This window comes from Variovorax multivorans, assembly GCF_051216835.1.
Lineage (GTDB): Bacteria > Pseudomonadota > Gammaproteobacteria > Burkholderiales > Burkholderiaceae_C > Variovorax.
The window spans coordinates 220,860-276,284 of sequence record NZ_JBPJZL010000006.1 but is presented as its reverse complement, the minus strand read 5'-3'; the positions used below and the strand labels follow the sequence as shown (position 1 = coordinate 276,284).

General features: G+C 68.0%; 50 protein-coding genes (2 of these 50 running past the window's edge). 35 read left to right on the top strand and 15 right to left on the bottom strand.

What is annotated here, in order from left to right; genetic code table 11:
• The 3 genes in view from ACSFCA_RS17530 to ACSFCA_RS17520 are tightly spaced (at most 7 nt apart) and all read right to left on the bottom strand, a layout consistent with a single transcriptional unit that may run on beyond the window.
• Positions 1 to 657 carry the 5' end (the start) of an FAD-dependent oxidoreductase gene (locus ACSFCA_RS17530; RefSeq protein WP_435460376.1) on the bottom strand. Its footprint begins 993 nt before the window's first position, so 657 of the gene's 1,650 nt are visible here — the first part of the coding sequence; the start codon lies at positions 655 to 657; the stop codon falls past the left edge of the window.
• Positions 658 to 664: 7 nt separating this feature from the next.
• Positions 665 to 1,786, bottom strand: coding sequence for an alpha/beta hydrolase family protein (locus ACSFCA_RS17525; protein ID WP_435460377.1), 1,122 nt, complete (start codon positions 1,784 to 1,786; stop codon positions 665 to 667).
• Complete coding sequence (locus tag ACSFCA_RS17520; protein ID WP_258352273.1) at positions 1,779 to 2,321, bottom strand: VOC family protein; 543 nt, start codon at positions 2,319 to 2,321, stop codon at positions 1,779 to 1,781. The genes ACSFCA_RS17525 and ACSFCA_RS17520 overlap by 8 nt, the downstream gene beginning before the upstream one ends.
• Positions 2,322 to 2,412: 91 nt before the next feature.
• Between ACSFCA_RS17520 and ACSFCA_RS17515 the strand changes: the two genes are divergently transcribed.
• The 3 genes from ACSFCA_RS17515 to pyk all read left to right on the top strand — a co-directional run bounded on the left by ACSFCA_RS17515 (position 2,413) and on the right by pyk (position 6,150).
• On the top strand, positions 2,413 to 3,318 hold the full coding sequence (locus ACSFCA_RS17515) for a LysR family transcriptional regulator (RefSeq protein ID WP_435460378.1): 906 nt from the start codon (positions 2,413 to 2,415) through the stop codon (positions 3,316 to 3,318).
• Positions 3,319 to 3,409: 91 nt separating this feature from the next.
• The gene (locus ACSFCA_RS17510; RefSeq protein WP_435460379.1) at positions 3,410 to 4,615 is read left to right on the top strand and encodes a phosphoglycerate kinase; all 1,206 of its coding nucleotides are present in this window, start codon (positions 3,410 to 3,412) and stop codon (positions 4,613 to 4,615) included.
• An 86-nt stretch (positions 4,616 to 4,701) separates the two neighbouring features.
• Positions 4,702 to 6,150, top strand: coding sequence for a pyruvate kinase (gene pyk / locus ACSFCA_RS17505; protein ID WP_093055398.1), 1,449 nt, complete (start codon positions 4,702 to 4,704; stop codon positions 6,148 to 6,150).
• Positions 6,151 to 6,163: 13 nt separating this feature from the next.
• On the opposite strand, the gene ACSFCA_RS17500 is transcribed toward pyk, so the two are convergent.
• Positions 6,164 to 7,180 carry a 1-aminocyclopropane-1-carboxylate deaminase gene (locus tag ACSFCA_RS17500; RefSeq protein WP_093055400.1) on the bottom strand — a complete coding sequence of 339 codons (1,017 nt, stop codon included), beginning with the start codon at positions 7,178 to 7,180 and terminating at the stop codon, positions 6,164 to 6,166.
• A gap of 136 nt (positions 7,181 to 7,316) precedes the next feature.
• Between ACSFCA_RS17500 and ACSFCA_RS17495 the strand changes: the two genes are divergently transcribed.
• From ACSFCA_RS17495 to ACSFCA_RS17475, 5 genes are all read left to right on the top strand, one after another.
• A complete protein-coding gene (locus tag ACSFCA_RS17495) occupies positions 7,317 to 7,802 on the top strand; it encodes an Lrp/AsnC family transcriptional regulator (protein WP_093055402.1) in 486 nt (161 codons plus the stop codon).
• Between the two features lie 35 nt (positions 7,803 to 7,837).
• A complete protein-coding gene (locus ACSFCA_RS17490; RefSeq protein WP_435460380.1) occupies positions 7,838 to 8,767 on the top strand; it encodes an alpha/beta hydrolase in 930 nt (309 codons plus the stop codon).
• A gap of 65 nt (positions 8,768 to 8,832) precedes the next feature.
• Positions 8,833 to 9,897, top strand: coding sequence for a class II fructose-bisphosphate aldolase (gene fba / locus ACSFCA_RS17485; protein WP_013544161.1), 1,065 nt, complete (start codon positions 8,833 to 8,835; stop codon positions 9,895 to 9,897).
• A 99-nt stretch (positions 9,898 to 9,996) separates the two neighbouring features.
• Positions 9,997 to 10,902 (top strand): phosphoribosylaminoimidazolesuccinocarboxamide synthase, encoded by a 906-nt coding sequence (locus ACSFCA_RS17480; protein ID WP_435460381.1) that lies wholly within the window; start codon positions 9,997 to 9,999, stop codon positions 10,900 to 10,902.
• A gap of 123 nt (positions 10,903 to 11,025) precedes the next feature.
• Positions 11,026 to 12,534, top strand: a complete 1,509-nt coding sequence (locus ACSFCA_RS17475) for a hypothetical protein (protein WP_435460382.1) — start codon at positions 11,026 to 11,028, stop codon at positions 12,532 to 12,534.
• A gap of 18 nt (positions 12,535 to 12,552) precedes the next feature.
• On the opposite strand, the gene ACSFCA_RS17470 is transcribed toward ACSFCA_RS17475, so the two are convergent.
• Positions 12,553 to 12,996, bottom strand: a complete 444-nt coding sequence (locus ACSFCA_RS17470) for an META domain-containing protein (protein WP_258352281.1) — start codon at positions 12,994 to 12,996, stop codon at positions 12,553 to 12,555.
• A gap of 108 nt (positions 12,997 to 13,104) precedes the next feature.
• The gene (locus ACSFCA_RS17465) at positions 13,105 to 14,025 is read right to left on the bottom strand and encodes a tetratricopeptide repeat protein (protein ID WP_435460383.1); all 921 of its coding nucleotides are present in this window, start codon (positions 14,023 to 14,025) and stop codon (positions 13,105 to 13,107) included.
• Between the two features lie 36 nt (positions 14,026 to 14,061).
• On the opposite strand from ACSFCA_RS17465, the gene purE reads away from it, so the two are divergent.
• Genes purE through ACSFCA_RS17450 form a run of 3 tightly spaced genes read left to right on the top strand, consistent with a single transcriptional unit; the run spans position 14,062 to position 16,816 of the window.
• A complete protein-coding gene (purE, locus tag ACSFCA_RS17460) occupies positions 14,062 to 14,622 on the top strand; it encodes a 5-(carboxyamino)imidazole ribonucleotide mutase (RefSeq protein ID WP_258352283.1) in 561 nt (186 codons plus the stop codon).
• Positions 14,619 to 15,818: a 5-(carboxyamino)imidazole ribonucleotide synthase gene (locus tag ACSFCA_RS17455; protein ID WP_435460384.1), complete on the top strand. Its 1,200-nt coding sequence runs from the start codon at positions 14,619 to 14,621 to the stop codon at positions 15,816 to 15,818. Before purE ends, ACSFCA_RS17455 begins: the two co-directional genes overlap by 4 nt.
• Positions 15,815 to 16,816 carry an L-threonylcarbamoyladenylate synthase gene (locus ACSFCA_RS17450; RefSeq protein ID WP_435460385.1) on the top strand — a complete coding sequence of 334 codons (1,002 nt, stop codon included), beginning with the start codon at positions 15,815 to 15,817 and terminating at the stop codon, positions 16,814 to 16,816. The genes ACSFCA_RS17455 and ACSFCA_RS17450 overlap by 4 nt, the downstream gene beginning before the upstream one ends.
• On the opposite strand, the gene ACSFCA_RS17445 is transcribed toward ACSFCA_RS17450, so the two are convergent.
• From ACSFCA_RS17445 to ACSFCA_RS17435, 3 genes are all read right to left on the bottom strand, one after another.
• A complete protein-coding gene (locus tag ACSFCA_RS17445; RefSeq protein WP_435460386.1) occupies positions 16,817 to 18,382 on the bottom strand; it encodes an alpha/beta hydrolase family protein in 1,566 nt (521 codons plus the stop codon).
• Between the two features lie 176 nt (positions 18,383 to 18,558).
• Positions 18,559 to 19,980, bottom strand: a complete 1,422-nt coding sequence (gene dacB, locus ACSFCA_RS17440; RefSeq protein ID WP_435460387.1) for a D-alanyl-D-alanine carboxypeptidase/D-alanyl-D-alanine endopeptidase — start codon at positions 19,978 to 19,980, stop codon at positions 18,559 to 18,561.
• 7 nt (positions 19,981 to 19,987) lie between these two features.
• A complete protein-coding gene (locus ACSFCA_RS17435) occupies positions 19,988 to 20,575 on the bottom strand; it encodes an NUDIX hydrolase (protein WP_435460388.1) in 588 nt (195 codons plus the stop codon).
• Positions 20,576 to 20,654: 79 nt separating this feature from the next.
• Between ACSFCA_RS17435 and ACSFCA_RS17430 the strand changes: the two genes are divergently transcribed.
• The 5 genes from ACSFCA_RS17430 to pyrF are packed head-to-tail and all read left to right on the top strand — an operon-like array spanning position 20,655 to position 24,355.
• Positions 20,655 to 21,422: a DeoR/GlpR family DNA-binding transcription regulator gene (locus ACSFCA_RS17430; RefSeq protein WP_435460389.1), complete on the top strand. Its 768-nt coding sequence runs from the start codon at positions 20,655 to 20,657 to the stop codon at positions 21,420 to 21,422.
• Positions 21,423 to 21,456: 34 nt separating this feature from the next.
• Positions 21,457 to 22,167, top strand: coding sequence for a tRNA (adenosine(37)-N6)-threonylcarbamoyltransferase complex dimerization subunit type 1 TsaB (tsaB, locus tag ACSFCA_RS17425; protein ID WP_435460390.1), 711 nt, complete (start codon positions 21,457 to 21,459; stop codon positions 22,165 to 22,167).
• A 5-nt stretch (positions 22,168 to 22,172) separates the two neighbouring features.
• A complete protein-coding gene (rimI, locus tag ACSFCA_RS17420; protein WP_435460391.1) occupies positions 22,173 to 22,715 on the top strand; it encodes a ribosomal protein S18-alanine N-acetyltransferase in 543 nt (180 codons plus the stop codon).
• Positions 22,712 to 23,497, top strand: a complete 786-nt coding sequence (locus tag ACSFCA_RS17415) for a uracil-DNA glycosylase family protein (RefSeq protein WP_435460392.1) — start codon at positions 22,712 to 22,714, stop codon at positions 23,495 to 23,497. Before rimI ends, ACSFCA_RS17415 begins: the two co-directional genes overlap by 4 nt.
• 33 nt (positions 23,498 to 23,530) lie before the next feature.
• Positions 23,531 to 24,355 carry an orotidine-5'-phosphate decarboxylase gene (gene pyrF, locus ACSFCA_RS17410; protein ID WP_258352293.1) on the top strand — a complete coding sequence of 275 codons (825 nt, stop codon included), beginning with the start codon at positions 23,531 to 23,533 and terminating at the stop codon, positions 24,353 to 24,355.
• A 3-nt stretch (positions 24,356 to 24,358) separates the two neighbouring features.
• Here the strand turns inward: pyrF and ACSFCA_RS17405 are convergent, their stop codons facing one another.
• Positions 24,359 to 25,093: a helix-turn-helix domain-containing protein gene (locus ACSFCA_RS17405; protein WP_258352294.1), complete on the bottom strand. Its 735-nt coding sequence runs from the start codon at positions 25,091 to 25,093 to the stop codon at positions 24,359 to 24,361.
• A 149-nt stretch (positions 25,094 to 25,242) separates the two neighbouring features.
• Between ACSFCA_RS17405 and ACSFCA_RS17400 the strand changes: the two genes are divergently transcribed.
• The 7 genes from ACSFCA_RS17400 (at position 25,243) to ACSFCA_RS17370 (ending at position 31,611) form a co-directional block, all read left to right on the top strand.
• Positions 25,243 to 26,097 carry a hypothetical protein gene (locus ACSFCA_RS17400; RefSeq protein ID WP_258352295.1) on the top strand — a complete coding sequence of 285 codons (855 nt, stop codon included), beginning with the start codon at positions 25,243 to 25,245 and terminating at the stop codon, positions 26,095 to 26,097.
• Positions 26,098 to 26,111: 14 nt separating this feature from the next.
• Complete coding sequence (locus ACSFCA_RS17395) at positions 26,112 to 28,067, top strand: MFS transporter (RefSeq protein ID WP_435460393.1); 1,956 nt, start codon at positions 26,112 to 26,114, stop codon at positions 28,065 to 28,067.
• 126 nt (positions 28,068 to 28,193) lie between these two features.
• Positions 28,194 to 28,700 carry a YiaA/YiaB family inner membrane protein gene (locus tag ACSFCA_RS17390; RefSeq protein ID WP_258352297.1) on the top strand — a complete coding sequence of 169 codons (507 nt, stop codon included), beginning with the start codon at positions 28,194 to 28,196 and terminating at the stop codon, positions 28,698 to 28,700.
• A 27-nt stretch (positions 28,701 to 28,727) separates the two neighbouring features.
• Complete coding sequence (locus ACSFCA_RS17385) at positions 28,728 to 29,186, top strand: hypothetical protein (protein WP_435460394.1); 459 nt, start codon at positions 28,728 to 28,730, stop codon at positions 29,184 to 29,186.
• Positions 29,183 to 30,001 (top strand): DUF2145 domain-containing protein, encoded by an 819-nt coding sequence (locus ACSFCA_RS17380; protein WP_435460395.1) that lies wholly within the window; start codon positions 29,183 to 29,185, stop codon positions 29,999 to 30,001. Before ACSFCA_RS17385 ends, ACSFCA_RS17380 begins: the two co-directional genes overlap by 4 nt.
• A gap of 21 nt (positions 30,002 to 30,022) precedes the next feature.
• A complete protein-coding gene (locus ACSFCA_RS17375; protein WP_258352299.1) occupies positions 30,023 to 31,093 on the top strand; it encodes a zinc ribbon domain-containing protein in 1,071 nt (356 codons plus the stop codon).
• A 137-nt stretch (positions 31,094 to 31,230) separates the two neighbouring features.
• The gene (locus ACSFCA_RS17370; RefSeq protein WP_093055446.1) at positions 31,231 to 31,611 is read left to right on the top strand and encodes a DUF3597 domain-containing protein; all 381 of its coding nucleotides are present in this window, start codon (positions 31,231 to 31,233) and stop codon (positions 31,609 to 31,611) included.
• A 72-nt stretch (positions 31,612 to 31,683) separates the two neighbouring features.
• Here the strand turns inward: ACSFCA_RS17370 and ACSFCA_RS17365 are convergent, their stop codons facing one another.
• Positions 31,684 to 32,466, bottom strand: a complete 783-nt coding sequence (locus ACSFCA_RS17365; RefSeq protein ID WP_258352300.1) for an SDR family NAD(P)-dependent oxidoreductase — start codon at positions 32,464 to 32,466, stop codon at positions 31,684 to 31,686.
• A 136-nt stretch (positions 32,467 to 32,602) separates the two neighbouring features.
• On the opposite strand from ACSFCA_RS17365, the gene ACSFCA_RS17360 reads away from it, so the two are divergent.
• Positions 32,603 to 32,971 carry a hypothetical protein gene (locus ACSFCA_RS17360; protein WP_258352301.1) on the top strand — a complete coding sequence of 123 codons (369 nt, stop codon included), beginning with the start codon at positions 32,603 to 32,605 and terminating at the stop codon, positions 32,969 to 32,971.
• Between the two features lie 21 nt (positions 32,972 to 32,992).
• Here the strand turns inward: ACSFCA_RS17360 and tgt are convergent, their stop codons facing one another.
• Both tgt and queA read right to left on the bottom strand, forming a co-directional pair.
• A complete protein-coding gene (gene tgt / locus ACSFCA_RS17355; RefSeq protein ID WP_435460396.1) occupies positions 32,993 to 34,165 on the bottom strand; it encodes a tRNA guanosine(34) transglycosylase Tgt in 1,173 nt (390 codons plus the stop codon).
• 34 nt (positions 34,166 to 34,199) lie between these two features.
• Positions 34,200 to 35,312 (bottom strand): tRNA preQ1(34) S-adenosylmethionine ribosyltransferase-isomerase QueA, encoded by a 1,113-nt coding sequence (queA, locus tag ACSFCA_RS17350; RefSeq protein WP_435460397.1) that lies wholly within the window; start codon positions 35,310 to 35,312, stop codon positions 34,200 to 34,202.
• A gap of 82 nt (positions 35,313 to 35,394) precedes the next feature.
• On the opposite strand from queA, the gene recG reads away from it, so the two are divergent.
• Positions 35,395 to 37,521, top strand: a complete 2,127-nt coding sequence (recG, locus tag ACSFCA_RS17345; RefSeq protein WP_258352304.1) for an ATP-dependent DNA helicase RecG — start codon at positions 35,395 to 35,397, stop codon at positions 37,519 to 37,521.
• A gap of 6 nt (positions 37,522 to 37,527) precedes the next feature.
• Here the strand turns inward: recG and ACSFCA_RS17340 are convergent, their stop codons facing one another.
• On the bottom strand, positions 37,528 to 38,160 hold the full coding sequence (locus ACSFCA_RS17340) for a LysE family translocator (RefSeq protein ID WP_093174258.1): 633 nt from the start codon (positions 38,158 to 38,160) through the stop codon (positions 37,528 to 37,530).
• A gap of 74 nt (positions 38,161 to 38,234) precedes the next feature.
• Here ACSFCA_RS17340 and ACSFCA_RS17335 point away from each other — a divergent pair, with 74 nt between their 5' ends.
• The gene (locus ACSFCA_RS17335; RefSeq protein ID WP_435460398.1) at positions 38,235 to 38,471 is read left to right on the top strand and encodes a hypothetical protein; all 237 of its coding nucleotides are present in this window, start codon (positions 38,235 to 38,237) and stop codon (positions 38,469 to 38,471) included.
• On the opposite strand, the gene ACSFCA_RS17330 is transcribed toward ACSFCA_RS17335, so the two are convergent.
• Positions 38,468 to 39,172, bottom strand: coding sequence for a GntR family transcriptional regulator (locus ACSFCA_RS17330; RefSeq protein ID WP_258352307.1), 705 nt, complete (start codon positions 39,170 to 39,172; stop codon positions 38,468 to 38,470). The genes ACSFCA_RS17335 and ACSFCA_RS17330 overlap by 4 nt on opposite strands.
• Before the next feature lie 304 nt (positions 39,173 to 39,476).
• Between ACSFCA_RS17330 and ACSFCA_RS17325 the strand changes: the two genes are divergently transcribed.
• The 9 genes from ACSFCA_RS17325 to ACSFCA_RS17285 all read left to right on the top strand — a co-directional run.
• Positions 39,477 to 40,217, top strand: a complete 741-nt coding sequence (locus ACSFCA_RS17325; RefSeq protein ID WP_093055460.1) for a DUF969 domain-containing protein — start codon at positions 39,477 to 39,479, stop codon at positions 40,215 to 40,217.
• A gap of 2 nt (positions 40,218 to 40,219) precedes the next feature.
• On the top strand, positions 40,220 to 41,176 hold the full coding sequence (locus ACSFCA_RS17320) for a DUF979 domain-containing protein (protein ID WP_435460399.1): 957 nt from the start codon (positions 40,220 to 40,222) through the stop codon (positions 41,174 to 41,176).
• A 10-nt stretch (positions 41,177 to 41,186) separates the two neighbouring features.
• On the top strand, positions 41,187 to 41,870 hold the full coding sequence (gene pcp / locus ACSFCA_RS17315) for a pyroglutamyl-peptidase I (protein WP_435460400.1): 684 nt from the start codon (positions 41,187 to 41,189) through the stop codon (positions 41,868 to 41,870).
• 17 nt (positions 41,871 to 41,887) lie between these two features.
• Positions 41,888 to 42,655, top strand: a complete 768-nt coding sequence (locus ACSFCA_RS17310) for a LamB/YcsF family protein (RefSeq protein WP_435460401.1) — start codon at positions 41,888 to 41,890, stop codon at positions 42,653 to 42,655.
• Between the two features lie 2 nt (positions 42,656 to 42,657).
• A complete protein-coding gene (locus ACSFCA_RS17305) occupies positions 42,658 to 44,223 on the top strand; it encodes a 5-oxoprolinase subunit B/C family protein (protein WP_435460536.1) in 1,566 nt (521 codons plus the stop codon).
• A gap of 10 nt (positions 44,224 to 44,233) precedes the next feature.
• Positions 44,234 to 45,964, top strand: a complete 1,731-nt coding sequence (locus ACSFCA_RS17300) for an acetyl/propionyl/methylcrotonyl-CoA carboxylase subunit alpha (protein ID WP_435460402.1) — start codon at positions 44,234 to 44,236, stop codon at positions 45,962 to 45,964.
• A gap of 4 nt (positions 45,965 to 45,968) precedes the next feature.
• The gene (locus tag ACSFCA_RS17295) at positions 45,969 to 46,970 is read left to right on the top strand and encodes a TRAP transporter substrate-binding protein (RefSeq protein WP_435460403.1); all 1,002 of its coding nucleotides are present in this window, start codon (positions 45,969 to 45,971) and stop codon (positions 46,968 to 46,970) included.
• A gap of 293 nt (positions 46,971 to 47,263) precedes the next feature.
• Positions 47,264 to 54,769 (top strand): non-ribosomal peptide synthetase, encoded by a 7,506-nt coding sequence (locus ACSFCA_RS17290; RefSeq protein WP_435460404.1) that lies wholly within the window; start codon positions 47,264 to 47,266, stop codon positions 54,767 to 54,769.
• A 10-nt stretch (positions 54,770 to 54,779) separates the two neighbouring features.
• A protein-coding gene (locus ACSFCA_RS17285; RefSeq protein ID WP_435460405.1) for a glycosyltransferase crosses the window boundary here: on the top strand, positions 54,780 to 55,425 show its start. It continues 674 nt past the right edge of the window; 646 of the gene's 1,320 nt are visible here — the first part of the coding sequence; the start codon lies at positions 54,780 to 54,782; its stop codon lies beyond the right edge, outside the window.

The window sequence follows — 55,425 nt, the reverse complement described above, 5'->3', positions numbered from 1 at the left end:
CACGTCGCTGATGCACCAGCGGTCGGTGCTGCGCGACGCGTGCGCCTCGATGCCGAGCTGCGTGCGGATCGGGCTGTTGGCGCCCGTCGCGTCGATCAGCCGGTCGGCTTCGATGGTGTAGCTGCCGGCGGGCGTTTCGATGTCCAGGCGCACGCCGTCGGCCAGTTGCTCGACGCGGGTCACGCGGCTCTTCCAGCGCACGTCGGTCAGCCCGAGTTCGAGGATGCGCTCGACCAGGAACCACTCGACGTAGAACTGCTGCAGGTTGATGAAGGGCGGCTGCCTCGAAACGCTGTTGGCCTGCAGGTTGAAGTTGTAGACCTCCTGCTCGCCCGAGAAGGTGCGGCCGAACGACCACGTGATGCCCTTGGCCGCGATGCGCTCGTAGATGCCCAGTCGCTCGAAGATCTCCAGGCTCTTTTGCGCGTAGCAGATGCCGCGCGACGATGCACCGCGCACGCCGACGGTGTCGTCCTCGTCTATCAGCACGGCGCGCACGCCGCGTTGCGCGAGGTCGCAGGCCAGCGTGAGGCCCGAGGGGCCGGCGCCGACGATCACGATGGGGTGGCGCACGACCTTCGTGCCGCCCAGTTCGGGCGGTGGCGTGAAGGGCCAGACCGGCAGTTCGTAGGCCGGTGCGAAAGCAAAGTTTTCCATGTCTCTTCTACAGCGCGTGCGCGAACTCGGCGATGGCATCCGCCGCCTTGGGAACCAGCTCCGGCTGTCCTGCGAGGTAGTGGTTGCCGCCGACGATGTCGACATTGCGAATGCGCGATCCGCCCGCTGCCATCCACGCATCGCGCGTGCTCGGAAAGGTCGACTGGTCGCCCGTGTAGGTCAGCAGCAGCTTCGGCACCGTGGTGCGCGCGAGGTTCGTCGGCCCGTCGGCCTGCGAGCGCGACGACCATTGCGACAGGAAGGCGGTCAGCGAGGTGGTGCGCCCCATCGCATTGGCCGAGTAGTTCACCTGCCGTGCGTCGCCCCACACGCTGCCGGGCTGGCGGTCGTTCGCGTCGAGCGAGAGGTCCACGCAGCGCGGATCGGCATGCGTGCGGTAGACGATGAAGGTTTGGTCGCGCGGCGCGCCCGGCGTGCTGCGCAGCAGCGCGAGGCGCTCGATGGCCCATTGCTCGATGCGGTCCAGCCGCGCCTTTTGCGCCGCGCTGAAGCGCGCGAGAAAGTCGCTGTCGTAGGGCACGCGGTGGCGCGGGTCGTACATGTCGAGCTCGGGGTTCACCGAGAGCGGGTCGTGCTCGTCGGTGACCGACGGGTCGATCCAGTCGCGCATCAGCCGCGTGCGGCCCAGGTGCGCGGCGCACAGCGCGATGCCGTCCACGGGCGGCAGGTCGCTCGGGTGCAGGTGCGTGGGGTCGCCGTCGGGCAGGTGCGTGGCCGTGAGCTTCTCGGCCTGCGCCTGGTAGAAGCTCGCGAGCGCGGCGCCGCCCGAGTTGCCGACGAGGAACACCTTCTCGTAGCCCGCCGCATGCAGGTACTGCACGCCGGCGCCCAGGTCTTGAATGGCACGCTCCATCAGCAGCACCGTGTCGTTGCCCACGAAGCGCGAGTTGAGCCCCATGCAGCAGATGCCACGCTCGGCCAGCGGGCCGATCAGGTAGTGGCCCATGAAGTTGCTGGTCGGGTGCATCACGATGGCGGCGACCTTCTTCGGGCCTTGCGGTGCGCGGAAGGCGCCGTAGATGCGCGGGCGCAGCATCTGCAGGCCCGACTGGCTCTCCATCGCCGCGCCGGGCTTCACGTCGATGACGGCGAGTTGCAGCTCAGACATTCGGCGCACCCTTTGCTGCTGCGGCACGAAGCTCGGCCTTGCGCACGGTCCACGCATCGAGGTCGGCACGGGCGCGCAGCGCGTGCGCGTCCATCTCGGCCTGCGGCACGGTCGGCGTGGTCAGCTCCACGCGGATGCCGTTGGGGTCGAAGAAGTAGATCGATTCGATGATGTGGTGGTCGGTCACGCCCAGCACCTCGACGCCGGCGCCTTCGAGCCGCGCCTTGGCGGCCAGCAGGTCGGCCACTGAATCAACGCGCAGCGCGATGTGGTTCACCCACGAGGGCGTGTTGGGCGAGGGCAGTGCGGCAATGTCGTCGCCCAGGTCGAAGAAGGCGATGTACGAGCCGTCGCGCATCTGGAAAAAGATGTGCACGTAGGGGCAGTACTCGCCCGTGCTCGGCACGTGGTCGCTCTTGATGACGTGGGCCAGCGGCAGGCCCAGCAGGTCTTCGTAGAAGCGGCGGGTTTCCTCGCTGTCGCGGCAGCGCCAGGCGAAGTGGTGCAGCCCGCGCACGGGTGGTGGGGTCGGCATGGCTCGTGTCTCCAGTGAGCCGGTATTGGGCGACGCCGGGTCTTATGATGCAATCGAAATTAATTCATCGATTGATGAAATAACCATATATATGAACCTCACCCTGCGCCAGTTGCGCGCCTTCGCCGCCGTGGCCGAAACCGGCAGCTTCACCGCGGCGGCGCAGCAACTGCACCTCACGCAGTCGGCGCTCAGCGTACTGGTGCGTGAGCTCGAACGCGAAATGGGCGTGCAGCTGCTCGACCGCAACACCCGCAGCGTGCAGCTGTCGGAGGCGGGGCGCGAGTTCTTGCCGTCGGTGCATCGCCTGCTCGGCGACCTGACGAGCGCGGTGGCCGACGTCACGGATTTGCGTGACAAGAAGAAAGGCTTGCTACGGCTTGCGGCGCCGCAGCTCATGGCCTGCACGTTGATGCCGCGCGTGATAGCGCTCTACCGCGAGCAGTACCCCGACGTGGACGTGCGCCTGACCGATACGCTGCCCGAGCACCTGCTCGCAGGGGTGACGGTCGGCGACGTGGAGTTGGCCGTGGGGCAGGACGTGGCCGTCGATGGCGCCATCGAGCGCCGCACGCTGCTGCGCGACCGGCACTGGCTGATCTGCCCGCCCGGCCACGCCTTTGCCAACCGCCGCAAAGTGCGATGGCACGAGCTCGAGCCCTACACCTTCATCGCCCCCACGCGCGACTTTCGCCAGCGCGTGCTGCCCGAGCTGGCCCCGGCAGAGCGCGACTACATGCTGCGCCCCGGCACTCAGGAGGTGTCGTACATGACCACCGCCCTCGGCATGGTGGCCTCGGGGCTGGGGCTTACCGTGTGCCCGACCTATTCCGCACCGCTGGTGCGCGCCCATGGCCTGCAGATGGTGCGGCTCGAATCGCCCGACTTTCACCGCGAGGTGTGCGTCTACAGCGCGGCGCGGCGCTCGCTGTCGCCGGCGGCCGCGAGCTTTGTCGGCATTCTCGAAAGCTTTGCCAAGGCGCAGCAAAAGGGCTGAAAAGCATCGGAGTGCGGCAAGAGGCGCGTAGAGCGGCAGTGGGGCCAAACCTACAATGCAGGCCGACCCGTCTTCTACCTCCTCCAGATCCATGAACGTCATTCGATTCGCCGACCTCTGCGCACAGGGCAAAGCCGCCGGCCAGCGCGTCTTCATCCGTGCCGACCTCAATGTGCCGCAGGACGACGCAGGCAACATCACCGAAGACACGCGCGTGCGCGCCTCGGTGCCTTGCATTCAGCTGGCGCTCGACGCAGGCGCCGCCGTGATGGTCACGTCGCACCTGGGCCGCCCGACCGAAGGCGAGTTCAAGCCCGAAGACTCGCTGGCCCCCGTTGCCAAGCGCCTGGGCGAGCTGCTCGGCCACCCCTACGAAAATGGGGTGCCGCTGATCGCCAACTGGGTCGACGGCGTCGAGGTCAAGCCCGGGCAGGTCGTGCTGCTCGAGAACTGCCGCGTCAACAAGGGCGAGAAGAAGAACGACGAGGCGCTGGCCCGAAAGCTGGCTGCGCTCACCGACATCTACGTGAATGACGCCTTCGGCACCGCCCACCGCGCCGAGGCCACCACCTACGGTATCGCGCAGTTCGCGAAGATCGCCGCGGCCGGCCCGCTGCTGGCGGCCGAGATCGACGCCATCACCAAGGCGCTGGCGCAGCCCAAGCGCCCGCTGGTGGCCATCGTGGCGGGCTCGAAGGTCAGCACCAAGCTCACCATCCTCAAGAGCCTGTCGGCCAACGTCGACCAGCTGATCGTGGGTGGCGGCATCGCCAACACCTTCATGCTCGCGGCGGGCCTGAAGATCGGCAAGTCGCTGGCCGAGCCCGACCTGGTTGACCAGGCCAAGGCGGTGATCGACGCCATGCGCGCGCGCGGCGCCGACGTGCCGATTCCGGTGGACGTGGTCACGGCCAAGACCTTCGCGGCCGATGCGGCCGCCACCGTCAAGGACGCGAGCGACGTGGACGACGACGACCTGATCCTCGACATCGGCCCCAAGACGGCTGCGATCCTGGCTGCGCAGCTGCGAGAAGCCGGCACCATCGTCTGGAACGGCCCGGTGGGCGTGTTCGAGTTCGACGCTTTCGCCAATGGCACCAAGGCCATCGCGCAAGCCATTGCCGACAGCAGCGCCTTCTCGATCGCCGGTGGCGGCGACACGCTGGCTGCCATCGCCAAGTACGGCATCGAAAAGCAGGTCGGCTACATCTCGACCGGCGGCGGCGCCTTCCTGGAAGTGCTGGAAGGCAAGACCCTGCCGGCCTTCGAGATCCTGTCGAAGCGCGCGGCTGGTTGATCCGGCTGGCGGGAAATCTCATGGAGTGACTTCCGTCCGACACACAAAGTGTATACAGTAGCGAATACAAAACGGAGACTACCCTCATGAGCACGGACCGCATCCCCCGCCACGCCACCAAGATCGTTGCCACGCTCGGTCCGGCGTCCAGCACCCCCGAATTGCTGGAAAAGATGATCCAGGCCAAGGTCAGCGTGGTGCGGCTGAACTTCAGTCACGGCACAGCGCAAGACCACATCGACCGCGCCGCCATGGTGCGCGAAGCCGCCCGCAAGGCCGGCCGCGAAGTGGCCATCATGGCCGACCTGCAGGGCCCCAAGATCCGCGTCGGCAAGTTCGCGCAGGGCAAGGTCTGGCTGGAGCCGGGCGCCAAGTTCGTGCTCGACGCCTCGCGCACCGAACTCGGCGACGCAGATGCCGTTGGCCTCGACTACAAGGACCTCCCGCGCGACGTGAAGCCCGGCGACAGGCTGCTGCTGAACGACGGCCTCATCGTGCTGACCGTCGACGCCGTCAAGGGCGAGGCCGTGCACACCACCGTCAAGCTGGGCGGCGAGCTGTCGAACAACAAGGGCATTAACAAGCAGGGCGGCGGCCTCACGGCGCCCGCGCTGACCGCCAAGGACATGGAAGACATCAAGACCGCGATGAGCTTCCAGGCCGACTACGTGGCCGTGAGCTTCCCGAAGAACGCCACCGACATGGAAATGGCGCGCCAGCTGTGCAACGTGGCCGCGGCCGAGTACGGCCACAAGCCCGGCATGATCGCCAAGATCGAACGCGCCGAAGCCATTCCGAAGCTGGAAGAAATCCTGCGCGCCAGCGACGGCATCATGGTTGCGCGCGGTGATCTCGCGGTCGAGGTGGGCAACGCGGCCGTGCCGGCGCTGCAGAAAAAGATGATCCGCATGGCGCGCGACATGGACAAGGTGGTGATCACCGCGACCCAGATGATGGAGTCGATGATCACCAACCCCGTGCCCACGCGCGCCGAAGTGAGCGACGTGGCCAACGCCGTGCTCGACGGCACCGACGCCGTGATGCTCTCGGCCGAAACCGCCTCGGGCCGCTACCCGCTCGAGACCGTGCAGGAGATGAGCCGCATCTGCGAAGCCGCCGAAGCTGCCGAAGACAAGACGCTCGACGCCGATTTCAGCGGCAAGACCTACAGCCGCATCGACCAGTCGATCGCCATGGGCGCGCTGTTCACGGCCCACCACCTGGGCGCCAAGGCCATCGTGGCGCTGACCGAATCGGGCTCCACCATCCTGTGGATGAGCCGCCACCGCGCGCACATTCCCATGTACGCGCTGACCTCGCGGCTGGCCACGCAGCGCAAGCTAGCGCTGTACCGCAACGTGCGTCCGCTGCTGATGGATTCGGAAAGCGACCGCGACACCGCGCTGCAGCAGGCTGAAAACCACCTGAAGAAGCGCGGCATCGTGCAGAGCGGCGACGTCTACGCCATCACCTGCGGCGAGCCGATGGGTGCCCCTGGCGGCACCAATATGCTGAAGATCTGCCGCGCTAGCTGAGCCCGAAGGCGGCTCAACCGTTCCTGAACAGGAAGCTGTAGGCGTTCAGGGCGGGCACCCCGCCCAGGTGCGCATACAGCACCTTCGAGCCGGCCGGGAATTCCCCGAGCCGCACTTTTTCGATCATCCCGTGCATCGACTTGCCCTCGTACACGGGGTCGGTCAGCATGCCCTCGAAGCGCGCGCACAGGCGAATCGCTTCCAGCGTGCCGTCGTTCGGCAGCCCGTACTCGGGGCCGCCGAAGCGGCGGTCGAGCACCACGTCTTTCTCGGTGATGTCGCGGCCCAGTTCCACCAGCTCGGCCGTGTTCTTCGCAATGCGCAGGATCTGGTCGAAGGTCTGCTGCGGCTTGGCAGAGGCGTCGATGCCGATCACGCGGTCGGCCCGGCCGTCGGCCGCGAAGCCCACCACCATGCCGGCCTGCGTGCTGCCGGTGACCGCGCAGACCACGATGTAGTCGAACTTGAAGCCCAGCTCGGCCTCCTGCTGGCGCACTTCCTCGGCAAAGGCCACGAAGCCGAGCCCGCCGCGCGGATGCTCCGAGCAGCCTGCCGGAATCGGGAACGGCTTGCCGCCTGCCTTGCGCACGCTCTCCATCGCGTCTTCCCAGCTCTTGCGGATGCCGATGTCGAAACCCGCCGCGTCCAGCCGCACGTCGGCGCCCATGATGCGTGACATCTCGATGTTGCCGACCCGGTCGTACACCGCGTCGGAGTAGTTGACCCAGTTCTCCTGCACCAGCACGCACTTCAGCCCGAGGTGCGCGGCCACTGCGGCCACCTGCCGCGTCTGATTCGACTGGATGCCGCCGATGGACACCAGCGTGTCGTAGCCGCCCTCGAGCGCCTCGGGGATCAGGTATTCGAGCTTGCGCGTCTTGTTGCCGCCGAAGGCCAGGCCGCTGTTGCAGTCCTCGCGCTTGGCATAAAGGTCGACCTTGCCGCCGAGGTGCGCGCTCAGCCGCTTCAGCGGGTGGATCGGCGTTGGGCCGAAGGTCAGGGCGTAGCGGGGAAACTTCTTCAGATTCATGGGTGCGGCTCCAGGGGGTTGAAGCCTTAGATCGTAGAAAGAAGCGAACGCAACGTGCTTGCGAAGTTTTCTGGATTCGCTCGAGAAAAAAAGGCACTATGGCCAGATCAAAAACTTTCAGGCCAAAAAATAAGGCATGAGCACAACAAAATTGCGTATCGCGCCGGAGCTCGATCGCACCGACCGCGCCATCCTGCGCGCCCTGCAGCGCGACGCCTCGCTGTCGAACGTGGCGCTGGCCGCCAAGGTCAATCTCAGCGCCGCCGCCTGCCTGCGCCGTGTCGAGCGGCTCAAGGCGGAGGGGTTCATCAAGGGCATCGTCGCCCTGCTCGATGCCGACGCGCTCGACGTCGGCATGCTCGTGATGATCGGCGTGGTGCTTGACCGCTCCACGCCCGACTCGTTCGCCGACTTCGAGAAGGCCGCGCAGAAGGTGTCGGGGTGTCTCGAATGCCACGTGGTCACGGGCGAGTTCGACTACTTCATGCTCGTTCGCACGCGCGACAACGACAGCTTCAACCACCTGCATGCAGAGCAGCTGCTGTACCTACCGGGGGTGCGGCAGGTCCGGACTTTCGTCGTGCTCAAGCAGGTGCTGTCGACCACGCAGTTGCCGATCTGACGAAACCGGCGCCGGCCTGCGTGCGTACTGTTGCGATGAGTCTTCCCACCTTCGCGTCACTCCGCCGGCGCCGCGGCGCTTTCTTCATCGCCCTCTGCGCCATCGTCGCCGCAGTGCTCTCGGCCTGCTCGCCGGTCAAGGTGCTCAACGGCCTGGTGCCCACCGACACCTACCAGTTCCGGGGCGGCATCGCCTACGGCCAGGTGCCCCGCCAGTTGCTCGACGTGTACCAGCCGTTGCCGGCCACCCAGCCGGCCCAGGGTGCGCGGCCGCTGGTCGTGTTCTTCTACGGCGGCACCTGGACGACCGGCGACCGCGCCAGCTACAGGTTCGTCGGCGAGGCGCTGGCCGCGCGCGGCGCGGTGGTGGTGGTGCCCGACTACGGGCTGTCGCCGGCCTTCACTTACCCGGCGTTCGTGCGCGACAGCGCGCTGGCCGTCAAATGGGCGCTCGACAACGCGGCCCGGCTGGGTGCCGACCCGAAGCAGGTGTTCGTGATGGGCCACAGCTCGGGCGGCTACAACGCCGCGATGGTGGCACTCGACGAGCGCTGGCTCGGCGAGGTGGGCGCCAGCCCGAAGCAGCTCGCGGGCTGGATCGGCCTGGCCGGCCCCTACGACTTCCTGCCTATCGGCGACCCGCAGGCGCAGGTCGCTTTCAACTGGCCGGACACGCCGGGCGACTCGCAACCGCTGGCGCATGTCACGCCAGCCTCGCCGCGCGCGCTGCTCATGGCTGCATCGAAAGACGACCTGGTCTACCCCGACCGCAACACCGGGCAGATGGCCACGGCGCTACGCGCGGCGGGCGTGCCGGTGCAGGTCAGGCTGTTCGACAACCTGAGCCACGTGACGCTGATCGGCGCTTTCGCCAGGCCCATCCAGTGGCTGGGCGGGCCGGTGCTGCCGCCGGTGATGGAGTTCCTCGGGTTGGCGTCAGTCCTGTCCCACAAGGGGGCTCGGTAGAATTGCGGCAGTTTTCTCCTGTCTTTCCGCCTTCTTCTTTCCCTAATTTCCGCGAGGTATTTCCCATGGCACTCGTCTCGATGCGCGAACTGCTCGACCATGCTGCAGCCAATGGCTACGGCATTCCGGCCTTCAACGTCAACAACCTTGAACAGGTCCAGGCCGTGATGGAGGCCGCCAAGGAAACCGGCGCGCCCGTCATCCTGCAAGCCAGCGCAGGCGCCCGCAAATACGCCGGCGAAGCCTTCATCAAGCATCTGATCCAGGCCGCCATCGAGCAGTACCCGAACATCCCGCTGGTCATGCACCAGGACCACGGCCAGAACCCCGACGTCTGCAAGGGCGCCATCGACCTGGGCTTCAGCTCGGTCATGATGGACGGCTCGCTCGAGGCCGACGGCAAGACCATCGCCAGCTACGACTACAACGTCGACGTCACCAAGAAGGTGTCGGACATGGCCCACCGCCTGGGCGTGACCGTCGAAGGCGAGCTCGGCTGCCTCGGTTCGCTCGAGACCATGAAGGGCGACAAGGAAGACGGCCACGGCACCGACGACACCATGACGCGCGAACAGCTGCTCACCGACCCCGAGCAGGCCGCCGACTTCGTCAAGCGTACCCAGATCGACGCGCTGGCCATCGCCATTGGCACCAGCCACGGCGCCTACAAGTTCACGCGCGAGCCCACCGGCGACATCCTGGCGATCGACCGCATCAAGGAAATCCACCGCCGCATTCCCAACACCCACCTGGTGATGCACGGCTCGTCGAGCGTGCCGCAGGAGCTGCTGGCCATCATTCGCCAGTACGGCGGCAACATGAAGGAAACCTACGGCGTGCCCGTCAAGGAAATCCAGGAAGCCATCAAGCACGGCGTGCGCAAGATCAACATCGACACCGACATCCGCCTGGCCATGACCGGCGCCGTGCGCAAGTTCCTGGCCGAGAACCCCGAGAAGTTCGACGCCCGCGAGTGGCTCAAGCCCGCGCGCGAAGCCGCAAAGCTGATCTGCAAGCAGCGCTACATCGAATTCGGCTGCGAAGGCCAGGGCGCCAAGATCAAGGGCGACACGCTGCAAGTGGTCGCCGCCAAGTACGCCAAGGGCGAACTGGCTCAGGAAGTCGTCTAAAAACTTCCCTGCGATTCGAAGGCCACCGTTCGCGGTGGCTTTTTTCTGCGCGCACAATCCGCTTTCCCGTCATCAGTTCCCCCCAAAGCATCTGTTCCCATGACCACCGTCCACACCTCCTCCATCCAGAGCCTGCCCCTGCTTGCGCGCGGCAAGGTGCGCGACAACTACGCCGTCGGCGAAGACCGCATCCTGATGGTCGCGAGCGACCGGCTCAGCGCCTTCGACGTGATCATGGGCGAGGCCATTCCCGGCAAGGGCGAGATCCTCACGCAGATGGCGCTGTGGTGGTTCGAGCGGCTGGGCCAGATCTGCCCCAACCACCTGACCGGCGATGCGCCCGAAAGCGCCGTGACGCCAGACGAAGTGCCGCAAGTCACGGGCCGCTCGATGCTGGTCAAGCGCCTGAAGCCGATTCCGGTCGAGGCCGTGGTGCGCGGCTACCTGGCCGGCAGCGGCTGGAAGGAATACCAGGAAAGCCGCTCGGTCTGCGGCGTGCCGCTGCCCGAGGGCCTGACCAACGCCAGCAAGCTGCCGCGCCCGATCTTCACGCCCGCCGCCAAGGCTGCGGCCGGCGAGCACGACGAGAACATCAGCTACGACCGCGTGGTCGAGATCGTCGGTCCCAAGCTGGCCCAGCAGATCCGCGAAACCAGCATCGCCATCTACGAAACCGCTGCGCAGATCGCCCTGACCAAGGGAATGATCATTGCCGACACCAAGTTCGAGTTCGGCCTGGACGAAGCCGGCACGCTGGTGCTGATGGACGAAGTGCTCACGCCCGACAGCTCGCGCTACTGGCCGGTCGAGGGCTACCAGGCCGCGCTGGCCGCCGGCGCTAACCCGCCGAGCTACGACAAGCAGTTCGTGCGCGACTGGCTCGAAGCCACCAAGATCAATGGCAAGCCCTGGGACAAAACGCCCCCGGCGCCGCGCCTGCCGGCTGAGGTCATCGAGAAGACGGCTGCCAAGTACCGCGAGGCGCTGGAGCGCCTGACGGGCTGATCCTCCCCTTCCTTTTCGTAGCTTCGTAGTTCATCCCGGGCGCCTTGTCGCCACGGGAATCGGGGATGTACGAACGTCCTCGCCCCGCCATCATGCGTACTCAAAACATGAGGGGCGGGGGATATGAAAAGCGGGAATGTTCTTCGTTGGCAGCGCTGCGTAGCGGCGGGGCTTGTGGTGGCTGTCACGGGCTGCAGCAGCACCAATCCCTACCAGCGCAGCAAGCGGGTCGATGTGCCGATCGCTCAACTCGGCCGCGAGGAGGTCCGCAACGCCCATGCCGAGCGGTTCGCGGGCAACCTGCATGGCGCGCTCGGCGTATTGAAGGACCAGCGCCGCGAGTGGTACGACTCCCTCTCGACGCAGGCACGGGTGCGTGCCGTCACGCAGCTCGGATTGCTCGGCATCACGGCGGCGGCGCTCTACAGCGGCCTGAAGTCAGGCGTGACGACCGACCATGACAAGACGCGCCTGGCCATGGCCGGCGCGGTCGGCTTCGCGGCGTATTCGGGCAGCACCTGGTTCGTCAATCCCAACCAGGAGCTGGCGTATGTCGAAGGCATCCGTGAGCTGACGTGCGCGATGATGAACATCGAGCCGCTGCGCATGAGTGCGGTCGACTTCTCGCGGATGCGCCAGGAGCGGCAGGCCTTGACGGAAGCCATCAACGCGCTCGACAAGGATTTGCTCGAAGCCGAGGCCATCGACCGCTATGGCAACGACAGCAGGCTTCCCAGGGCACGGGTTCGCGCAGAGGCGAAAGAAGCGCTGTGGCGCGCCCGCAAGACCCTGGCCTCCAGCGAACAGTTGGCCGACCAGCTGAACAACAGCGGCGTCATCCTGATGCGCGAGGGTGATCTGGTCTTTGCCCGCGTGGCCGCCCGCATCAATGCTGCCAACAAGCCCATCACCCCGCCGGACACCATGGCCAGCCAGGCGGCGGGAATCATCGGCAAGTTCAGGGCGGTGAAGATCGATGCGCCGAGCGAGAGCAGCGGTGGCGGCGGCGCGACCCCGCCAGCGCCTGCCGCTGCCGCAACAACAACTGGTGCCCGGGCGCCCGCGGTCGCGGCAAAGTCGTTGGGGACAGCAAGCATTCAGGAGCTGCTTGCGCAGGTCACCGCTCTGCAGCAGCAACAGATCGCCGCCGCCGTCGCCGCTGCAGAGAAAAAGCGGGAAGACAAGCTCGAGGCGGATGCCAAGAAGCAGCCAGCCAATGCATCCGAGGCCAGCATGGCGCGCAAGCTGGCCAAGGAAACGGCTGATCTCTACGCCGCCCGCCGCCCCCTGAGCAACCGCCTGCTCAGCTTTGCCGAGCAGCGCAAGTCCGTGGAGCGGAACGGCAGCTGCGTCGGCGGCGTCAGCGCCATGAGCATCTCGCCGGCCGCCGACGCGAAGGTCGGCCAAGGCGATGCCTACGAGATCACCGTGAGCGGTGTGACCGTCTCGCCGCAGGTGTCGGTCAAGGGCCCGGCAGCCTTCGAAGTATTGGTCAGCGCGACAGCGAACCAGTATGTGGTGCGCATCAAGGTGGCGTCCGACGCCAAGGGCATGGTGGAAGTCACCATCTCCGACCGTGGACTGGCTACCGAGGAAATCGAGCTGACCGTCGCTGCGCCGGCCGCCAAATGAGCACGAGACCGGCGACCCTCAGCGCCCCCCGCCGCTGTTCAACAACGCCACCGTCCGCCCGCCACCATCCAGCAGCGCCAGCCGGCTCGGCCCCGCCAGCCGGTAGCTCGCAGTGCTCTGCAGCGCGGAAATGAACTGCGCTTCGTTGGCCCCGCGCACCGGATCGGCACAGGCCATGCGCGTCGAGGCCAGTTGGCCGATCCTCAGCGTGATGCCGCTGCGCGTGAAGGTGCCCGAGATGCGGTTGCAGCCGCCCGAGCCGCTGACGCGGCCGCTGCTGCGGTCGAACTGAACTTGTGCTTCGCTCTGCCCGACCGGCTCGTCACCCAGTTGAGCAAGGCGCCAGACCGGCCCTTCGATCGGTTCATCGAGGCTGATGCCGCTCCCGCAACCGGTCAGGGCGGTCAGCAGCGCCGTCGTGGCAAGAAGGGGAAACACGATACGGCGGGCGAAGGAGCGCATGGCCAGTCTTCCTTTTCAATCTGCAACAAGTTGAATCGGGCGTGATCGTATTCGAGGCGGCCACGAAAAAGCGACCCCGAGGGTCGCTTTATGGATCCGCTTTCCGGATCAGCTCAGCACGATGCTGCTGAGGCGGCGGCGGTAGGTGGCCACCACCGGATCGTCTGGCGGGATCTGCCCGTCGGCCACCTTCACCTTCGGCGGCTCGATCAGGTCGAGGATCGCGATGTAGGTCTTGCGCGCCAGGTCTTCGCTCCAGGTCTTGTCGCGCATCAGGATGTCGAGCAGCTCGTCCATCGCGTCGGTCCAGCGCTGCGCGGCCATCAGCAGGCGGGCGCGGCCGAAGCGGGCGTCGAAGTCGCGCTTGTTGGCGGCGATCTTTGCCTCGAAGTCGGCGATCGCAGGCGCTGCGCTTGCCACCGGTGCTGCGAAATCGATAGCGTCCATCCAGCGCTGCAGTGCATCGAAGCGGCGCACCAGCGTGGTCTTGGCGATCACCGGGGCGAAGGCAACCTTGGCGTCATCGACGCGGCCTTCCTGCAGCAGCAGCTTGATGTAGTCGAAGCGGGCGTCGTCGTTGGCGGGGTCGGTGGCCACGGCGTGCTGCAGGCGTTCGAGCGCGCCCTGGGTGTCGCCTTCGGCCAGCGCTTCCTGCGCGGCGGCTTCTTCCGAGGCGGCTTCGGCTTCGTCGGCGCCCGGCACGTGCTTGTCGAGGAATTCGCGGATCTTCTCGGCCGGAATGGCGCCGACAAAGCCGTCCACCGGCTGGCCGTCCTTGAACATCACGCAGAACGGGATGCTGCGCACGCCGAACATTTCGGACAGCTGCGACGAAATCTGCGGCACCTTGTCGGCGTCGAGCTTGGCCAGCGTGAAGCGGCCGGCGTACTCGACTTCGAGCTTTTCGAGCACCGGGCCCAGCTGTTTGCAGGGGCCGCACCATTCGGCCCAGATGTCCAGCAGCACCGGCGTGGCCACTGAGCCTTCGATCAGTTCGGCCTGGAAATTTTCGAGAGTGATGTCGATCATCGGAACCAGCTGAGGGTGAAACGTAAAATTGAAACCATGAACGAAACCATTCAGGTCGGTGTAGTGATGGGCTCGAACTCCGATTGGGAGACGATGCGCAACGCGGTCGAGATTCTCCAGCAATTCGGAATCAGTCACGAAGCAAAGGTGGTCTCGGCCCACCGGATGCCCGATGCGCTCTTCGCGTACGCCGAAAGCGCCGCCGGGCGCGGGCTCACCGCGATCATCGCGGGCGCGGGCGGCGCGGCCCATCTGCCGGGCATGCTGGCCTCGAAAACCACGGTACCGGTGCTGGGCGTTCCGGTGGCCAGCCGCCACCTGCAGGGCGTCGATTCGCTCTACAGCATCGTGCAGATGCCCAAGGGCGTGCCGGTGGCCACTTTTGCCATCGGCAACGCGGGCGCGGCCAATGCGGCGCTGTTCGCGGTGGCGATGCTGGCGGTGAACGATCCGGCGCTGCGCGCGAAGCTCGACGCCTTCCGCACGGCGCAGACCGCTGCCGCCGAAGCCATGACGCTGCCGCCGGCTGCCGCCGGCGACGCTGGCAAGGCGCCCCCCGTGTCCCCTTTCTCGCCGCAAGGCGGAGGTGCCCTGTGAGCAGCAGCAAGAACGGTGACCTGCCCATCCTCCCGGGCGCCACGCTCGGCGTGCTCGGCGGTGGCCAGCTGGGGCGCATGTTTGCCCACGCGGCCCAGCGCATGGGCTACTTCACGGCGGTGCTCGACCCCGACACCGACAGCCCCGCCGGCCGCGTGAGCCACCACCACATCCACACCGACTACGACGACGTCGACGGCCTGGCCCGCCTCGCCGGCCTGGCCGATGCGGTGACGACCGAGTTCGAGAACGTGCCCGCGCCTTCGCTGGAGCACCTGGCGGTCGCGCGGCCGGTGTCGCCCGGCGCCTCGGCTATCGCCATCGCGCAGGATCGCATCGCCGAAAAGGCCCACTTCACCCGCTGCGGCGTGCCCTGCGCGCCCTACGCGGTCATCGAGACCGCAGCGCAGCTCGCCGCCGTTGAAGACAGCCTGCTGCCCGGCATCCTGAAGACCGCGCGGCTGGGCTACGACGGCAAGGGCCAGCAGCGCGTGAAGACGCGCGCCGAGCTGGTCGATGCCTGGCAGGCCACGGGCTGCGTGCCCTGCGTGCTCGAGAAGATGCTGCCGCTGGAGTTCGAATGCTCGGTCATCCTGGCGCGCAGCCGCGACGGCCAGATCGTGCACTTTCCGCCGCAGCGCAACCTGCACCGCGACGGCATCCTGGCCATCACCGAGGTGCATCCGCAGAACATGCCGAAGACGGTGGCGCAGGGTGCGGTCAATTCGGCCAAGAGCATTGCCAACGGCCTGGGCTACGTGGGCGTGTTGTGCGTCGAGTTCTTCGCGCTGGCCGACGGCTCGCTGGTCGTCAACGAGATGGCGCCGCGCCCGCACAACAGCGGCCACTACACGATGGAAGCCTGCGACGTGTCGCAGTTCGAGCTGCAGGTGCGCACGCTCGCCGGCCTGCCGCTGGCCGCGCCGCGCCAGCACAGCCCCGCGATCATGCTCAACCTGCTGGGCGATCTTTGGTTCGCCGAGGGCGGCGACAAGCCGGTTTCGCCGCGCTGGAGCGAAGTGCTCGCGCTGCCGGGCGTGCACCTGCACCTCTACGGAAAGATCGACCCGCGGCGCGGCCGCAAGATGGGTCACCTCACGCTCACCGGCGCCACGCTCGAAGCCGTGCGCGCCACCGCCTCGCAGGCCGCGCTGCTGCTGGGCCTGCCGGCGGTGACCACCGCCGATCTCGCATGATCCTCGACGGCCGCTCCCCCGAGGCCATTGCCGAAGCCGCGCGTGTGCTGCGCGCGGGCGGGCTGGTCGCCTTTCCGACCGAGACTGTCTACGGCCTGGGGGCCGACGCGAGCAGCGACATGGCCGTGGCCGGCATCTTCAAGGCCAAGGGGCGGCCCGCCGATCACCCGCTGATCGTCCACGTGGCGGCCGGCATCAAGGGCACCGAGTCGCTGTCGCGCTTCGCCCAGCCGCTGCCGCTCTTCGCGCAGAAGCTCGTGCAGGCCTTCTGGCCCGGGCCGCTCACGCTGATCGTCACGCGCCAGCCCGGCGTGGGCGCGGCGGCCGCCGGCGGGCAGGACACCATCGGCCTGCGCTGCCCCTCGCATCCCGTGGCGCAGGCGCTGCTCGAAGCCTGCGCCCAGCAGGGCGTGCCCGGCCTCGCGGGGCCCAGCGCCAACCGCTTCGGCCGCGTCAGCCCGACCACGGCGCAGCACGTGCACGACGAGTTCGGCGACGCGCTGCTGGTGGTCGACGGCGGAGCGTGCGAGGTCGGCATCGAGTCGACCATCGTCGACTGCAGCCGCGGCGCCCCCGTGCTGCTGCGGCCCGGCCTGATCACGCGCGCGCAGATCGAGGCTGCCTGCGGCGAGAAGCTCAGCGACCGCGAAGTGCTCGAAACACCCGACCCGCGCGCTTCGGGCACGCTGGAGGCGCACTACGCCCCGGACGCCAAGGTGCGGCTGATGGACGCCAAGGCGATCCAGACCGGCCTCGACGTGCTGGGCGCGAATGCCGCGCACATCGCCGTGTGGTCGCGCACCGTGGTGCGCAGCCGATCGCAGCGCGTGCTGCAGCGGCGCATGCCCGACGACGCAGCGGCCAGTGCGCAGCAGCTGTTCGCGGTGCTGCGCGAGTTCGACGCGCAGGGCGTCAAGCTGATCTGGGTCGAGATGCCGCCCGACACGCCCGATTGGGAAGGCGTGCGGGATCGCTTGCAGCGCGCGTCGGCTGCCTGATCAGCCCCCAGCGGCCAGCACGCCCTGGAAGAAGCCACGGGCCGAGGCCAGGCAGAACGGTGGCGCCAGCGTGCCGTGGTACGCCAGCGTGACCGCCTGCGCCTTGTCAGATGCACTGCCCGTCGTGTTCTGTGCCAGCAGGGCCTTGGCCTGCGCGAAGCCGGCACGGGCCGTCGAATAGGCATCGATCGCGGCCGAATCTTCCAGATCGACCACCGCCAGCGCGGCAGCCGGCACGCCCTTGGCGCGGAAGTAGCCTGACGTGGCGCGGGTGCTCACGAAGTTCACCGTCGGGTCGTTGGCGCCACCGCACATCAGCATCGGGCGGGTCGGCGTCCAGTTGCGCAGGTCGTTGGCGAGCGCCGCCTTGCGGAAGCCCGTGGACGGCTTGCAGTCCAGCGGCGAGGCCGTGCTCAGCGACGCCGACGTGGCCGGCAAGGCGTTGCCGGGGCAGGGCGTGGCCTGGATGTCGCCGGCCGCCTGCGTCAGGAAGCTCTGCTTGATGAGGTTGTTGGCGCCGTAGAAGATCGACAGCGAGGGGCTCACCGGCCCTGGCGTGGCATTGGCCGGGAACAGCGCCAGCTGCGGCAGCTTGCCGCTGGAGAACAGCGTGCCGGGCGAGGTGCTCGGCAGCAGGGTGTCGATGCCGGTGGCGTACTGCGCTTCATACACGTCGCTGGTGGAGCTGTAGACGTTGCCGAACTGCTGCTGCCAGCTGGTCGACAGCAGCGGCACGAACAGCGTGGCGCCCAGCGCCGGCCAGCCCTGGTAGGTGTAGTCCGTCAGCAGGCTGATGGCCGAGGGTGCCGACAGCGGCGCCGACGCCGTCACCGTCTTGCCCGTGGCCTGCATCTCGCGGTGCGCCGCCATTGCCACATAGCCGCCCTGCGAGTAGCCGGTGATGAACAGCGAGCCGGCGTCGTTCGCGCCGATACCCGAGAAGGTCTTGCGCGCGGCGGTGAGCGCATCGACCATGTCCTTGCCCTGCTGGTCGCCATTGAGATACGGGTGGTAGGGCAGCGTCGACTTGTCGTAGCCCGCGTAGTTGGGCGCCACCACGATGTAGCCCTGTGCCGCGAACATGGCGGCCACCATCAGGCCCTCGCCGGCTGCCGCCTGCGTGCTGTCGGTCCACTTGGCCAGGTTGTAGGCCTTGGCGGCGGTGGTGCCGTGGGCATAGAGCACCACCGGACGCTGGCCGCTGCAGGCGATGTCGGAGCCCGTGGGCACCATGATCGCGGCGGTGGCATTGGTGGCCTCGCTCTTCGCGCCGATGGTGCGGTATTCGAGGTAGCGCAGGTCGATGCCGCATTTGGGCGTGCCAGCCACCTGCAGCAGCGCCTTGCCCTGGTCGCTGGCCTGCAGGCTGGCGGTGAACTGGGTGGCCGTCAGATTCGCCGTCTGCTCGGGCGGATTGGTGACCACCGAGCCCCGGCCGTTGTCGACGGCGGGCGGCGGAACGCCCACCCCGATGCCGATACCCCCGCCTCCACCACCGCCTCCGCAGGCGGCCAGCAGCAACAAGGTTGCGCCTGCGAGCGCCGTCAGGGCGGCTGTCTTGCGCATAGGGACGGACGAGTGGGGGTGCGGCTTTGTCAAGGCATGTCTCCTGCGTTGGTCTTGTACGGAATAGAACGACCGTCCGATTCTGTGCAGCGGCATGCCCGCGCGCAAGCGGGCGTTTGCCCTCAGAAGATTTCAGTACACGGCCGATGGCCGTGCGCCTTGTCGAGCCGCCGGCCTCAGTTGTCCTGCGAGGCCCAGTCGACCAGCGCGTCGAAGGCCGCGCGCGCGGCGCCCGCGTTCTCGCCGTTGGCAATGGCCACCAGCACGTAGCGCCGGCCGCTTGCGCCGTCCACGTAGCCGGCCACGCCGGAGGCGTCGCGCAGCGTGCCGGTCTTCAGGTGGGCTGAGCCGCCCGAGCGCAGCGTGCGCTTCTTCAGCGTGCCGTCCACGCCCATGGCCGGCAGCGAGGACATCAGCTCCGGCATTACCGGCGAGCGCCACGCCACCTGCAGCATCTTGCCGAGCGCGGCGGCGCTGATGCGCTCATCGCGCGACAGGCCAGAGCCGTTCTCGAACACCGGCTGCGCCTCGCCCGTGCCGATGCGCTCGCGCCACCACTGGCCCAACGCGGCGCGCGAGGCCTCGAAGGTGCCGCGGTTCTTCTGCGTGAGCCCGATCGTGAGGAACAGCTGCTGCGCCATCACGTTGTTGCTGTACTTGTTGATGTCGCGGATCACCTCGGCCAGCGGCGGCGATTCGAACTCGAAGGCCGGCTTCAGCCCCGCCGGCACGCGCCCCTCGCGCATTTGCCCGCCGACGCGCCCGCCCATCTCGGCCCACATGCCGCCGATGGCGCGCATGGCGTAGGTGCGCGGGTCGCCGTAGGCCACGGCCCAGCTCTTCTCGCCGCAGCCGGCCGGGAAACCGCCGTTGAAGCGGATGCGGTTCACGTCGCTGAAGTCGGTGCGCAGCGCGGCGCGCCAGTCGCCGCATTCGCCGGGCACGATCGCCACGGTTGGCGGCATGGCCACGCTCGCCAGCGGGGGCTCGTAGCTCACCCGCGCGATCTGGCCGGCGCGGTCGGGCGCGAAAGTCATGTTGACCGACTTGAAGTTCACCAGCAGCGCGTCGGGCGAGGCGTTGTAGGGCCGCAGCGGTTCGCCATCGAAAGCGGCGGGGTCGCCCTCGACCGTGGTCTCGAAGGCGCTGCGGTCGATGACGATGTCGCCGCTCACCGTGGTGATGCCCAGCCCCTGCACGTGGCGCAGCAGCAGCCATACGCGCTCCAGCACCAGTTTCGGGTCACCCTGGCCCTTGATGTACAGGTTGCCGTTGAGCACGCCGTTGTTCACCGTGCCTTCGACGTAGACAGGCGTGGTCCAGCTGTAGGCCGCGCCGAGCAGGTCGAGCGCGGCGTAGGTGGTGACCAGCTTCATGATCGACGCCGGGTTCACCGGCGCCTGCGTGCGCCATGCCAGGCGCGGCTGGCGCGTGCCGTCGGCCTCGGCCACCAGCATGGTCACGGACTCGCGCGGCACCTTGGCGCGGGCGAGGGCGGCATCGACCTGGGTCGGGAGTGCTTGCTGGGCGAAGGCGCCAGCCGAGGCCAGCAAGGAGAGAGTCAGTGCGCAGGCCGCGCGGCGGAGGGCAAGAGGCATCCGCCGATTATCCCGGCGCAAACACGTGCAGCTTCGCGTGATACAGCAGCATCACCGTCTTGGCATCGGCGATGCGGCCGTCGGCCACCATGGCCAGCGCCTCGTCGATGGCCAGCTCCAGCACCTCGATGTCCTCGCCCTCCTCGGGCAGCCCGCCGCCCGCGCCGATGCGCATCGAGGGCTCGTAGGGCGCGACGAAGAAGTGCAGCTTCTCGGTAACGGAACCCGGGCTCATGAAGCTCTCGAAGATCTTCTGCACCGTGCCGAGCCGGTAGCCCAGTTCTTCTTCGACCTCGGCGCGGATGCGCTCCTCGGGCTCCGCGTCGTCGAGCAGGCCGGCCGCGGCCTCGATCAGCAGGTCGTCGTGGCCGTTGACGAAGGCTGGGTAGCGGAACTGGCGCGTCAGCAGCACAGTGCGCTGCGCGAGGTTGTAGGGCAGCAAGGTGGCGCCGTTGCCGCGGTCGTAGGTTTCGCGGTGCATGCGCTGCCACTGGCCGTCGTTGCGCCGCCAGTCGAAGGCGGTGGTGCGCAGCGTGTACCAGTGGTCGGAAAGCAGGGTGACTTCGTGCACCCGGACGCGGTCGTGGATGGTCATGGCGGCGAGCATATGTGCATATTCGTGCAAAAACAAGAAAAAACGTGCAATCAGCGGCGCGCGCCGATACCATCGGCCGATGCTCACCAGCCAGCGCAAGCAACACATCCTCTCGGTCCTGCGGCGCGACGGCAACGTCGTCGCGAAGTCGCTCAGCGAAGAACTGGGCCTGTCGGAAGACACCATCCGCCGCGACCTGCGCGAGCTGGCCGCCGAGGGCCTGCTGCTGCGCGTGCATGGCGGCGCGCTGCCGGTCGCGGCAGCCGAAGCCGACTTCGCAGGGCGCCAGCAGCTGGCCCCCGACGAAAAGGTGGCCATCGGCCGCGCCGCCGCTCGCCTCGTGAAGCCGGGGCAGGTGGTGTTCATCGATGGCGGCACCACCGCCGTGCAGCTTGCGCGCCACCTGCCGGCGAACCTGCAGGCTACGGTGGTCACGCACAGCCCGTCGGTGGCCATCGAACTGGTGGCGCATGCCGGCATCGAGGTGGTGCTGATCGGCGGGCGCCTCTTCAAGCACTCTGTGGTGGCGGTCGGCTCGGCGGCGATGGCGGCCATTGCGCGCATCCATGCCGACACGTATTTCATGGGCGTCACCGGCGTGCACGCCGAGGCGGGGCTGACCACGGGCGACCTGGAAGAGGCCGAGATCAAGCGCGCGCTGATGGCGTCCGCGGCCGAGACGGTCGTGCTGGCATCTTCGGAAAAGCTCGGCGCGGCGTCGGCCTGGGTGGTGAACCCGGTGACGTCGGCCACCAGCCTGCTGGTATCGCCGGACGCTCCTGCCAAGGCGCTGGCGCCGCTGCGCAAGGCGGGGCTGGCGATTTTGCGCAGCGATAACGGCGCGTGACCCTGGGGATTGGCCGCCCCTCGATAATCGGCGGATGCCTCTCGCCCTGCCCAAGCTGCTCGCCTTCGACACCAGCACCGAGCACCTGTCCGTGGCCGTGCTGCACGGCGACAGGCTGCTCGCGCACAACGGCGTGGGCGGCGCTCAAGCCTCGACCACGCTGCTCCCGCTGATCCAGCAACTGCTGGGCGACGCCGGGCTGGCGCTGTCCGAGCTCGACGCCATCGTCTTCGGCCGCGGCCCCGGTTCGTTCACCGGGCTGCGCACCGCCTGCTCGGTGGCGCAGGGACTGGCCTTCGGCGCCAAGGTGCCGCTGCTGCCGGTCGACACGCTGCTCGCCGTGGCCGAAGAAGCGCGCCATGCCTTCGGCGTGCAGCAGGTGATGGCCGTGCTCGACGCCCGCATGGACCAGATCTATGCCGCGCGCTATGACTTCGCGGCCAACGGCCTGCTTGGTGGGGACGACGAGCCCCTGCTGCTGTCGCCCGAAGACCTCGAAGTGCCCGCCGGCTGGGCGCTCGCCGGCAATGCATTCACCGCCTACGGCCTGCGGCTGGCCCCGGCCGCCGCCCGCCACGAGGCGCTGCCGACCGCTACCGCCATGCTGCGGCTGGCCCCTGCGCTGCTCGCGGCCGGGCGCACGGTGCCGGCCGCGCAGGCCTGGCCGCTCTATGTTCGCGATAAAGTGGCGCAAACCACCGAAGAGCGCGCCGCCATCAAGGCGGCCGCCGCAGCCGCCAACTGACCCGCATGAGCGCCGTCCTCCAGCCCGTCGAAGCCCGCCTCGAACCGCTCACTGTCGAGCGGATCGATGCCGTCTGCGCGGTCGAGCAGACGGCCTACAGCCACCCCTGGACGCGCGCCAACTTCACCGATTCCATGGCCGTGGGCTACCACTGCCAGTGCCTGCTGGCGCCCGGCGTGGCACAGGGCGTGAGCTCGCCGGTCACCCTGCTGGGCGAAACGCTGATCGGCTACTACGTCGCCATGAAGGGCGTCGACGAGGTGCACCTGCTGAACATCACCGTCGCGCCGGCCTTCCAGCGCCAGGGCTGGGCGCCGCTCATGCTCGAGGCGCTGGGCGGCTGGTCGCGCGCCGAGGGGGCGCAGTGGCTGTGGCTCGAAGTGCGCCAGAGCAACCAGCGCGCGCTCGACATCTACATGCGCCAGGGCTTTCGCAGCGTCGGGGTGCGCAAGGGCTACTACCCGGCGCACGACGGCAAGCGCGAGGACGCCGTCGTCATGAGCCTGCGTTTGAACGAATCAGGCTCCGCCTGGGGAGCCTTGCGATGAGTGCGGTACAGACATTGAAGCTCGACGCGCGTCAGCGCGCGATGCTCGACGAGATGGGCGTGAAGGTCTGGTGGCCTGTGCCTGAGGCGGTGGAAGCGGCGGCGCCTGAGACGGCTGCTGTTGCCGAAGAAGAGGTAGCCGTGGTCGAAGAACGCGTGCAGGTCGAAGCACCCGTTGCCGCGCCGGCACCGGCCGCCCGGCCTGCTGCGGCACCCGCACCGGCTGCCCGCCAGGCGGCTGCGCCGCTGTCCCAGGGCGCTGCCGTGCTGGTCGAGGCGCCCTGCCGTCTCTATGCCGACGCCGGCGCAGCGGAATCCACGCAGGGCGGCTGGCTGGTCGTTGCCGACATGCCGCCCGAAGCCGATGGCCGCCACGGCGAGCCCTTCGAGGGCGACGCCGGCCGCCTGCTCGACAACATGCTGCGCGCACTGAAGCTGCACGACGGCCAGACGCCAGTGCACCTCATGCGCACCCACCGCGGCGTGGCCGCCGGCCAGCCCGGCAGCCCGCGCGCAATCGACGAGGCCTTCGACGAGCACGCCGCGGCGCTCGCCCCCCGCATCGTGCTGGCGATGGGCCCGTTGGCGGCGCAAAGCCTGATGCGCAGCGGCGACCCGTTGGGCAAGCTGCGCGGCCGCGTTGTGCCGCTGGATTCCGTCGGTGGCGCGGCGGTGGTGGCGACCTACCACCCCGCGTATTTGCTGCGCAATCCCGCCGACAAGGCCCGCGCCTGGGCCGACCTCTGCCTGGCCGCCGAACAGCACACGCCCGCTCCAAACTGAGGGCCGAAAGCGGGCCGCCTAAAATCAGGCCCCATGACTTTCCTCGACAAGCTGGCCGCCGCACAGCAAAAAAACGGCTCCCTGCTCTGCGTGGGGCTCGATCCGGAGCCAGCCAGATTTCCGGGGCAATTCAAGGGCGACGCCAGCCGCATCTATGACTTCTGCGCGCGCATCGTCGACGCGACGGCCGACCTGGTCATCGCCTTCAAGCCGCAGATCGCCTACTTCGCGGCCCATCGCGCCGAAGCCCAGCTCGAACAGCTGATGGAGCACATGCGCCGCAACGCGCCCCACGTGCCCACGATCCTCGACGCCAAGCGCGGCGACATCGGCTCCACCGCTGAGCAATACGCCCTGGAAGCCTTCGAGCGCTACGGCGCCGACGCGGTGACGCTGTCGCCCTTCATGGGCTTCGACTCGGTCGCGCCGTACCTCAAGCACGAGGGCAAGGGCGCCTTCCTGCTGTGCCGCACCAGCAACCCTGGCGGGTCCGACCTGCAGGGGCAGCGGCTGGCGGATGTCGAGGGGCAGCCCTTTTTGTACGAACACGTCGCCAGGCTGGCGCAGGGGCCGTGGAACCTGAATGGCCAGCTTGGCCTGGTGGTGGGCGCGACCTACCCGGCAGAGATCGAACGCGTGCGCGAACTCGCGCCGACGGTGCCGCTGCTGATTCCAGGCGTCGGCGCCCAGGGCGGCGATGCGGTCGCCACGGTGCGCGCCGGCTGGCGTGCCGATGCGCCGATCGTCGTGAACTCGTCGCGAGCGATCATTTATGCGTCGTCAGGCGACGACTTTGCCGAAGCGGCGAAAAAGGCCGCGCGCACCACGCGCGACGCGTTGGAAGCCGCCAAACCCTGAGTTTCAGGCCCGCCGCAGGCGGGTGAAGAGCTCGAATTCCCAGTTGCGCATGCCCAGCAGCAGCGTGTAGCCCTCGCGGTCCTTGGCTGACAGCTTCTGGTCAGTCTGGTGCTGCTGCGCAAAGTCCTGCGCCACGCGCTGCAGGCGCTCCAGGAAGGCCGGCGCCAGCGAGCGGCTGATCGAGCCGTGCACCAGCAGCAGCCCCTCGGCCGGGCCGTCGAAGCCACCGCGGTAGTAGTCGAGCACCACGTTCTCGCGGAAAAACTCCATCACCGGGCCGTGCGGCCGCCAGCGGAAGGTCTTGGCGAGCTTCAGGCGATACCGATTGAGTGGGCGCAGCTCGATGATGCCGATGCGGTCCAGCTGCGCCAGGCAGCCGATGCACTCGGCCTCGCTCACGCGGTAGGCCGTCACGATCTGCTCCAGCGTCCACTGGCTCAGCACGCTGATGGCCACCAGCAGCAGCTTCTTGTCCTTGACCACGGCCTTTTCCTGCTCGTGCGTCAGCTCCTTCAGCAGCGGCTGGGCGTCGGCCACGCGGCGCGCCAGCTCGGCGAAATCGATCTTCAGCGCCCGGCAGATGGCGTCCACGCGCGACAGCGGCATGTCGCTCTTGGCCAGCATCCGCTTGACGCTGGATTCGGCCATGTCGAGCGACCGCGCCAGGTCGGCGTAGGTCATGCGCGCGCTTTTGAGTTCGTTCTTGAGGGCCTGGACGAGATCGACGGTGGTGCTCATGGCCCGGAAGCGTACACGGGCGCCGGCAAGTATCGATTGAAGATACCGTCAGGTGTGAATTAGTGCCACGTATCGATTCTCGATGCCTGTGGAGCGGCCCGCCACTAAATTCCGCGGCTCGTACCGACCCACCCCCACCGAGGACCGCCATGCTTCTGCCCTCTCTCAGCCGCCGCGAACGCGGGTTGCTTTTCACCTTCGCGCTGCTTACGCTGATCGCCTTCTTCGGCCCCGATCTGCCGGCCGCCGAAGTCGCCATCGCCTCGGTGTTCGCCGACGACCGCGCCTGGCACGGCCTGCCCAACGCGATGGACGTGCTGAGCAACATTCCCTTCGTGGTGATCGGCCTGTGGGGCCTGTACCGGCTCAACCGCATCGACCGCTCGCACCAGGAAGCGCTGTCGCAATTCCCCCTGGCCCCGCCCGCCAGCGACCCGCCAGACAACACGCTGGACTGCGCCTGGCTCTTCTTCGCCGGCCTGATCGCCACCGCCGCGGGCTCGGCCTTCTTCCACCTCGTGCCCGACGCCCCCCGGCTCGCTGCCGACCGCGCCGGCATGGCGGTGGCCTTCGCAGGGCTGATCGGGGTGGCGGTCTGCGAGCGGGTGAGCCAGCGCGCCGGCTGGCCCGCCGCCTGGTTCGTGCTGACGGCCGGCCTGCTCTCGGCCGAGGTGTTCCAGGAAACCGGCAACGTCATGCCCTGGGCGCTGGTGCAGTTCGGCGGCATGGCGCTGGTGGTGACGCTGGCGCTGGCCACGCCGATGCGCAAGTCGCTCGGCCTGAAGCTGGGCTGGGTCATCTTCTTCTACGTGCTGGCCAAGGCCTTCGAGATGGCCGACCACCAGATCTACGAGTTCACGCGGCACACGGTTTCGGGCCATACGCTGAAGCACCTGACGGCCTCGCTCGCCGGGCTGCCCGTGGTGCTTGCGCTCCACAAGCTCGAAATGCGCTGGGAAGCCGCACTACGGCACAATCCGGGCGCCGCCGCCGTGGCCGCCTGAGGAGCACTCTTCGAATGACAAATCCCGCCGCTGCCGCAGCCACACCCGTGGCCCATGAAGCGAACGCCCACGCCAACCAGTTCGCCCTCCTCAAGCAGCGGCGCTTCGCGCCTTTCTTCTGGACCCAGTTCGCTGGCGCGGCGAACGACAACCTCTTCAAGTTCGCCTTCACCGTCATGGTGACCTACCAGCTCCAGCTGAGCTGGATGCCGCCTGCCATGGCGGGGCTGGTGATCGGCGCGCTGTTCATCCTGCCGTTTTTGCTGTTCTCGGCCACGTCCGGCCAGCTCACCGACAAGTTCGACAAGACGAAGATGATCCGCTTCGTCAAGAACCTCGAAATCGTCATCATGCTGATCGCCGCCTGGGGCTTCGTCACGGCCAATGCCGTGGTGCTGCTGGGCTGCGTGTTCCTCATGGGGCTGCATTCCACGCTGTTCGGGCCGGTCAAGTTCGCCTACCTGCCGCAGGTGCTCGATGCGCGCGAGCTCACGGGCGGCAACGGCATGGTCGAGATGGGCACCTTCGTTGCCATCCTGCTCGGGCAGGTCGCGGGCGGGCTGCTGGTGGCGGTGCCGCAGATCGGCCACATGAGCGTGGCCGTGGGCTGCGTGCTGCTGGCGCTGGTGGGGCGGGGCGGGGCGCAGGCCATTCCGAAGGCGCCGGCCACCGATCCGGGGCTGGTCATCAACTGGAACCCCATCAGCGAAACCTGGCGCAACCTGAAGCTCGCGAACGAGAACGTGGTGGTGTTCCGCTCGCTGCTGGGCATTTCGTGGATGTGGTTCTTCGGCGCGGTGTTCCTGAGCCAGTTTCCGAGCTTCGCCAAGGAAGTGCTGCACGGCGACGAGCAGGTGGCCTCGCTGTTGCTGGTGGTGTTCTCGGTGGGCATCGGCGTCGGCTCGCTGCTGTGTGAGACGCTGAGCCGCCGGCAGGTGGAAATCGGCCTGGTGCCGCTGGGCGCCATCGGCATGAGCGTGTTCGCCATCGACCTGTACTTTGCTTCGCGCGGGCTGCCCAAGGTGCCCGAGATGGGCATCGGCGCCTTCGTGCACCAGGGCGCACACTGGCGCGTGATGGCCGACCTGGCACTGCTGTCGCTGTTCGCGGGGCTCTACAGCGTGCCGATGTACGCGCTGATCCAGCTGCGCAGCCAGCCCACGCACCGCGCGCGCATCATCGCGGCGAACAACATCCTCAACGCGCTGTTCATGATCGGCAGCTCGGTCATCGCCGGTGCGCTGCTGGGGGCGGGCTTCACCATTCCGCAGATCTTTTTGTTCACCGGCATCGCCAACGCGGTGGTGGCGTTCTACATCTTCATGCTGGTGCCCGAGTACCTGCTGCGCTTCGTGGCCTGGGTGCTGTCGCGCTTTGTCTACCGTTTCGACATCAAGGGCGAGTCGCACATTCCCACCGAGGGCGCGGCGGTGCTGGTGTGCAACCACGTGAGCTTCATCGATGCGGTGCTGCTGATGGCGGCGAGCCCGCGGCCGATCCGCTTCATCATGGACCACCGCATCTTCAAGGTGCCGGTGCTGGGCTGGCTGTTCAAGCTGGCCAAGGCCATTCCCATCGCGCCGCAGAAGGAAGACCCGGCAGCGTACGAAGCGGCCTTTGCCAAGGCTCTGGGCGTGCTGCGCGAGGGTGACCTGCTCGCCATCTTCCCGGAGGGTGCGATCACGCGCGACGGCACGCTGCAGCCCTTCAAGGGCGGCGTGATGAAGATCGTCGAGAGCGCGCGCGGCGAAGGCCTGGAGCCGCCGGTGATCCCGATGGCGCTGATCAACCTCTGGGGCTCGTACTTCAGCCGCATCGAGCTGCGCGGCGGCGAGCAGGTGGCCATGGCCAAGCCCTTCCGCCGCGGCTTCTTCAGCCGCGTGGGCCTGAACGTCGGCGGCCCCGTGCCGCCGGCCGAGGTGCAGCCCGAGTCGCTGCGCCAGCGCGTTGGCGCCCTGCTGGGCGCCTGAAACACCTAAAAAGTATCAGTTGCAGATACCGGTGGCGCTGAAAGCCGCCACTGGTGCAAGCATTCAAGCCTCGCGGTGCGGGGGCGAACCATCATTCGCTCACCTTCACTACGCCGCGAGGCACACATGCAACCCCTCTCATCCACCTCGACCGTTTTCATCCAGCGCGACACGCGGGCCTGGCAGTTCCAGGCCTGGGCTTCGTTCGCGATCGCCGTCTTCCTGTGCGCCACCGGCCTGAGCTGGCTGCCAGGGGAGGCGCTGGACCGGGCGTTCATGGTGATGGGCTACGTGTTCTGCCTGAGCACCGCCTTCATGCTGGCCAAGTTCGTGCGCGACAGCCAGCAGGCCGCCGAGCGCGGCGCCGATGCGGGCCGTGACGTGCCTATGTGGAAGCTGGTCGTCTGGGGCAGCTTCTTCACCGCGATGGGCCTGACCGGCTGGGGCCTCGTGCGCATGGAGATCAACGAGGCCTACAAGGCCTTCCTGGGCGTGAGCTGGCTGTTCCTCATCAGCTCGGCCTTCACGCTGGCCAAGACGCTGCGCGACCGCCATGAAGCCGACATGGCCGAAGCCCGCCTGCAGGGCCGCCGCCAGGCCCGCGCCGAAGCCGCTGCTTCCTCTGCCGAATAACCCATGTCCGATCAACGAAAGCCCATCATGAAAAAGTCGATTGCCGCTGTCCTCGTCGCCGCCTGCACCGCCTTCGCCGGCGTCACGGTTCCCCTGCATGCCCAGGCGCAGAGCGAGGCTTCGATTGCCCTCTCGCTGATGCCGGTGGCATCGGTGGTGGTCACCGCCTCCGCCGTCGGGGCTTCGGCCACCGCGGCGGTCGCGCTGCCTGCCGCGCTGTCGGTGGCGGGCTCGACGCTCACCGTGGTTGCGATCGAAGCCTCTGCCGACGGCACGGTGTACGTGCTCGAACGCGCCTCGGACGGCGCGCGCGCCAGCATCAAGGTGGCGGGGCGCGCCGCCAATGGCGTATCGAACGCGGTGGGCACCAGCGTCGTCGTCAGCGTGATCGGCACGGGCGTCGTGCTGTCGGCCGCCGGCGAAGTGCTGGCCTTTGTGCCCAACGCCATCGGCCGCGCGCTGCTCTACAACGAGAGGCTGTCATGAAGCGCGGCGCGCTGCCCGTGTTCTGCGGGCTGGCCACCATCGTCGTCTTCGCCGCGATGGCCTTGCTGCCGATGCAGGCGCGGGCCGGCCGCTCTTGCGAGCAGGTCAGGCCGACACCCGACGTGATCGTCAAGGGTATGCAGATGGCCGAGCGCACCTCGCAGGCGCTCGACGCCAGCGGCGCGCGCGTCGTGATCCTCGCGCGGGCCGGGCAAGACCTGAGCAAGTACGGCCTGCGCTATTCGCACCTGGGCTTTGCCTACAAGACCGATGCCGGCCCGTGGCGCGTGGTGCACAAGCTCAACCAGTGCGGCACCGCGGTGGCCGCTATCTACCGCCAGGGGCTCGGCGAGTTCTTCCTCGACGACCCGTGGCGCTACGAGGCGGCCTGGGTCGTGCCCACGCCCGACGTGCAGACGCATCTGCTGGCTGTGCTGAACGAATCGCCCGCGCGCATCGTGCGGCTGAACACCGCGCCCTACAGCATCGTGAGCTACGTCTGGGGCCAGAAGTACCAGCAGTCGAACCAGTGGGCGGTGGAGACGCTGGCCGCCGCCATGGAACCCGCCACCATCGTCAACCGCACGCAGGCGCAGGCCTGGATGCAGTTCAAGGGCTACGAGCCGACCACGCTGAAGCTCGGGCCGCTCACCCGGCTGGGCGGCCGCGTAGGCTCGGCCAACGTGGCCTTCGACGATCATCCGAACGACAAGCGGTTCTCGGACCGCATCGAGACGGTGACGGTCGATTCGGTGTTCGCGTGGCTGCCGCGTGCCGGGCTGGGCGCGGCGCCGGTGACACTCAGGCTTCAATAACGAGAACGAGGAGAAAACAACATGAGCAAATCCCTGCGCCTTTCCGAAAAATGGTTCCGCCGCGGCCTCTGGCTGGTGGCGCTGGTGTTCGCGAGCTTCCTCATCGGGCTCGGCAGCACCGTCGTGAGCGACCTGCCGCAAGTGGAGCGCGTGCGCCAGCTCGACGACTTCATCGACAAGCCCAAGGCCGAGCCGCTGCGCGCCACCATCAAGGCCTCTGAAGCCGCTGAGCTGGAGGCCGCGCGCGACCTGGATCAGATCCGCCTGCAGCTCAACGCCGCGCAGCAGGCCAGCGCCAATGCGCGCGAGACTTTCGGCAACTGGATCGCCACGCGCCGCGCCACCGCGCAGCCCGACCAGGACACCGAGCTCATCGCGCGCACCAAGACGCTCGACGCCTTCAAGCAGAAAGAAAACGAGCTGCAGCGCAAGGTCAACGCGCAGCAGCAGATCGCGCTCGATGCGCGCCAGGCCGAGCAGCGCGCCCGTACGGCGCTTGCCGACCTGGAGCGCGACGCGCAGATCAAGCTCGACGCCGAATACCGCCGCATCGAGCTGCGCGTGTTCGCCTACCGGCTGGCGCTTACGCTGCCGCTGCTGCTAGTGGCCGGCTGGCTGTTTGTGAAGAAGCGCAAGAGCACCTACTGGCCGTTCGTGTGGGGCTTCATCTTCTTCGCGCTGTTCGCCTTCTTCGTCGAGCTGGTGCCCTATCTGCCGAGCTATGGCGGCTATGTGCGCTACGTGGTGGGCATCGTGCTCACGGTGCTGGTGGGGCGCTATGCCATCGTCGCGCTCAACCGCTACCTGGCGCGGCAGAAGCTGGCCGAGCAGCAGCCCGACCAGGTGCGGCGCGAAGAGCTCAGCTACGACACAGCGCTCGCGCGCCTGGGCAAGAGCGTGTGCCCCGGCTGCGAGCGGCCGGTGGACCTGAAGAACAACGAGATCGACTTCTGCCCGCACTGCGGCATTGGCCTGTTCGACCACTGCGGCAATTGCGAGACGCGCAAGAGCGCGTTCTCGAAGTTCTGCCATGCCTGCGGAACCTCGGCCGCGCCGCGCGTGTTGCCGCCCATTGCATCGCCTGCCGCGTAGTCTGCGAATTCGGTCACAGGAGGCGGCCCGATCGACACACCGTGTAGCTGGTATGCCGCACGGTCGTGCTACAACCGCCGACTGCGACACAAACGTTGCCGCAGATTTTCAGCCAACCCCTTCGACGGAGCACCAGCATGAGCATTTTCGGCAGCATCCTTTCCAAGATTTTCCCGTCCGCAAACGCCGCGCCCGCACCTGCTGCGCCGGCCCCTGACGCACCCGCAGGCGCCCCCGCCGCGGCAGCGCCGCCGCCCGCCATCACCGTGGTGGACGTCGAGGCTCTGCTCGACGGCATGCCCGGCGCGAGCAGCCTGAACTGGCGCACCTCCATCGTCGACCTGATGAAGCTCCTGGGCCTGGACAGCAGCCTCGACGCACGCAAGCAACTGGCCGCCGAACTGAGCTACGGCTCGGACACCAGCGACAGCGCCAAGATGAACATCTGGCTGCATCGCCAGGTGATGACCAAGCTGGCCGCCAACGGTGGCAAGGTGCCCGCAGAACTGCGCGACTGACCTGCTCGCAACGCACATCAAAAAGCCCGGCATGCCGGGCTTTTTGCTTGGTGGAGGAGGCGAAGAAAGGCTTCAGGTCCAGCCTGCGTCCACCACATAGTCCTGCGCTGTGCACATGCGCGAATCGTCCGCCGCCAGGAACAGCGCCATCGCCGCAATGTCTTCCGCCATCACGCGCCCCGGCAGGCATTGCGCCGCATCGATCTCCGCGCCCGATTCGGGCTTGACCCATAGCTTGATCTGCCGCTCGGTCATCACCCAGCCCGGCACGATCGAATTCACGCGGATGTTCTGCTTGCCCAGGTCGCGCGCCAGCGAACGTGTGAGGCCGCGCGCCGCCGCCTTGCAGGCCTGGTACACCGGGTAGCCCTTGCCCTTGATCATCCAGCTGATGGAGCCGAAGTTGACGATCGAGCCGCCGCCCAGCGCGCGCATGTCGTCGGCCACCGCCTGCGCGGCGAAGAACTGGTGCTTGAAGTTGACGGCCACGAGGCGGTCGAAGTCTTCGCTGGTCACGTCGGCCATTTCGTGGCGGCGGTCGTTGGCTGCGTTGTTCAGCAGCACGGCAATCGGTCCGAAGCGCTGGCGGACCGCGTCGATGGCGGCGGCGAGCGCGACTGTATCGGTCACGTCGCACGGTACGAACAGCGCCGGGTGCTCGCCTTGCAGCTGGGCCGCGAGCGCGTTGCCGGCAGCAGCATCGAGGTCGCAGAAACCGACCTTCGCGCCCTGCGCATGAAAGGCCCGCACCAGCGATTCGCCGATGCCACTGGCGCCGCCGGAGATGAACACGGTGCGCCCGGCCAGCGAGGGATAGCGGGCGGTGTAGGGCGAAAGTTGTGATGCGTCGGTCATGTGAATGCGGCAACAGCGGTGAGGAGAGTCGGCAAGCGTACCGGATGCATGTGCCCCTGCCGGGCGCGGGGCCGCCGGCCGGCGTATGGCTTACGGCGAATGGGCAGCGCGGGCCTGCGTGACTACGCTTGCCTGCATGACGAAGACCTTTCCCCGCCGCGCCCTCCTTGCGCTCTCGCTTCTCCCTGCCGCCCTGGCCGTGCGCTCAGTTCGCGCCCAGGCGCCGGCAGCGCCTGTGCAGCTTTTCAAGGTGGTCTCGCCGCGCGACGAGGTTGTCGTGGGCGTCGATGCGGCGCAGCTCGGCGCGGGTTCCAACCCCGCCGTGGAGCGGCTGGCTGCGCAGCTCGCCGCGAAGGGCCAGCTCACGCTCTGGCAGTACGCCTCGCACAAGGACGCGGGCGGCGCGTTGGTGCAGGCGCCGCTCAAGCAGATCGTCGTCTTCAAGAACGAGCTGCTGCGCATCGAGCCCTATGCGACGCCGCTGCCGATCCAACCTTTGAAGTAGCGGTTGGCCGCCCCGGGGGCGTCAGACGCCGCGTGCGCGCTCCGACTTGAAGCGCGCGCGAAACTCCGTGAACGTGCCCGCGTCCAGCGCCTCACGGATCTCGCTCATCAGGTTCAGGTAGTAGTGCAGGTTGTGGATGGTCGTGAGCATCGGCCCCAGCATTTCGCCGCAGCGGTCCAGGTGATGCAGGTAGGCGCGGCTGAAGCCCTCGCGCCCGCCGTCGTTCCAGCTCACGCCCGAGGTGCCCGCGCAGGCGTGGCAGGTGCAGCTCGGGTCGATCGGTTGCGGGTCGCTCTTGTGGCGCGCGTTGCGCATCTTCAGGTCGCCGAAGCGCGTGAAGAGAGTGCCGTTGCGCGCATTGCGCGTGGGCATCACGCAGTCGAACATGTCGACGCCGTCGGCCACGCCCTGCACCAGGTCTTCCGGCGTGCCCACGCCCATCAGGTAGCGCGGCTTGTTCGCGGGCAGCCGGTGCGGCGTGTGGCCCATGATGTGCAGCATCTCTTCCTTGGGCTCGCCCACGCTCACGCCGCCGATGGCATAGCCCGGAAAGTCCATGTCGACCAGCGCCGCCAGCGACTCTTCGCGCAGGTTCTCGAACATGCCGCCTTGCACGATGCCGAAGAGGGCGTTCGGGTTCTCGAGCCGCGCGAACTCGCTCTGGCAGCGCTTGGCCCAGCGCAGGCTCAGTTCCATCGAGATGCGCGCCTCGGCCTCGGTCGTGATGTGGCCCTTGGTGTCGTAGGGCGTGCACTCGTCGAACTGCATCACGATGTCGCTGTTGAGGATGGTCTGGATCTGCATCGAGACCTCGGGCGTGAGGAACAGCTTGTCGCCGTTGACGGGCGATGCGAACTTCACGCCCTCTTCGCTGATCTTGCGCATTGCGCCCAGCGACCACACCTGGAAGCCGCCCGAGTCGGTGAGGATGGGCTTGTCCCACTTCTCGAACTGATGCAGCCCGCCGAAGCTCGCCATCACGTCGAGGCCGGGGCGCATCCACAGGTGGAAGGTGTTGCCCAGGATGATCTGCGCACCCATCTCTTCCAGGCTGCGCGGCATCACGCCCTTGACGGTGCCGTACGTGCCCACGGGCATGAAGATCGGCGTCTGCACCTTGCCGTGGTTGAGCGTGAGCGTGGCGCGGCGCGCGTGGCTGTCGGGGTCGGTCTTGAGGAGTTCGAAGGAGAGCATCGGAATTCGGGGTGTGGTTGATCGAGGCACGCAATCAAAAACGCTCGGCGTCATCGAGGATGCTTGTGGGGATGCCGCGCAATTCGGCCTGCAATTCCGCGAGCGTCGCTGTCTCGCGCTCCAATAGCATGGCATCGCCATAGCTGAAGAAGCGGTAGCCCTGGGCAATGGCGTGGGCATACAGCGCCATCACCCGCTCGTAGCCCGCGAAGGCCGAGACCAGCATCATCAGCGTGCTCTTGGGCAAATGAAAGTTCGTCACCAGCAGGTCGACGTGTTCGAAGGCGAAGCCCGGGGTGATGAAGATGCGCGTGTCGCCCGTGGCCTCGCCGCTCTTGGCCCACGATTCGAGCGTGCGCACGGTGGTCGTGCCGACCGCGACGATGCGACCGCCGCGTGCCTTGCACTCGGCAATGGCGCGCTGCGTGGCCTCGGGCACTTCGTAGCGCTCGGCGTGCATCGTGTGTTCGGCGATGTTCTCGGTCTTCACCGGCTGGAAGGTGCCGGCGCCCACGTGCAGCGTGACGTTGGCGCGCTGCACACCGCGCGCTTCGAGTTCGGCCAGCAGGCCTTCGTCGAAGTGCAGCGCGGCGGTGGGTGCGGCCACCGCGCCGGGCACGCGCGCGAACACGGTCTGGTAGCGGCTTTCGTCGTCGGCCGAATCTGTGTGCGTGATGTAGGGCGGCAGCGGCACGTGGCCGCAGCGGGCCATCAGCGCATACGGGTCTTCGCCCGCGTCGCTCTCGAAGCCGAAGCGGAACAGCGCGCCCTGTTCGTCGGGCCAGCGGCCGAGCAGCGTGGCGCGGAAGCCGCCGACCATCTGCAGCGTGGTGCCCACGGTCGGCTTCTTGCTGACCTTCATGTGCGCCACGACCTCGTGGCCCTGCAGCACGCGCTCGACCAGCAGTTCGAGCTTGCCGCCGGTGGGCTTCTCGCCGAACAGGCGCGCCTTGACTACGCGCGTGTCGTTGAAGACCAGCAGGTCGCCCGCGCGCAGCAGCGAGGGCAGGTGCTTGAAGATGCGGTCGACCGGGGCCGGCCCTGTGCCGTCGAGCAGACGGGAGGATGTGCGTTCGGTGGCCGGGTGTTGCGCCACCAGTTCGGGTGGCAATGCGAAATCGAAATCGGAGAGCGTGAAGGCGCGCATGGTGCTTGAGGGCCGGACGGGCCCGTGCCAAGGAGGCATGGGGAAAAGAAAAAACAGGGCGGGAGCCGGGCAGAATTGTCCCATGCCCGCCGCGTCCAAGCCCGAACCGCCCGAAAAGACCGCAGCCGCGCCTGCGGCACCGGTTGCACCAGGTTCGGGCCTGAGCCTCGTGCAGCGCGCGCTGCGCAAGCTCGGCCTCGTGCGCGACATCGACTTCGCGCTCTACCTGCCGATGCGCTACGAGGACGAGACGCGCATCGTGCGGCTGGCCGACACGCGCGATGGCGACATGGCGCAGGTCGAAGGCGTCGTCACTGAATGCGAGGTGGTGTACCGCCCGCGCCGCCAGTTGCTGGCGACCATCGACGACGGCAGCGACACCTGCCAGCTGCGCTTTTTCAACTTCTATCCCTCGCAGCAGAAGCAGCTGGCGATCGGCGCGCGGGTGCGCGTGCGGGGCGAGATGCGCGGCGGTTTCGTGGGGCGGCAGATGATGCACCCGACCGTGAAGGCGGCCGGCACCGCGCTGCCGAATGCGCTCACGCCGGTGTATTCGACAGTGGCCGGGCTCGCGCAGCCGGTGCTGCGGCGCGAGGTGCGTTCGGGCCTTGCCCGCGCGGTGCTCGACGAGACCATCCCCGTGCAGATCGGCCTGCGCGGTGCCTGGGATCTGCGCGCCTCGCTGAGCTTTCTGCACTACCCGACGCCCGACGTGGCGATGGCCACGCTCGAAGACCACAGCCATCCGGCCTGGCAGCGCATCAAGGCCGAGGAACTGCTCGCTCAGCAGCTGTCGCAGCTGCAGGCCCGGCTGGAGCGCGCAGCACAGCGCGCGCCGGTGCTGCCCGCGCCTGCCGAGCCGGTCGCAAGCTCGCTGCATGCGCAGTTGCTCGCGGTGTTGCCCTTCGGCCTTACCGGCGCGCAGCAACGCGTCGGCGAAGAAATCACGCGCGACCTGGGCCGCGAGATACCGATGCACCGGCTGCTGCAGGGCGACGTGGGTTCGGGCAAGACCGTGGTGGCGGCGCTCGCGGCGGCGCGCTGCATCGACGCGGGTTTCCAGTGCGCGCTGATGGCCCCCACCGAAATCCTCGCGGCTCAGCATTTCGGCAAGCTCGTCGGCTGGCTCGATCCGCTGCTGGCCGAGCGCGGCCTGCGCGTGGCGTGGCTCACGGGCAGCCAGAAGAAGAAGGAGCGCGATGCGATGTCGGCCGCCGTTGAAAGCGGCGAGGCGGCTCTGGTCATCGGCACGCACGCGGTCATCTCGGAGAAGGTGCGCTTCAAGAACCTCGCGCTCGCCATCATCGACGAGCAGCATCGCTTCGGTGTCGCGCAGCGCCTGGCCTTGCGCGGCAAGGCCGGTGGGCATCTGGAGCCGCATCTGCTGATGATGAGCGCCACGCCCATCCCCCGCACGCTCGCGATGAGCTACTACGCCGACCTCGACGTCTCCACGCTCGACGAGCTTCCGCCGGGCCGCACGCCCATCGTCACAAAGCTGGTGGCCGACCACCGGCGCGACGAAGTCATCGACCGCATCCATGCGCAGATTGCGCAGGGGCGGCAGGTGTACTGGGTGTGTCCGCTGATCGAGGAGAGCGAAGCGGTCGACCTGCGCAACGCGACCGAAACGCGCGACGAGCTCGCCGAGACGCTGGGCGAGCCCATTCAGGTCGGCCTGCTGCATTCGCGCATGCCCACGGCCGAGAAGCAGGCGGTGATGGCCGCGTTCACCGCCAATGAAATCCAGGTGCTGGTGAGCACGACCGTGATCGAAGTGGGCGTCGACGTGCCGAACGCCTCGCTGATGGTGATCGAGCATGCCGAGCGCTTCGGCCTCTCGCAGCTGCACCAGCTGCGCGGCCGCGTGGGGCGCGGCGCGGCGGCCTCGGCCTGCGTGCTGCTCTATGCGCCGGGCGACAGCGGCCGCGTCGGTGAGGCGGCGCGTGCGCGGCTCAAGGCGATGGCCGAGACCAGCGACGGCTTCGAGATCGCACGGCGCGACCTGGAGATTCGAGGGCCCGGCGAATTCCTTGGCGCGCGGCAGTCGGGCGCACCGCTGCTGCGTTTTGCCGACCTCACGACCGACACGCTGCTGCTCGACTGGGCCCGTGAACTCGCGCCGGTCATGCTCCGCAAGCACCCCGACCTGGCCCAGCGCCACATCGACCGCTGGCTCGGCACCAAGGCCGAGTACCTGAAAGCCTGAGGAAGATCAGGCCGCAGGGCGGCGCGTGAAGGCCAGGATGAGCCCGAAGCCGACCATCATGCTGCCGCTCACCCGGTTGAACCAGCGCATCGCGCGGCTGCCGTCGGCCAGCCGGCGCATGCGCGCACCGAGCATTGCGTAGAGCGCGATCGCGACCAGCTCGAACACCAGGAAGGTCACGCCCAGCAGCATGTAGCTGGAGGCATAGGCACCGGGCACCACGAACTGCGGAAAGAAGGCGGTGAACACCAGGATGGCCTTCGGGTTGCCCGCTGCCACGGTGAACTCCTGCCGCGCCAGCGCGCGCATGGAGGGCGGCGCGGACGCGTCGCGCGCCTGCACCTCGGCCGTTGGCGCCGGGGCGCGCAGCAGGCGGATGCCGATCCACACGAGATACGCCGCGCCGATGTACTTGATGACGTCGAAGGCCAGCTCCGACGCCACCAGCACTGCACCCATGCCCAGCCCCGCGATGGCGATCATGATCGCGAAGGCCACGAGCCGGCCGCTGGCCGCGATCACTGCCGGCGAGACGCCATGCTTCGCGCCGTTGGTCACCGACAGCAGGTTGTTGGGGCCGAATGCCATGTTGATGGCGAAGCAGGCCGGCAGGAAGAGCAGGTAGGCAGACAGGGTCATGGCGGGTCCGTCGGCGGGGCGTTGCAGGGGCTGCCATTATTTCAGCTCATCCCGAGAAAGCCGCGGCGAATGCCATGACAACGAATTCCCCTCTGAAGATACGCAAGGCCGTACAGGCCGATCTCCCCGCCATCACCGCCATGCTGGCCGACGACGTGCTCGGCGCGGCGCGCGAGCGACCGGGCGATGCCGCTCTCTACGAAACCGCCTGGCGGCAGAACAAGCGCCGCACCGACGCGCACCGCTTCTACGAGCGACTGGGGTTCGAGGCCACGCACGAGGGCATGAAGCTCGAACTGGCGGCTGCCTAGTTGTCGATGCCGCTTTCCGGCATCTGCCGCGCGTAGACCGCGAGCACGATGCGCTCGGAGTGAATGAGGTAGTCGTTGAGGGACGCCGAGCCCTCGGCGAACTTGCCGGCCTCGATGAGTTCGAGCAGCTTCGTGTTCATGTCCACATAAGGCGCGTGCAGGAACTCCGGGTCCTTGAGCAGGCCGAAGGCCAGCCGCAGCTCGACCAGGATGTGCGCGAACAGGATGTTCAGCCGTTCGCTGTCGGCCAGTTCCACGATGCCCTTGTGGAACTCCATGTTGGCCGTGCCCACGCCCAGCCAGTCGCCGGCGTCGCGGCACTTCAGGGCCATTTCCACCGCCTCGCGCATGTGCTTCTTGGCCGGGTGGCGCGGGTAGGCCTGCGCCAGGGCCTGGCATTCGATGAGGCGGCGCACCCGGTAGATGTCGATGATCGACGCGATGCTCGGCACCGCCACGAACACGCCGCGGTTCGGCGCGTGCTTGAGCAGCCCTTCCTTGGTCAGCGTGCGGAACACCTCGCGCAGGGTGTTGCGTGAAATCTCGAAGCTGTCGGCCAGCGCGGCCTCCGACAGCCGCTGCCCCGGCGAGAACTCGCCCTTCACGATCTTCTGGCGGATGAGCTCCGCGACCCGGTCGTTGAGCGTCTGCGCGCCGGCGGCCGGCGAGGCGGGTGAAGTCGGGGAGGCCGGTGGAGTCATGCCAGGAGGGGGTGAGGGGAGCGGGGAAGGGGGCGGGGAGTCCGGGCGTTTGTAGCAGGTTTTCCCCGCCGGACGGCACCCGCCCGGCCGCCGCCCGATGCACCAAGTGTTGACACGCTCAGGGTTTTCATGGGTTCAGTCAGGCACTGTTGTTGGGCACACTCGCACAAATTGTTCAACAATTTATGAGAAATGAGTGATTCAGATGATTTGAATTGCTCATTCATTGGCACGCAGTTTGCATGAAGCGGCTTGCCGGCGCCCCCGCGCAAGGTGTCTCCGAATCCAGAACCGAAAGACCAACATGACTCCTGACATCCCTCATCTGTGGCCGCTGATCGGCGTCGCCGTGATCATTGCGGGCTTCATCCTGCGCTTCAATCCGATGCTGGTGGTGATCGTCACGGCCATCGCCACGGCGATTGCCGCGGGCTTCGGCCCGATGGCGATCCTCACGGCCATCGGCACCGGGTTCATCAAGACCCGCAACCTGCCGCTGATCATTCTTCTGCCGCTGGCGGTGATCGGGCTGCTCGAGCGCCATGGCCTGCGCCAGCACGCGCAGAACTGGATCAGCCGCATCAAGTCGGCCACAGCCGGGCGCCTGCTGATCGTCTACCTCGCAGCGCGCGAACTCACGGCGGCCGTGGGCCTCACCAGCCTGGGCGGCCACCCGCAGATGGTTCGCCCGCTGCTCGCGCCCATGGCCGAAGGCGCCACCGAAACCCGCTACGGCAAGCTGCCCGATCGCATCCGCCACAAGCTGCGCGCCTATGCTGCGGCCACCGACAACGTGGGCCTGTTCTTCGGCGAAGACATCTTCGTGGCCTTCGGCGCCATCGTGCTGATGAGCACCTTCCTGCACGAGGCCGGCATCGACGTCGAGCCGCTGCACATCGCGCTGTGGGGCATCCCGACGGCGATTGCCGCCTTCATCATCCACGCCTGGCGCCTGCGCCGGCTCGACCAGTCGCTGGCACGTGAACTGGGCGGCGCACCGGCGTCCGATGCGCCCGCCGTTCCGGCCACGCAGGAAGGCCGCTGATCATGATTCTCTCGATCCAGCACCTGTACATCCTGGTCGGCCTGATCCTCGCGATCACGGCAGTCATGACGCTGGCCGACCGCCAGCACCCCAAGCGCTACACCAGCGCGCTGTTCTGGGGGCTCTATTCACTGGTCTTCCTGGTCGGCGACAAGCTGCCGCCCGCATGGGTCGGCGTGGGCGCCATCGGCATGGCCGTCATTGCCGGCCTGCGCGGCGTCGGCGCGGGCAAGCACAAGGAACCCACGCCGGCCGAATACGAAACCAGCGCCAAGCGCCTGGGTAACAAGCTCTTCATGCCGGCGCTGGCGATTCCGCTGGTCACGGTGATCGGCACCGTGCTGATGAGCAAGGTGAAGATCGGCGACGCCTTCCTGCTCGACCCCAAGAACACCACGCTGGTGAGCCTGGGCGTGGGTTGCGTGGTGGCGCTGGCGCTGGCCTGCTGGCTGACGCGCGAGACGCCGGTGCAGGGCATGCGCGAGTCGCGCCGACTGACCGACGCGCTGGGCTGGGCCGTGGTGCTGCCGCAGATGCTGGGCATGCTGGGCCTGGTGTTCTCCGACGCGGGCGTGGGCAAGGCGGTGGCGTACATCACCACGAGCTACATCAACATGGACATCCGCTTTGTCGCGGTCGTTGTGTACGTGCTGGGCATGGCGCTCTTCACCATCATCATGGGCAACGGCTTCGCGGCCTTCCCGGTGATGACGGGCGGCGTCGGCGTGCCGGTGCTGGTGGGCGTGTACCACGGCGACCCGGCGGTGATGGCGGCCATCGGCATGTTCTCGGGCTACTGCGGGACGCTGATGACGCCGATGGCGGCCAACTTCAACATCGTGCCGGCGGCGCTGCTGGAGCTGCCCGACAAGAACGCGGTAATCAAGGTGCAGGTACCGACCGCGGCCGCGCTGCTGGTGGTCAACATCTTCCTGATGTACTTCCTGATGTTCCGCTGAGGCGCCGAGCATGACGAAGACGAAGACCACCGATGGCGCGGCGCCCCGCGTGCTGCTCGCGGGCTTCGAGCCTTTCGAGAACGATCCCGTCAACCCGGCGTGGGAAATCGCGCGATCGCTCGACGGCTGGGCCTGCGAAGGCGCAGTGGTGCAGGCGGTGCAGCTGCCCTGCGTGTTCGGCCGCGCCATCGACACGCTCGACGAAGCGCTGGTGGGGCCGGCGCCACGGCTGGTGCTGTGCATCGGCGCGGCGGGCGGGCGCAGCGAGATCTCGCTGGAGCGCGCCGCGCTGAACGTCGACGACGCGCGCATTCCCGATAACGCCGGCTACCAGCCCATCGACACCGAGGTGGTCGCGGGTGGGCCGGCGGCCTACTTCTCGACGCTGCCGATCAAGGCCATGGTGCGCGACATGCGCGCAGCAGGGCTGCCATCGGCGGTTTCCAATACTGCCGGCACCTTCGTGTGCAACCACATCTTCTATGCGCTGATGCACCGCATCGCGACGAGCCCGGCGCTCGCACACACGCGCGGCGGATTCATCCACGTGCCCTACCTGCCCGAGCAGGCGGCCTCCAAGCCGGGCGTGGCCAGCATGGCACTGGCGACGCAGGTCGAAGCCTTCCGCGTGGCGATACGCGCCGCGCTCACCGTGCGCGACGACGTGCGCGAGACCGCCGGCCGCCTGCATTGATGACCCTGAGACCAACGATGAACATCGACTTGAACAGCGACCTCGGCGAGAGCCTTGGCGTTTGGCGCATGGGCGACGACGCCGCCATGCTTTCCCTCGTGAGCAGCGCCAATGTGGCCTGCGGCTTCCATGCGGGCGACCCGGCGGGCATTTTGCGCACGCTGCGGCAGGCGAAGGAGCGGGGCGTCGCGGTCGGCGCCCACGTGGCCTACCGCGACCTCGTGGGCTTCGGGCGCCGCAACATGGACGTCGACAGCGCCGACCTGCGCGCCGACGTGATCTACCAGATCGGTGCGCTGAAAGGCCTTGCGGCCGCCGCCGGCACCACCGTGCGCTACGTGAAGCCGCATGGCGCGCTCTACAACACCATCGCCCACGACGAGCGCCAGGCGCGCGACGTGATCGCCGCCATCCGCGAGATCGACTCCGGCCTGTGCCTGGTGGCGCTGGCGGGCTCGCCGCTGCTGGGCTGGGCGCGCGACGAAGGCCTGCGCGCCGTGGCCGAAGCCTTTGCCGACCGCGCCTACACGCCGCAGGGCACGCTGGTGTCGCGCCGCGAACCTGGCGCCGTGCTGCACGACGCCGACGAAGTGGCCGAGCGCATGCTGAGGCTGGCCACCGACGGCGTGGTCACGGCCATCGACGGCAGCACGGTGCGCATCGAGGCCGAATCGGTCTGCGTGCACGGCGACAGCCCGGGCGCGGTCGAGATGGCCCGCCAGGTGCGCGTGCGGCTGGAGCAGGCGGGCGTGACGATCCGCTCCTTCGTGGATTCAGCCGCATGACGATGCGCTTCCTGCCGGTCAATTTGAACGCCGTGCTGGTCGAGCTCGACGACCTGCCGCAAACCCTCGCGCTGCTGGCCTCGCTGCGCGCCGAACCCATCGCGGGCATCGAAGAGTTGGTGCCGGCTGCGCGCACGTTGCTGATCACTTTCCGCCCGGCTGCGATTTCGACTGACGAACTCGTGCGGCAGATCGGCAAGCGCAGCCTCGACGCGCGCGAGACGCGCATCGACAAGCGCATCGAGATTCCCGTGCGCTACGACGGCGAAGACCTGACCGAGGTTGCCGGCCTGCTGGGCATCACGCCCGAGGAGGTGGTTCGCCGCCACACCGGCAGCGACTACACCGTCGCCTTCACCGGTTTCGCGCCGGGCTTCGCGTATCTCTCGGGCGGGCACCCGAGCCTGAACGTGCCGCGCCGCACGGTGCCGCGCACGCGCATTCCGGCGGGCGCGGTCGGCCTTGCGGGCAGCTTCAGCGGCGTCTACCCGCAGGCCAGCCCCGGCGGCTGGCAGATCATCGGCATCACCGATGCGCCGATGTGGGACCTGGCGCGCGAGACGCCCGCGCTGCTGCAGCCGGGCGACACGGTGCGCTTCGTGGATGTCACCGGATTGCCGCAGGCAGTGCCTGTGGCAGTGGCGTCCTTGCCTTCTCAAGCCGCTGCTGTGGATGGCGGCTGCGCCTTCGAGATTCGCGCTGCGGGCCTGCAAGCGCTGCTGCAGGACGGCGGCCGGCATGGCCAGGCCGGGCAGGGCGTATCGGCCTCCGGCGCGATGGACCAGCGCTCGCTGCAGGCGGCCAACCGGCTGGTCGGCAACGCATCGGACATGGCCTGCGTGGAGATTGCCTATGGCGGCTTCCAGCTCGCCTGCCGTGGCGACGCGGTGGTGGCGATCACAGGCGCTGACGGCCCCGTCACGCTGACCCGCGCCGATGGCGCGAAGTGGCCGCTGCCGCGCTACCAGCCCATCGCGCTGGCCGATGGCGACGTGCTTGCGCTCGGCGAGCCGCAGGCCGGCATCCGCAGTTACATCGCCGTGCGCGGCGGTTTCGACATCGCGCCCGTGCTGGGCAGTCTCTCGACCGACACGCTGGCCCGCGTTGGCCCACCAGCCATCGCCACGGGCGACGTGCTGCCCGTGCGCGCGGTCGCCACCGGCGCCGTGGTCGGTGCGCCCGAAACGTCACCGGCGGACCTGCCCACCGTGCAGGAAGAAGTCGTGCTCGACATCGTGTTCGGCCCGCGCACCGACTGGTTCACGCCCGATGCGGTCGAGCTTCTGTGCAGCCAGCCGTGGGTGGTCACGCCGCAATCGAACCGCGTCGGCATCCGGCTCGCGGGCGAGGTACCGCTGGCACGCGCCAATCACGCAGAGCTGCCCAGCGAGGGCACGGCGCACGGCTCGATCCAGGTGCCGCCCAGCGGCCAGCCCGTGCTGTTCCTGGCCGACCATCCGCTGACCGGCGGCTATCCGGTGATCGCCTCCGTCGCTACACACCACCTGGACCGCGCGGGGCAGATCCCCGTGAATGCGCGCGTCCGCTTCAAGCCCATGGCCCAGTGAAAGCCTCCCGATGAAAAAACTCCTGATCGCCAACCGCGGCGAAATCGCCGTGCGCATCGCGCGCGCCTGTGCCGACCACGGTGTGCAATCGGTCGCGGTGTATGCCGATGCCGACCTGAATGCGCTGCACGTGCGCATGGCCGACGAGGCCTATGGGCTCGATGGCAACAAGCCCGCCGACACCTATCTGAACATCGCCAAGCTGCTGGCGGTGGCCGCGCGCTGCGGCGCCGACGCGGTGCACCCGGGCTACGGCTTTCTCTCTGAAAGCGCTGCGTTCGCGCAGGCCGTCATCGATGCCGGCCTCACCTGGGTCGGCCCGTCGCCGGCCGCGATTGCGATGCTGGGCGACAAGGTGCAGGCCCGCAAGCTCGCGATGAAGGTCGGCGCGCCGCTGGTCGCGGGCACGGCCGATCCAGTGAAGAACGCCGGCGAGGTGCTCGCCTTCGCCGAGAAGCACGGATTGCCGGTCGCGATCAAGGCCGCGTTCGGCGGCGGTGGCCGCGGCATCAAGGTGGCGTGGCGGCTCGACGAGGTTGAAGGCCTCTACGAATCGGCGGTGCGCGAGGCCGTGACGGCCTTCGGCCGCGGCGAGTGCTATGTCGAACAGTTCCTCGACCGCCCGCGCCACGTCGAGGCGCAGGTGCTGGCCGACACGCACGGCAACGTGGTGGTGCTCGGCACGCGCGACTGCTCGCTGCAGCGGCGCAACCAGAAGCTGGTGGAAGAGGCGCCCGCGCCCTTCCTGAGTGACGAGCAGCGCGAACGCATTCACCAGTCGGCACGCGACATCTGCGCGGAAGCCGGCTACACAGGCGCCGGCACGGTCGAGTTCATGCTGAGCGCGAGCGGTGCGATCTCTTTTCTCGAAGTGAACACGCGGCTGCAGGTGGAGCACCCGGTGACCGAGGAAACCACGGGCATCGACCTCGTCATCGAGCAACTGCGCATTGCCGAAGGGCTGCCGCTGTCGATCAGGCAGACGCCGGTGCCGCGCGGCCATGCCTTCGAGTTCCGCATCAATGCTGAAGACGTGGGGCGCGGCTTCATGCCTTCGCCCGGGCCGGTCAAGGTGTTCGATGCGCCTTCGGGCCCCGGCGTGCGCGTCGATGCCGGTGTGGATGCCGGCTCGCAGGTGCCGGGCACCTTCGATTCGCTGATGGCCAAGCTCATCGTCACCGGCGCAACGCGCGAGCAGGCCATTGCGCGGGCGCGTCGTGCGCTCAAGGAATTCCGCATCGAGGGCCTGCCCACGGTGCTGCCGTTTCATCGTGCCGTGATGGTGCACCCCGACTTCGTGTCCGGCGATGCATTCAAGGTGCACACGCGCTGGATCGAAACAGACTTCGCCAACGGCGAAGCTGCGGCAATGCGTCCGGACCCGTTGCCTGACACGGCTCTGCTGCGCACGTCGATCGAAGTGGATGGACGCCGCATGTCGCTGGGTCTGCCTGCCGTGCTGCTGAGCGGGCTGTCGTCTGCGGCCGGTGGTGCGGGCGCTGCACCGGTTGAAGCGGCAGCAGTGGTGGACGCCGCAGCGGTGGTCGCGCCGGTCTCCGGCACGGTGCAGGGCTGGAAGGTCGCCGATGGTGACGAGGTCGCGGCGGGCAGCGTCATCGCCGTGATGGAGGCGATGAAGATGGAAATGCAGGTGCTCGCGCATCGCGCCGGACGCATCGCCTTCTCGGTCGCCGCAGGCGGCTATGTGGCGGCCGGCGCCGCCATTGCGACTATCGGCTGAGGCCATGAGCCAGCCCCTCATCACCCGCCGGACCTTCGCACTGCTGGTGGGCGGTGCAGGGGCCTTTTCTTCCGCTGCATCTGCCGCTCCCGGGGCGACGGTGTGGCGGCTGGCCACCGGCTATCCGGCGGAAAACTTCCACACGGCCAACCTGCTGGCCATGGCGAAAGAGGTCGGGCTCGCGACCGGAGGGCAACTGCGCATCGAGATTCATCCCGGCAACTCGCTGTTCGCGCTGAACGCCATCCGCGCGGCGGTGCAGGACGGCAGGATCGAGGCCGGCGAAGCCATCATGAGCAGCCTTGCCGCCGACGTGCCGCTGGCCGGCGCCGATTCCGTCCCGTTCATCACCAGCAGCTATGCCGACGCGCAGCGGCTCTGGCGCATTCAGCGCCCGCTGATCGAACAGGCCTTCGCCGAGCGCGGGCTGCGCGTGCTCTACGCCGTGGCTTGGCCGCCGCAGGGCCTGTACTCGACCAAGCCGCTCGCCGCGATGAGCGACCTGCGTGGCATGCGCATGCGTGCCTACAACGCAACCACCGCGCGCATCGCAACGCTGATGGGCGCGGTGCCCGTCGACGTGCCGGCCACCGAGCTCGACAGGGCGCTGGCGGACGGCCGCATCGACTGCATGATGACCTCAGCCGTCACGGGCGTGGAGAGCCGGGTGTGGCAATCCATGCGCTTCTTCTACGAGATCAATGCCTGGTTTCCCAAGAACCTCGTGTTCGTCAACGACAAGGCCTGGAGCGCCCTCGAGGCGACCTCGCGCGATGCGTTGAAGGCCGCCGCTGCAGCCGCCGAACTGCGCGGATGGGCGAACAGCGCCGCCGCAGCAGCACGCTCCATGGATGAATTGCGGCGCAACGGCATGAAGATCGAGCAGGTGTCCTTCCTGTTCAGCCGTGACCTGCAGCGCCTTGGCGAGCACTTCTCGCTGGACTGGGTCAAGCAGGTTGGCGTGGCCGCCAACGGCGTTTTCATTCCGTATTTCGACAAGCGCTGAGGCGGCGAACAGAGGGAAGACCCTACTCGTCGCTGAAGAAGTTGCTGCACCGCAACATGCTTTTGTAGCGGTTTTTTTCCGCAATACGACTAAAGATTCCCAATTCCGGAAACCGCGAATTGGGTGATCGCTTTGCGATGAAATCTTTCGCGCTCAAAGCTCCACGTGAAATGTTTTCACCCGGAAAGCTGTCTCTGAAATTGTTGAAACAGCTTGTACATTGATTCGGAGTTTGCGATTGTTTCCTAAGGGGTTCGATCGCTGCCGATTCAATTCAAGACGTGGAGAAGTTCATGAGCACGGTCGATCCCAAGGGCGCCGCATCTGCCCTCACCTCGGGTCAGATGGCGATGTGGCTCGGCGCGAAATTCGCCTCGCCCGACACCAACTTCAATCTCGCCGAAGTCATAGAAATCGACGGCTGGATCGATCCCGCCGTCTTCATGGCCGCCATGCGGCAGGTGACCGAAGAAGCCGAGGCCACGCGCCTGAGCTTTGCCGATACCCCGCAGGGGCCGCGCCAGATTGTCGCGCCGGCTTTCATGCGCGAAATGCCTTACCTGGACTTCAGCGGCGCAGAGGATCCGGCCGCCGCCGCGCAGTCGTGGATGCACGCCGACTTCAGCCGCAAGGATGACCTGGCGCGGGACCAGCTCTGGATGTCCGCGCTGATCCGCATCGCGCCCGAGCGCCACATCTGGTACCACCGCAGCCATCACATCGTGCTCGACGGTTTCGGCGGTGGGCTGATTGCTCGGCGCTTCGCCGACGTCTACACCGCGCGCATCAACGGCACCGAAGTGCCCGAGGCTTCGCGCATCGCGCCCATCTCGCAACTGGCCGAGGAAGAGAAGGCCTATCGCGAGTCCGGCCGCTTCCCGCGCGACCGCCAGTACTGGACGGAACGCTTCGGCGACGCGCCCGACCCGTTGAGCCTTGCATCGCATCGCTCGGTCAACGTCGGTGGCCTGCTGCGCCAGACGGCGCACCTGCCGGCCGCCAGCGTGCGGGCTTTGGCGGACATCGCGCAACAGCTGGGCACCACGCTGCCGCAGATCCTGATTGCCACCACCGCGGCCTACCTGTACCGCGCCACCGGCATCGAGGACATGGTGATCGGCATTCCCGTTACCGCGCGCCACAACGACCGCATGCGGCGCGTGCCCGCGATGGTGGCAAACGCACTGCCGTTGCGGCTTTCGATGCGCCCGGACCTGCCGGTGCCGGAGCTCATCAACGAAGTGGGCCGGCAGATGCGGCAGATATTGCGACATCAGTCGTACCGCTACGAGCACCTGCGCAGCGACCTGAACATGCTGGTCAACAACCGGCAGCTGTTCACCACCGTGGTCAACGTCGAGCCCTTCGACTACGACTTCCGCTTTGCCGGTCACCCCGCCAAGCCGCGCAACCTGTCCAACGGCACGGCCGAGGATCTGGGCATCTTCCTGTACGAACGCGGCAACGGACAGGACCTGCAGATCGACTTCGACGCCAATCCGGCGGTCTACACCGCGCAGGAACTGGCTGACCATCAGCGCCGGCTGCTCGCCTTCATGACGGCGGTGATCCGCCAGCCCGACCAAGCCATCGGCCACATCGACCTGCTGCAAGCCAGCGAGCGCGAGCAACTGCTGGTGACGTGGAACGACACGGCCCATGCGGTGCCTGACACCCATCTCACCGCGCTGATCGAGGCGCAGCTTGCCGCCAATCCGCAAGGCATCGCATTGCGCTTCGCCGGCGAGGACATGCGCAACGACGAGCTCAACCGGCGCGCCAACCGCCTCGCGCACCTGCTGCGCGCGCGCGGCGCGGGCCCGGAGCGCACCGTGGCACTGGCCATTCCGCGTTCGCTGGACCTGATGGTGGCCTTGCTCGCCACGCTGAAGACCGGCGCCGCCTACCTGCCCGTGGACCCGGACTTTCCGCAGGACCGCATCGCCTTCATGCTCGGCGACGCACAGCCGGTTTGCCTGGTCACGACCGCGGCGCTTGCGGAGTCGCTGCCGGCAGACGCTCCGAAACTTCTGCTCGATGTAGCGCAAACGTTTGCGGATCTGGCGAATTGCGCCGAAATCGATCCCGTCGTCGCGATCGATCCCTCGCACCCGGCCTACGTGATCTACACCTCGGGCTCCACCGGGAAGCCGAAGGGCGCGGTCGTGTCGCACCGCGCCATCGTCAACCGCCTGCGCTGGATGCAGGACCGCTACGGTCTGCAGGCCGATGACCGCGTGCTGCAGAAAACGCCGTCGAGCTTCGACGTGTCGGTGTGGGAGTTCTTCTGGCCGCTGATCGACGGCGCCACGCTGGTGCTGGCGAAGCCGGGCGGCCACAAGGACGCGGCGTACCTCGCGGGGCTGATTGCGGACGAAGGCATCACCACGATCCACTTCGTTCCGTCGATGCTGGAGGTTTTCCTGCTCGAACCCATGGCCGCCAACTGCACCTCGCTGCGGCGCGTGATCTGCAGCGGCGAGGCCTTGTCGCCCGCACTGCAATCGCAGTTCCAGCAGATCCTGCCGTGCGAACTGCACAACCTCTATGGGCCGACCGAGGCCGCAGTCGACGTCACTTCGTGGGAATGCCCGCGCACGCCTGAAGACGAGCCGTCGTCGAAGAGCGTTCCCGCCGTTCCCACCGTTCCGATCGGCCGTCCGATCTGGAACACGCAGATGCACGTGCTGGACAGCGGCCTGCAACCAGTGCCGCCCGGCACGACCGGCGAGCTGTACATCGCGGGCATCGGCCTGGCGCGCGGCTATCTGAACCGCCCGCTGCTGAGCGCCGAGCGATTCATTGCCAATCCGTACGGCGAACCCGGCAGCCGCATGTACCGCACCGGCGACCTCGCGCGTTGGCGCGCCGACGGCAGCCTCGACTTTCTCGGCCGTGCCGACCAGCAGGTGAAGATTCGCGGCCTGCGCATCGAGCCGGGCGAGATCGAATCGGCGTTGCTGCAGCATCCGCAAGTGGCGCAGGCCGCGGTGATCGCGCGCGAAGACGTACCGGGCGAGAAGCGGCTGGTGGCCTACGTCGTGGCGGCGGATGCGGCCGACCCGCAGGCAGCCGAACTGCGCACCCATCTCGCGCAAACACTGCCCGAATACATGGTGCCCTCGGCCTTCGTAGGCATGCCGGCCTTGCCGCTGGGCCCGAGCGGCAAGCTCGACCGCAAGGCGCTGCCGCCGCCCGAGCTGCAGGCGGCCACGCCCTATGCCGCGCCTCGCACGCCCACCGAACGCATCCTCGCGGGGCTCTGGGCCGAGACGCTGCACCTGCCGCGCGTCGGCATCAACGACAACTTCTTCGAGCTCGGCGGGCACTCGCTGATGATCGTGCAGCTGATCTCGATGATCCGGCAGCAGTTCATGATCGACCTGCCGCTGGACACGCTGTTCCAGGTTTCCACCATCGCCGGCCTCGCGGAACTGCTGGACCAGGCCTCGCAGTCGCGGCCCAGCCTCACACCGATGCCGCGCCCGGCGCGCATTCCGCTGTCTTTCGCGCAGCGCCGCCTTTGGCTGATGAACCAGCTCGAAAACGCGAACCCGGCCTACAACATGCCGCTGGCCCTGCGCCTTTCGGGTGTGCTCGACCGCGATGCGCTGCAGGCCGCACTGGACGACCTGGTGCAGCGCCACGAAAGCCTGCGCACCATCTATCCGAACGAAGACGGGCTGCCGTACCAGCAGATCCTCGACGGTGCGCAAGCGCGTGCGTTGTTGATCGAAACCGACAGCAGCGAAGAAGAAATCGCCGCCCAGCTGCACGCCGCGGCACGCCTCGGCTTCGACCTCGGCAACACGGCTCCCTTGCGCCCCCATCTGTTCAGGCTGGCCGCCGACGAGCACGTGCTGCTGCTGCTGACGCATCACATCGTCGGCGATGGCGCCTCGCTGCTGCCGCTGGCGCGCGACCTGAGCATCGGCTATGCCGCGCGCAGCGAAGGCAAGGCGCCCGGCTGGGCACCGCTGCCGCTGCAATACGCCGACTACGCGCTGTGGCAGCAGGAACTGCTCGGCAGCGAAGACGACGCCGACAGCATGGCCGGCCGCCAGCGCGAGTTCTGGCGCGAGACCCTGCGCGATCTGCCGGAGCGGCTGAGCCTGCCGGTCGATCGCCCGCACCCAGCCGTTCCCAGCTACCAGGGCGACGTGGTGCCGATGCAGATACCGGCGCACGTTCACGAGCGCATGCTGCAGCTGGCGCGCGACGGCCAGGCCAGCGTCTTCATGGTGCTGCAGGCCGCGCTTGCGGGTCTGCTGAACCGGCTGGGCGCGGGAGACGACATCGTCATCGGCACGCCGGTTGCAGGCCGCAGCGATCACGCGCTGGACGACCTGATTGGCTGCTTCGTCAACCCGCTGGTGCTGCGCACCGACACCTCGGGACAACCGGGTCTGCGCGACCTGATCGCGCGGGTACGGGCCACCAACCTTGCCGCGTATGCGAACCAGGAGTTCCCGTACGACCGCATTGTGGAGCTGCTGCGGCCGCAGCGCTCGGGTGCCAACCTGCCGCTGTTCCAGGTCATGCTGGGGTTCCAGCAGGGCGGCAACCGGCTGTCTTTCAGCCTGCCCGGCTTGTCGATCACGCCGCAGCCGGTGGCCGTGGACACCGCCAAGTTCGACCTGTCCTTCATCCTCGACGAGCTGCGCGGCGCCGATGGCTTGCCGGGCGGCATTGCCGGCGGCATCCAGTACAGCACCGACCTGTTCGACCGCAGCACCGTCGAAGCCATCGCGGCGCGACTGGTGCGCCTGCTGGAGCAGGCCTGCGATGCGCCCGACGCTGCGCTGGGCAGCCTGGACATCCTGAGCAATGAAGAAAGCCAACGCCTGCTTGCCGACTGGAGCGGCAGCACGCTCGACATCGCGCCGCTCTCGCTGGCCGCCATGGTGCAGGCGCACGCGGCCGCGCGTCCGAACGCACCGGCGGTGGTGCTCGACGATGCGACGGTCAGCTACGCCGCGCTCGACGTGCGGGCCAACCGGCTTGCGCACCTGCTGCGGGGCCGCGGCATCGGCGCCGGCACCATCGTCGCGACGGTGTTGCCGCGTTCGCTCGACCTCGTCGTGGCGCACCTGGCCATCGTCAAGGCAGGCGCGGCCTACCTGCCCCTCGACCCGAACCACATGGCCGGGCGCAGTGCCTTCGTGTTCGGCGAGGCGGCGCCCGCGAGCGTGTTGACCCATGCATCGCTGCTGCCGGAGCTGGCCGGCATTGCGCATTGCCTGGCGCTCGACAGCGACGAAACGGTCGCCGCACTGGCGATCCAGTCGGATGACCCCGTGGTGCATTCGCGCACGGTCGATGCGCGCGATGCCGCCTACGTCATCTACACCTCCGGCTCCACCGGCCTGCCCAAGGGCGTGGTGGTGCCGCATGCGGGCCTGAGCAGTCTCGGCGCTTCAATGGCGCAGCGCTTTGCCATTGGCCACGACTCGCGCGTGCTGCAGTTCTCTTCCAGTGGTTTCGATGCTTCGGTGATGGATCTGCTGATGGCCTTCCACGCCGGTGCCGCGCTGGTGGTGCCGTCGCCACAGCAACTGCTCGGCACGGAGCTGGCCGAGCTGCTCGACCGGCAGGCCGTGAGCCATGCGCTGATTCCGCCGGCCGCGCTGGCAACCCTGCCGCACGGCGAATTCCCGCATCTGCAGACGCTGGTGGTGGGCGGCGATGCCTGCCCCGCCGCGCTGGCCGCGCGCTGGTCGCAAGGCCGCCGCATGATCAATGCGTACGGCCCGACGGAAATCACCATCTGCGCGAGCACGAGCGCGCCGATGAATGCCGAAGAGCAGCCGTCCATCGGCAAGCCGGTCTGGAACACGCGTGTGTATGTGCTCGACGACAGCCTGCAGCCGGTGCCGCCCGGTGTCGCGGGTGAGCTCTACATCGCCGGCAGCGGGGTGGCGCGCGGTTATCTGAACCGCCCGCTGCTCAGCGCCGAACGCTTCATCGCCAACCCCTTCGGCGAACCCGGCAGCCGCATGTACCGCAGCGGCGACCTGGTGCGCTGGCGCAGCGACGGCAGCCTCGACTTTCTCGGCCGTGCCGACCAGCAGGTGAAGATCCGCGGCTTCCGCATCGAACTGGGCGAAATCGAATCGGTGCTGCTGCAGCACCCGCTGGTGACGCAGGCGGCCGTGATCGTCCGCGAGGACGTGCCGGGCGAGAAGCGCCTCGTGGCCTACGTGGTCGCCGCGGCCGATCCGCAGCCAATCGAGTTGCGCGCCCACATGGCGAAGGCGCTGCCCGACTACATGGTGCCCTCGGCCTTCGTCCACCTGCCGTTCCTGCCGCTGACCCAGAGCGGCAAGCTCGACCGCAAGACATTGCCCGCACCCGAGCAGCAGGCCGCCGCACCGTATGCCGAACCCCGCACGCCCACCGAGAGGCAACTGGCCGCGCTCTGGGCTGAGACGCTGCATCTGGAGCGTGTCGGCATCCACGACAACTTCTTCGAGCTTGGCGGTCATTCGCTGATGGCCATCCAGCTCGGCATGCGCATCCGCCAGCAGGTGCGCGCGGACTTTCCGCACGCCGAGGTCTACAACCGCCCGACTGTCGCCGAACTGGCCGCGTGGCTCGACGACTCGGCCGGCACTGCCGAGGCGCTCGACCTGTCGCGCGAACTCGATCTGCCCGCGCACATCCGCAGCCAGGATGCTGCACCGCCGCTGGCTGCGAAGCGCGTGTTCCTGACCGGCGCCAGCGGCTTTGTCGGGAGCCATCTGCTGGCTGCGCTGCTGCGCGACTCATCGGCCTGCGTGGTTTGCCACGTGCGCGCCGCCGACGAAGAGGCGGGCAAGCGCCGCCTGAAGCTCACGCTGGCGCAGCGCCAGCTCGGCGCGATCTGGGACGACGCGCGCATCAAGGTCGTCACCGGCGACCTCGGCAAGCCGCTGCTCGGCCTCGACGACAGCGCCGTGCAACTGGTGCGCGATGGCTGCGACGCCATCTACCACTGCGCCGCGCAGGTCGACTTTCTGCATCCCTATGCCAGCCTGAAGCCCGCCAACGTCGACAGCGTGGTCACGCTGCTCGAGTGGACCTCGCAGGGCCGGCCGAAGAGCATGCACTACGTCTCGACGCTGGCGGTGATCGACCAGAACAACAAGGACGGCACGGTCACCGAGCAGTCGGCTCTTGCTTCGTGGAGCGGGCTGGTCGACGGCTACAGCCAGAGCAAGTGGGTCGGCGATGCGCTGGCCCGCGTGGCGCAGGCGCGCGGCATGCCGGTCGCGATCTACCGGCTGGGGGCAGTCACCGGCGACCACACCCACGCGATCTGCAATGCCGACGACCTGATCTGGCGCGTGGCGCATCTCTATGCCGACCTGGAAGCAATTCCCGACATGGACCTGCCACTCAACCTGACGCCGGTGGACGACGTGGCGCGCGCCATCCTCGGCCTTGCGGGCCAGCAGGCGTCGTGGGGCCAGGTGTTCCACCTGATGAGCCAGGCGGCGCTGCGGGTGCGCGACATTCCGCCAGTGTTCGAACGGCTCGGCATGCGGCTCGAACCGGTGGGGCTCGAGCCCTGGCTGGAGCGTGCGCATGCACGGCTCGCCGTGGGGCAGGACCGCGACCTTGCGGCGGTGCTGGCGATTCTCGATCGCTACGACACCTCGGCCACGCCGCCGCAAGTCAGCGGCGCGGCCACGCATGCGCAGCTCGAAGCCATCGGCGCGGCAATCCGCCCGGTGGACCGCGAGCTGCTGCAGCGCTACTTCGTCGACCTCGGCATCGACACCAAGGCACGCCGTGCCCTGGAAACCAGCGCTTCATAGGAGGCCCGACATGGCACGCTATCTCATCGCGGCAACCGCATTGCCGGGACACGTGTTGCCGATGCTGGCCATCGCCCAGCATCTGGTGAACCTCGGGCACGAGGTGCGGGTGCACACCGCGAGCCGGTTCCGGGCGCAGGCCGAGGCCACCGGCGCGAGCTTCACCGCCTTCGACGCTGCGATCGACTACGACCACCGCGAGCTCGACCAGCGCTTTCCGCAGCGCCAGCGCCTGCCGTCTGCGCACGCGCAGCTGTGCTTCGGCCTGAAGCACTTCTTTGCCGACGCCATGGCCGCGCAACGGGCCGGGCTGGGCGCGATCCTGCAAGACTTCGAGGCCGACGCCATCGTGGTCGACACGATGTTCTGCGGCACCTTCCCGCTGTTGCTGGGGCCGCGCGAGCATCGCCCGGCGATTGTTGCCGTCGGCATCTCGGCGCTGCCTCTGTCCAGCTGCGACACGGCCTTCTTCGGTACCGCGCTGCCGCCGTCGTCCACGCCGGAAGGGCGCGTGCGCAACCGGGCGATGAACGCCAACCTCAAGCAGGCGATGTTCGGCGAGGTGCAGCGCTACTTCGATGCGTTGCTGACGTGCGCAGGCCTGCCCGCGCTGCCGGACTTCTTCATCGACGCCATGGTCAAGCTGCCGGACCTCT

Excerpts from the sequence above, each read along its gene's own strand:
- ACSFCA_RS17525 (WP_435460377.1), bottom strand. The coding sequence starts at position 1,786 with ATGTCTGAGCTGCAACTCGCCGTCATCGACGTGAAGCCCGGCGCGGCG.
- ACSFCA_RS17520 (WP_258352273.1), bottom strand. The coding sequence starts at position 2,321 with ATGCCGACCCCACCACCCGTGCGCGGGCTGCACCACTTCGCCTGGCGC.
- ACSFCA_RS17515 (WP_435460378.1), top strand. The coding sequence starts at position 2,413 with ATGAACCTCACCCTGCGCCAGTTGCGCGCCTTCGCCGCCGTGGCCGAA.
- ACSFCA_RS17510 (WP_435460379.1), top strand. The coding sequence starts at position 3,410 with ATGAACGTCATTCGATTCGCCGACCTCTGCGCACAGGGCAAAGCCGCC.
- pyk (WP_093055398.1), top strand. The coding sequence starts at position 4,702 with ATGAGCACGGACCGCATCCCCCGCCACGCCACCAAGATCGTTGCCACG.
- ACSFCA_RS17500 (WP_093055400.1), bottom strand. The coding sequence starts at position 7,180 with ATGAATCTGAAGAAGTTTCCCCGCTACGCCCTGACCTTCGGCCCAACG.
- ACSFCA_RS17495 (WP_093055402.1), top strand. The coding sequence starts at position 7,317 with ATGAGCACAACAAAATTGCGTATCGCGCCGGAGCTCGATCGCACCGAC.
- ACSFCA_RS17490 (WP_435460380.1), top strand. The coding sequence starts at position 7,838 with ATGAGTCTTCCCACCTTCGCGTCACTCCGCCGGCGCCGCGGCGCTTTC.
- fba (WP_013544161.1), top strand. The coding sequence starts at position 8,833 with ATGGCACTCGTCTCGATGCGCGAACTGCTCGACCATGCTGCAGCCAAT.
- ACSFCA_RS17480 (WP_435460381.1), top strand. The coding sequence starts at position 9,997 with ATGACCACCGTCCACACCTCCTCCATCCAGAGCCTGCCCCTGCTTGCG.
- ACSFCA_RS17475 (WP_435460382.1), top strand. The coding sequence starts at position 11,026 with ATGAAAAGCGGGAATGTTCTTCGTTGGCAGCGCTGCGTAGCGGCGGGG.
- ACSFCA_RS17470 (WP_258352281.1), bottom strand. The coding sequence starts at position 12,996 with ATGCGCTCCTTCGCCCGCCGTATCGTGTTTCCCCTTCTTGCCACGACG.
- ACSFCA_RS17465 (WP_435460383.1), bottom strand. The coding sequence starts at position 14,025 with ATGATCGACATCACTCTCGAAAATTTCCAGGCCGAACTGATCGAAGGC.
- purE (WP_258352283.1), top strand. The coding sequence starts at position 14,062 with ATGAACGAAACCATTCAGGTCGGTGTAGTGATGGGCTCGAACTCCGAT.
- ACSFCA_RS17450 (WP_435460385.1), top strand. The coding sequence starts at position 15,815 with ATGATCCTCGACGGCCGCTCCCCCGAGGCCATTGCCGAAGCCGCGCGT.
- ACSFCA_RS17445 (WP_435460386.1), bottom strand. The coding sequence starts at position 18,382 with ATGCGCAAGACAGCCGCCCTGACGGCGCTCGCAGGCGCAACCTTGTTG.
- dacB (WP_435460387.1), bottom strand. The coding sequence starts at position 19,980 with ATGCCTCTTGCCCTCCGCCGCGCGGCCTGCGCACTGACTCTCTCCTTG.
- ACSFCA_RS17435 (WP_435460388.1), bottom strand. The coding sequence starts at position 20,575 with ATGACCATCCACGACCGCGTCCGGGTGCACGAAGTCACCCTGCTTTCC.
- ACSFCA_RS17430 (WP_435460389.1), top strand. The coding sequence starts at position 20,655 with ATGCTCACCAGCCAGCGCAAGCAACACATCCTCTCGGTCCTGCGGCGC.
- tsaB (WP_435460390.1), top strand. The coding sequence starts at position 21,457 with ATGCCTCTCGCCCTGCCCAAGCTGCTCGCCTTCGACACCAGCACCGAG.
- rimI (WP_435460391.1), top strand. The coding sequence starts at position 22,173 with ATGAGCGCCGTCCTCCAGCCCGTCGAAGCCCGCCTCGAACCGCTCACT.
- ACSFCA_RS17415 (WP_435460392.1), top strand. The coding sequence starts at position 22,712 with ATGAGTGCGGTACAGACATTGAAGCTCGACGCGCGTCAGCGCGCGATG.
- pyrF (WP_258352293.1), top strand. The coding sequence starts at position 23,531 with ATGACTTTCCTCGACAAGCTGGCCGCCGCACAGCAAAAAAACGGCTCC.
- ACSFCA_RS17405 (WP_258352294.1), bottom strand. The coding sequence starts at position 25,093 with ATGAGCACCACCGTCGATCTCGTCCAGGCCCTCAAGAACGAACTCAAA.
- ACSFCA_RS17400 (WP_258352295.1), top strand. The coding sequence starts at position 25,243 with ATGCTTCTGCCCTCTCTCAGCCGCCGCGAACGCGGGTTGCTTTTCACC.
- ACSFCA_RS17395 (WP_435460393.1), top strand. The coding sequence starts at position 26,112 with ATGACAAATCCCGCCGCTGCCGCAGCCACACCCGTGGCCCATGAAGCG.
- ACSFCA_RS17390 (WP_258352297.1), top strand. The coding sequence starts at position 28,194 with ATGCAACCCCTCTCATCCACCTCGACCGTTTTCATCCAGCGCGACACG.
- ACSFCA_RS17385 (WP_435460394.1), top strand. The coding sequence starts at position 28,728 with ATGAAAAAGTCGATTGCCGCTGTCCTCGTCGCCGCCTGCACCGCCTTC.
- ACSFCA_RS17380 (WP_435460395.1), top strand. The coding sequence starts at position 29,183 with ATGAAGCGCGGCGCGCTGCCCGTGTTCTGCGGGCTGGCCACCATCGTC.
- ACSFCA_RS17375 (WP_258352299.1), top strand. The coding sequence starts at position 30,023 with ATGAGCAAATCCCTGCGCCTTTCCGAAAAATGGTTCCGCCGCGGCCTC.
- ACSFCA_RS17370 (WP_093055446.1), top strand. The coding sequence starts at position 31,231 with ATGAGCATTTTCGGCAGCATCCTTTCCAAGATTTTCCCGTCCGCAAAC.
- ACSFCA_RS17365 (WP_258352300.1), bottom strand. The coding sequence starts at position 32,466 with ATGACCGACGCATCACAACTTTCGCCCTACACCGCCCGCTATCCCTCG.
- ACSFCA_RS17360 (WP_258352301.1), top strand. The coding sequence starts at position 32,603 with ATGACGAAGACCTTTCCCCGCCGCGCCCTCCTTGCGCTCTCGCTTCTC.
- tgt (WP_435460396.1), bottom strand. The coding sequence starts at position 34,165 with ATGCTCTCCTTCGAACTCCTCAAGACCGACCCCGACAGCCACGCGCGC.
- queA (WP_435460397.1), bottom strand. The coding sequence starts at position 35,312 with ATGCGCGCCTTCACGCTCTCCGATTTCGATTTCGCATTGCCACCCGAA.
- recG (WP_258352304.1), top strand. The coding sequence starts at position 35,395 with ATGCCCGCCGCGTCCAAGCCCGAACCGCCCGAAAAGACCGCAGCCGCG.
- ACSFCA_RS17340 (WP_093174258.1), bottom strand. The coding sequence starts at position 38,160 with ATGACCCTGTCTGCCTACCTGCTCTTCCTGCCGGCCTGCTTCGCCATC.
- ACSFCA_RS17335 (WP_435460398.1), top strand. The coding sequence starts at position 38,235 with ATGACAACGAATTCCCCTCTGAAGATACGCAAGGCCGTACAGGCCGAT.
- ACSFCA_RS17330 (WP_258352307.1), bottom strand. The coding sequence starts at position 39,172 with ATGACTCCACCGGCCTCCCCGACTTCACCCGCCTCGCCGGCCGCCGGC.
- ACSFCA_RS17325 (WP_093055460.1), top strand. The coding sequence starts at position 39,477 with ATGACTCCTGACATCCCTCATCTGTGGCCGCTGATCGGCGTCGCCGTG.
- ACSFCA_RS17320 (WP_435460399.1), top strand. The coding sequence starts at position 40,220 with ATGATTCTCTCGATCCAGCACCTGTACATCCTGGTCGGCCTGATCCTC.
- pcp (WP_435460400.1), top strand. The coding sequence starts at position 41,187 with ATGACGAAGACGAAGACCACCGATGGCGCGGCGCCCCGCGTGCTGCTC.
- ACSFCA_RS17310 (WP_435460401.1), top strand. The coding sequence starts at position 41,888 with ATGAACATCGACTTGAACAGCGACCTCGGCGAGAGCCTTGGCGTTTGG.
- ACSFCA_RS17305 (WP_435460536.1), top strand. The coding sequence starts at position 42,658 with ATGCGCTTCCTGCCGGTCAATTTGAACGCCGTGCTGGTCGAGCTCGAC.
- ACSFCA_RS17300 (WP_435460402.1), top strand. The coding sequence starts at position 44,234 with ATGAAAAAACTCCTGATCGCCAACCGCGGCGAAATCGCCGTGCGCATC.
- ACSFCA_RS17295 (WP_435460403.1), top strand. The coding sequence starts at position 45,969 with ATGAGCCAGCCCCTCATCACCCGCCGGACCTTCGCACTGCTGGTGGGC.
- ACSFCA_RS17290 (WP_435460404.1), top strand. The coding sequence starts at position 47,264 with ATGAGCACGGTCGATCCCAAGGGCGCCGCATCTGCCCTCACCTCGGGT.